This is a genomic window from Chlamydiota bacterium (genome assembly GCA_016178055.1).
In the GTDB taxonomy this organism is placed as follows: Bacteria; Auribacterota; JACPWU01; order JACPWU01; family JACPWU01; genus JACOUC01.
Window position 1 is genome coordinate 1 of the sequence record JACOUC010000003.1, and the last position, 57,671, is coordinate 57,671.

Annotated in this window: 16 protein-coding genes and 1 riboswitch (1 of these 17 running past the window's edge); of the genes, 2 read left to right on the forward strand and 14 right to left on the reverse strand. The window is 42.3% G+C overall.

The annotated features are described in order from the left end of the window. Positions 1 to 120: 120 nt before the first annotated feature. The 8 genes from HYS07_00345 to HYS07_00380 form a co-directional block, all read right to left on the reverse strand. A complete protein-coding gene (locus HYS07_00345) occupies positions 121 to 489 on the reverse strand; it encodes a clan AA aspartic protease (GenBank protein MBI1869623.1) in 369 nt (122 codons plus the stop codon). A gap of 96 nt (positions 490 to 585) precedes the next feature. Next, complete coding sequence (locus HYS07_00350) at positions 586 to 807, reverse strand: CopG family transcriptional regulator (protein ID MBI1869624.1); 222 nt, start codon at positions 805 to 807, stop codon at positions 586 to 588. A 304-nt stretch (positions 808 to 1,111) separates the two neighbouring features. Then, a complete protein-coding gene (locus HYS07_00355; GenBank protein ID MBI1869625.1) occupies positions 1,112 to 35,068 on the reverse strand; it encodes a TolC family protein in 33,957 nt (11,318 codons plus the stop codon). 177 nt (positions 35,069 to 35,245) lie between these two features. Beyond that, complete coding sequence (locus HYS07_00360; protein MBI1869626.1) at positions 35,246 to 40,102, reverse strand: hypothetical protein; 4,857 nt, start codon at positions 40,100 to 40,102, stop codon at positions 35,246 to 35,248. Positions 40,103 to 40,179: 77 nt separating this feature from the next. Next, the gene (locus tag HYS07_00365) at positions 40,180 to 41,064 is read right to left on the reverse strand and encodes a hypothetical protein (GenBank protein ID MBI1869627.1); all 885 of its coding nucleotides are present in this window, start codon (positions 41,062 to 41,064) and stop codon (positions 40,180 to 40,182) included. A gap of 382 nt (positions 41,065 to 41,446) precedes the next feature. Then, positions 41,447 to 42,466: a hypothetical protein gene (locus tag HYS07_00370; protein MBI1869628.1), complete on the reverse strand. Its 1,020-nt coding sequence runs from the start codon at positions 42,464 to 42,466 to the stop codon at positions 41,447 to 41,449. A 175-nt stretch (positions 42,467 to 42,641) separates the two neighbouring features. Beyond that, positions 42,642 to 44,261, reverse strand: a complete 1,620-nt coding sequence (locus tag HYS07_00375) for a hypothetical protein (protein MBI1869629.1) — start codon at positions 44,259 to 44,261, stop codon at positions 42,642 to 42,644. Positions 44,262 to 44,377: 116 nt separating this feature from the next. After that, on the reverse strand, positions 44,378 to 45,109 hold the full coding sequence (locus tag HYS07_00380; protein MBI1869630.1) for a type II secretion system protein: 732 nt from the start codon (positions 45,107 to 45,109) through the stop codon (positions 44,378 to 44,380). A 546-nt stretch (positions 45,110 to 45,655) separates the two neighbouring features. Beyond that, positions 45,656 to 45,745: riboswitch (cyclic di-GMP riboswitch) on the forward strand. A 274-nt stretch (positions 45,746 to 46,019) separates the two neighbouring features. On the opposite strand from HYS07_00380, the gene HYS07_00385 reads away from it, so the two are divergent. Both HYS07_00385 and HYS07_00390 read left to right on the forward strand, forming a co-directional pair. Further along, entirely contained in the window at positions 46,020 to 47,984 is a 1,965-nt protein-coding gene (locus HYS07_00385; GenBank protein ID MBI1869631.1) for a hypothetical protein, read from the forward strand. A 2-nt stretch (positions 47,985 to 47,986) separates the two neighbouring features. Next, positions 47,987 to 48,232, forward strand: a complete 246-nt coding sequence (locus HYS07_00390) for a hypothetical protein (GenBank protein MBI1869632.1) — start codon at positions 47,987 to 47,989, stop codon at positions 48,230 to 48,232. 2 nt (positions 48,233 to 48,234) lie between these two features. Here the strand turns inward: HYS07_00390 and HYS07_00395 are convergent, their stop codons facing one another. From HYS07_00395 to HYS07_00420, 6 genes are all read right to left on the reverse strand, one after another. Beyond that, positions 48,235 to 50,556 carry a hypothetical protein gene (locus tag HYS07_00395; GenBank protein MBI1869633.1) on the reverse strand — a complete coding sequence of 774 codons (2,322 nt, stop codon included), beginning with the start codon at positions 50,554 to 50,556 and terminating at the stop codon, positions 48,235 to 48,237. 20 nt (positions 50,557 to 50,576) lie between these two features. Further along, entirely contained in the window at positions 50,577 to 52,601 is a 2,025-nt protein-coding gene (locus HYS07_00400) for a hypothetical protein (GenBank protein ID MBI1869634.1), read from the reverse strand. Positions 52,602 to 52,603: 2 nt separating this feature from the next. After that, on the reverse strand, positions 52,604 to 53,185 hold the full coding sequence (locus tag HYS07_00405; GenBank protein MBI1869635.1) for a CIA30 family protein: 582 nt from the start codon (positions 53,183 to 53,185) through the stop codon (positions 52,604 to 52,606). Positions 53,186 to 53,539: 354 nt separating this feature from the next. After that, entirely contained in the window at positions 53,540 to 55,816 is a 2,277-nt protein-coding gene (locus tag HYS07_00410; GenBank protein ID MBI1869636.1) for a hypothetical protein, read from the reverse strand. Positions 55,817 to 55,922: 106 nt separating this feature from the next. Further along, positions 55,923 to 56,414 carry a tetratricopeptide repeat protein gene (locus HYS07_00415; GenBank protein MBI1869637.1) on the reverse strand — a complete coding sequence of 164 codons (492 nt, stop codon included), beginning with the start codon at positions 56,412 to 56,414 and terminating at the stop codon, positions 55,923 to 55,925. Between the two features lie 527 nt (positions 56,415 to 56,941). Continuing rightward, positions 56,942 to 57,671, reverse strand: partial view of a protein arginine kinase gene (locus HYS07_00420; GenBank protein ID MBI1869638.1) — the 3' portion only. 317 nt of this gene lie beyond the right edge of the window; 730 of the gene's 1,047 nt are visible here — the last part of the coding sequence; the start codon falls outside the window, past its right edge; the stop codon is at positions 56,942 to 56,944.

A 57,671-nucleotide genomic window follows, 5' to 3' on the forward strand; every position in this document is an offset into this window, starting at 1 on the left:
CAGCCAGATAAAAGTGGAATGAATCTTTTAAAAAAGCTAACGAAGTCAACATCTGGCGACGTTTGACATCTAAAATTTCTAAATGGAAAGAAGTTATTTTTTTAGATGAGTTTTTCATGACTACAGCGATTTTAGCCTAACGGCAGGAAGTCGTTTGAGTCTTTGATTTCTAGGGTCTACCTCAATTCCGACAGATTCAAGAGCCGTCACGCCCAAGATAGGCTCAGCATCATCTTTTCCAAAGATAACGGTGGATCCCACCCTCTCGCCCATGAATTCGATTTCGGCGACCGTGATATCCAATTTTACTTCCGTTCCATCAGCCAGCTCATAGGATCTTTGTCCTCTAGGTAAAAGCCCTATCGACTTCAAATATTTTCCAGGAACCAAGCAATCTACAGATCCTGTGTCGACAAGAAAAAGACCTTCCCAAAAGCGGCTAGCATCTGAAGGATTACGAACAGCGGCCGTGACCTGCGTTATACCCATAAAAACCTCCCTGTTTTATTTCTACGAAAGTAATTGTAGCATTTTTACAAATATCTTAGGACCATCTCCATAAAACCTGACATTAGTTTCATGATTTCATAGCCCCAACCCCAGCCGTTCGGCCAGCCATACCTTAATTAAGGCAGTACGTGCAACCCCCATTTTTCGAGCCTCTTCATCCAGCCGTTTCAGTAGATAAGAAGGAAAATCAACATTCACCCTGTGAATCTGTTTGGTAACAATAGCTTTCTTTGCATCCAGAAATTGTGATACATCCTCACCTTCATTAAATTTACGATCAAATTCCTTGGTTGTTATTTTCTTAAGTAAATTTTTCATCGTATACCTCTCTTTCTTTCTCCCGACTCCTTCGACACGAAATAATTCTGATCTTTTTGCCCCTGACTGTAAAAATAGAAGAGTACAAAATCGACTTTAATCGTATTCAAATTCCATATGAATATTATACCAAAACAGCACAAATTAACAACATTGATACACCAGAATGCATGGAGAGGGGTCTACATTTGCTCCCTGCCTATTTCAGAATGTAACGGCTTCATTCGTCGTAGGGGCTTGATTTATTAAGCCCGAACCAACGCGGGTCTGATTAATCCAACCCCTACAGTTGTTGTTCACGAAGTGGGTTAGAATCAGTTACCCCTTCCAGACGATCAGAAGCCTTTGGAGGTGGACCTTTTCGGGAGGTCTCTACCACAGTCGGATCAATGGGTCGTATCTCTTCTACCGTGATCTCACCTTTAGCCTTGTCAAAACGCAGGATTACACTCGCCGTTATTCCCTTTTCCGTGTCACCCTCTAAAGGAGGTAGAATAACTTCTCGAGTGCCATCCGCCAGCCAAGCTGGAGATTGAACAATGGCCTGCAGGATAGCCGCAAAGCGACGGGGGTCAATATAGCCATGGGTGGAAAGATTGATGACTAAAGATGAAGCCCCTCGTGTTTGGGCTGCCTTAAAGATATCGGCAAAAGCTGATTTTGCTGTACGGCCAAATTCAAAATTTTGACCCGAAACCGTTATTTTCCCATCCGGTTGAACTTCAATCCTCTTTGAAGAAAGGGCTTGTGAAAGACCAAAAGGAAGTTGAGCAGAGGTTTTTGAAGGATTGGCAATGGTCATAAATTCTGCTAAAGAGAGTTTGTTCAAATCCTCTGGATTCAGCTTCTGATAGTTTTTGTCACGATAATTCTTACCGTTAAAAATTCTCGTCAAAGCCCTTAATGAGACGGGACTTCCCTCCCTAAAAGTCCCCATCCATAAGAGAAGGATAAAGACATCTTTTTCCATTTTTTTGAGAGCTCTTTTATTTGATTTCTTTCCACTTTCCTGGGCCGCCTCACGAATACGGGCAACAATTCCTTCGGCAGATTCCCTTATATTTCCCAGCAGAACTTTATTTGGATCCTTAATAGAGGTAAAAGCAGCTGTAATAAGAGATATCAACCCATCATCTTCAGGCCCTAATTGACTAACAGCTTCGATCATACTGTCAATCATGCCGTCAGAATCATCCATGAAACCCGGTACATCCCGTCCAATCTTCTCCAAATCCATTTTTAACTGAGAATCAAGATTATTGCGTCTCGAAGTTAGTCTTTGAACAGGAGCAAAAATAACTAAAGGAGCGACTTTATCTAATCGACTTTCAAAATCAATCCGTGTTTTTTCCTTTTCGGCACGAGTAAAATAGCTTGCGCCTTGAACAAAAGCATTTACAGCTATTAATTTTGTAATTTCGTCATCATGATAATGTGTTGAGAGAAAGCGACAATATGGATGAGCACCAAAGTCTCTTTCTAAAGCTTCTAAAGATTCTCTAGCTATTGTTTTATTTTGACCTGTAAGGTCGGGAAGCACCCCAACTCCTTGAGTAGCTAGATGAAGGGTATGGAAAAAATCTAAATCTTGTAGAATAGGTCCCATCTCGCCCTGATCATGATTTTGCGAGTCATGGTGAAGCACCAACGCAATCATTGGAATACTTTTATCCAATACATCCCGATCCATATGAACAACTCTTCCCCCATGCTCATACACAAAAAGCTCAGCAAAATCATCCTGACCTTCAAGAATTTTTATTTCGAGATTAATCAGTGCAGTACGAATTCCATAGCTTGCTAAAAATTGAAAAGCCTCGTTAATTTTTCGAGCATATCCTTGATGTAAGCTTTCATAACCTTTTTCAGAAGAAATGGAGCGATAGGATCCTCTATCTATTCTTCCCTCTCCCAGAACCTTCGGTTCCTGACTTCTAGCTACTTCTCTGGTTGCAGGAAAAGACCCTTGGCGCTGCGTAACCAATGCTGCAGTTTCAAAACGAAGACATGTATTGTTTTCCCGTAAACGAACGGGAATGCCATATACTCTTACGTTTCTACCCGCCTCCAAATGAGTCCTAACTTCACTCTGATCCACAGTATCAAGTTTATTTTTTAGCTCATCAAAAGAAACATTTTTAAACAACCGTTCGATTTGCCCGGAAGCCCGATCTGACGTCATTGTCACACGACTCATCAGCTGCTCTGAAAGTCCCTGTACACGATAGAGATAATAGAAAAATTTCATCGCTGTCTCGGCGTCCCGCATATTTCTAATCAAATAATGGACATAATTAAATTGCATTGTGGCCATGAAACTTTCGAAATTACTATTCTCACCTGAATTTCTGACTTTCTTGAAGAAACTTTCAATTGTTTGCTGAACTTGCGTCGCCTCTGAAATCGGCCAGGTTGGATAACCTAGCATTCTTGCCGTTCTCAATAAATGAAGCTCTGAGTTTTTATCCAATGATTCAAGAGCTTCTTTTCTTGAATCATGAATCATAGCCGATAACTGTCGCACCTCAAGCATGCCCGGCCCTACATTCGCAACATCACATAAATTGAGCACCATCAAATCCGTGAGGACATTCTCTACACGATCTTGACTTACCCCTGCAAGAAGCGCACCTGGACTGCGCTCCCCTAAATAAAGATCCCCAAAATAGGTATGATTGGCAACGCCAAACACAACCGCATCCGGCCTACCATTGTTAAACCCAAGATTTTTTAGAAGATCACGGGAAAGTTCCTCTCCCTGAACCCAATGACCATCTATAAATTGAAGAGGGACCTTTCCATAATCATGCAAAATCACCTGAAGCCACAGATTCTCGCGATTCTGTCGAGAGGCATCTGTATCAGCTAAATAAGTCTCACGATATCGATCACGAACTTGATCAAGAAGAAGCCGCTGGGCCTCTCCAAATGGCGGGGTTCCATTTTTTCTTCTTCTGTTGAAATAGTTGAAAATATCTTCGTCGTATTGATTATCATCCGATAAAGCCCATCTTTCTAATAGGACAAGGGCCTCCATCACTCCCTGGTTATGCGTAAGTCCATCCAGCTGCCGTCCATCTTCTAGCCTCCAGGCCGAACCGCCGGTCCAGTTACTCAAGGCTGATAGACCACTAATACCGTTGATGAAAGTTGCTAAATCATCGATGGAAGTTGTCCCCTCATGAATACCAACCAGAAGTTTTTTGAACTCTGTCTTGTCAACAATGTTAATACTTTCATGAATCTTTTTCAGAACCACTTTAATATCTTCAGTGAACTGTAATCTTTCTTCATAAGTCGTAGCTTGTTTGAGCTGACGCTGATATTGAGCAATTGCCTTATTCCATGTTTCTCTTCTAATTCTGAGAGCATTCTGCATTTGTGTGGTAGTGCTTGCAACTTTTGAGGACACTGGTGATTCTGAAGGTGTCGGTAAAACATCACTCTGACCAGAACCTCCCTCAAACGTAAGAAGATCTTCTTCAAATTCTTCTAATGTTTGAGGTTCTTGACCAACCCCTGTAACCCCTCCATCTTCCCTTAGTATAAGGGGAGGGTTTTCCGCTCCTAGATCAGGTGAAGAGTTTTCTTCCCCTACATTATCAGTCCCCCCTCTTAAGTTAAGAGGGGCTGGGGGAGTTAATTGAACATAACTATCTATAGGATGAGAAAGACCGTCAGAAGTCGTGGCCAAGCCTCCCGAGTCTGTAGGACCAGAAGGCGCCGGTGGAAGAACTGGCCCACTTGAAGCTGGCCCCGAAGAACCCTGGCCACCTAAAGGTGCTTTACTCCTCGCCCGAGCGGCTTCAAATTCCTCTTTAGAAATAAGATATCCTTCAATCCTTGATGGAGGATCACCCATATGTAACCTCGGATAGATTTGACCATAAGTTAAATCTCCATTCATCAAAAAACAAACATATAAAGTTTTATCCGCGGCAAAAAACTCGAATAGATCGCCCTGATCAATCTCTACTGATGAATTTTGACTGAGTACAATCCTCAAGAAAGAACCTATCCGATCTTCATGAGCGCTCAATCTAAACCCCTCAATGGCATCTGGTGAAATTCGTTGAATAGCCTCTTCAATGTTGTCATAGGTCATGGGATGAACAAGGCCACCTTCCACCTTTTTTGAAGGAGGCGTCGAAGGAGCTGGTAGACGAACTGGCCCACGTGACGATGGGGCTGGTCCTGTCCCTTGAGTTGGTTTTAAATTCCAAAACATTCGGATAATGGCTTCGGGGCCGTCGAAAGTAATAGGGATGCCATTGGTATTGTGCTGTCGAGAATCTGTAAGTGTAACTCGATAAGGATAAGTTATATTGTTTATATTATAAAATGGCCCTGATCCACCATAGAAACCTTGACGATGAATGAGCATCGGTAAAAAATTTGCAAAATCTATCTCTTCATCTGTATTGATTTTTTTTACTTTGTAAGACATCTTTCCCAAAAGAGTAGAATGACCAAAAGACTGTAATCTCTTATCAATATCGCCATTTGCAGAAATCTCAAATTGCATGCCGTTAAATGTAAATTGAGCTGTTCCAGAAGTTTTTCCATCTCTAAACAAAGCCTCCATCGCCTCAAATAAAGGTCTTGCTAAATCTTCGTCCCCAAATCTATACCTTCTCACAAACTCCGCATCCTGGGCCAATAAATGGTCCAGAGCCGTCGTCTGAGCCAAAAGACCCTGCGACTTCATCTGATGCTCCATCATCTTCAATCGTTGCCTGGCCAGCTCAGTCCCTTCCACTCCAGATATGGCCACCCAATTCCAAGCAGCCTCCTTTACACGGTTCCAGGTTAAAACATCTGTAAATTTTGGATCAGCCGCCAATTTTCCCATCTCTCCACTTCGGCCATCTTCGCCGTAAATTTTAATGAGAAGCTTGACCTTTTTCGCTCTCAAAACCTCACGGTAATTTTCAAGTCTCCGCCTCTCTTCAGGAGGAATCACAGACTGTTCTAATGTTTTTTGAATAACTTCGATGGTGCCATCCACCTCCGTTAATTCTTTAATGATTTTGCGATATTTTACCCAAAGGAGCCACGCCGTCTGATTTCTTTTCCAAAATTGATTCGCTTCTTTCCATGTTGTCCTAAAAGACTTCCATATCCCATATCTTTTTAAATTCTGACGATAGACCTCTCTAAACGAAAATTCCTTTTGAGTCTGGAGGAAAAAGCGTAAACGCTCCTCGAAATTGAGTTTATCATAAGCATCGCCATCCTCTTTCCTAAGAGGTGTACCAGCATGTGTTAAGAGAGCCCGATCCAGTGGACTCCAAAAGTCAAGATCGTTAAGCAGGCCTTTAAAAGCTGATTGATTATTTTCGCTAAATTTTCCTTTTCTCACCTCGATCTCACGTATTTCAGGAGATTTTTCATGTTTCTCCCAAAACTTCGCTTCATCCTGGAATAAAATTGTCTCTGAAAATTGATAAAGCTCTGCTTCAAGCGATCCATTCGCCATATTCATTTGATGATCAAATTCCTTTCGCCGTAAATCCAAGGCGTAGAGATAGAGCCTCATGCGATCCCGCATCGAAAGTCCTTTTTTCATCGAGATAAAAAGAACTGCCTCTCGAAGTCTTGCATCATTGTCCGCGTGAAGATTATTTTGGTTCTCCTCAACCCAGTCGTTGAGGGCCATTTTTGCGAATCGAAATTGATTTTCGTCAAAATCTGGCGCTCGGCCCGTGACGGCCTCTTGCCTAGAGACATAAGGGCCAAAGATAAAAGAGAGCACCATGATGGGCCAACCTAAGAGAAGACTGGAACGGTCCACCAGATTGAGTCCAACGAATGCGGCAATGCCCACACCAATCGCGGGCGGCACCCGCTCCACGCGGTAAGGATCCCAAATGGTTGGATAGCGCTTCTCAAGATAAAAAACCACGTCTTTGGAGGGGACCCAGACACCGGGAACACCGGACTTCATATCCCGTGTCACAACGGCCGCATTATAAGGCCTTGAATAAACAAAGGTAAGGTATTGGGCCGTTGAGCGCCAGACCTCTTCAATCATGGTCCAGAAGGCATTAAGATTATAACGACCGACTTCCGTAAAATAAGCAAAGAAGGCGATGGGGACGGCATAGTGCATGGCACTCCAAATCATTTTACCCAATTCAATGGTTAACATGTCCGCCCGGGATTCTCTCATGAACTCAACTGCGACATCTCCCAAAGCAACCCCATGAAAAAGGGAAAACCAGGAGGCCAACGCAATCAAACCTAAAATGAAGGCGGAGGAAAGGAGGGCCATCATGCGTGGTTTATTTTCAGAGGTGAATATCCTCTGGTGAATCACCCAGAGCCCAAAAATCACCATGACGACAGCGGCCCTCAAATCCCCGAAGGCCTGGAGGGTATATTTTCCCAGCGGACCTAAAGCCAATCGAACAGGAGATCCAATTCCCGGTACCATATAGAGATAAGGCATCGCAAAATAGGCCGCGAGAGGAAGAGCAATCGTTAAAATAAGTTTGACAATTCCTCTGCGTGTCAAAAAAACCTTTCTTAACGCATGCAAAAACTCCTCACGATTGTTCAAAATGCCCCTTACCACTAAACTTCCCACAGCGAGAAGACATATCGCCGGAGCCAATGGAAAATTCCAAGAAATCAAAATGACAAGTGCTTCGATACCGATCACGATTTTGCCGGTCGTCATCAGTTTGTCGGATAATTTTCCAACTCGCCAGGCCCTTGCAATTTTTTTCGCGGGCTTTTTCAGGAGCTGATAAATAAAAACAGCGCTTCCAATCAGTTGAAAATAAGAGGCATGAAAACCTAAAAGTTTGTCTAAAATCTCAAATCCGCCTTTGAAAATTTCCGCATCGCCCAACGCGATCCCCAACACCACAGGAATAACCGTGGCCAAATAATTCCAGTTCATCACCAAGAAATTCCAGGCAATTTTTTTTAACTCAGGGCCTGTCGGACGATGCATCATGATGAAATAAGCTATTCCTACAATAGCAATGCCCATCGCCAGACCAGCAAGGGGAATCCAAAGGGTGGCCAAACTAGCCCCATTCATCCAAAACGTCGTTAAGGCATAATGAAAAGGAATGGCGATAAATTTTGCAGGCCAGGCGTATTCAATCCATTTGGGAATGGGCCCGGTACGAGTGTAAGTGGCAGGTTTGCTGCCAATAGCGTTAAAAAGCCATTTTGAACGAAGACCCTCAGGCTCACCATTCTCACCATAAGTGATCATACGAGCGAGTGGCCTTAACCAGGGATGGATTTCCTTCATCGGTTTGGGAACCTTTTCGTTATAACCTACATAATTCCTCTCCGCCACAATTCGGACTCCCTTCGGTGTCGGGGCCAGTCCAAAAAAGACGGCGACAAAGATCATATTTCCAAGCCAGGGGAGCTGCGTTTCACGAAGGCCGGGGATTTGGGTAAAAATAAATCCTAAGATCAAAAAGATGGCAAAAGAAGGTTCTGAAAGAACACCCCTTAAATTATCCTCGACCCCTTTTCTTGTTTCTTCTCCTCCTTCCTGAGGGGTTTTAAATCTTGTTTGAGCTTTTGGCCAGGCATCCGGAACCCCCAGGAACCAGTCAAGCATGGTCCAGAATCCGGAAAAGGCCGTATTCATATAATCCTGAATCTTTAAATCTCCACGGAACCAGCGCTTAAACTTAATCAACATCTCTTCCTTACGGGCATTGGCCTCTTCTACCATGTACACATCTTCAAGCAACATGGCCCGGCCTAACATGGCCTCCCAAACGTCGTGGGAAAGGGCATCGGTCGCGATGGCCTCTTTATCACGAATGTCTGAAAGATAGCGACTCAGGCTAAAAATTCCCTTCCCATAAAAGGGCGAGGCGCCATACACCCTTTGTACATTTCTCATGGTGTAAAACATCATGTCTTGACCATAGGAATTAAGTTGAGCAAATTTGCTCTGACCCGCATTGGGGAAAATAATGACGGGCTGTCCAATGGCGTATTCATTACCTTCCATGAGCTCGGCCGCCATCTGGGCAATACCGATTTTGAGCATGCGCCGGTACCAGGCATTGTCCACGTCACCATGGGGTGCAAATTGAACGCGGTAGGCCGGTTCCATAGGATCGCCGGCAAGGCTTTTTACAAAGGCGCCCTCAGTAGGCCGATAAAGGAATCGGGAATATTTGGACAAGATTTCTTTATCTTCACTCGGTCCGGGTCGAGGATCGAGAACCTCATACTCACCCACCTTCGCTACACGGCGAACATCTCTAAAGAGGCTGCCATCCGGCTTTCGTTCGATCACAACGTCTACCAAATCGTCATCCTGAAGATTTAATTGTGTCAATTTTGACTTTAACGAAGGATCATTGAGGAGGCCCTCTTTCACCTGTTTTGGCAGCTGTTCTAAAATCTCTCCCCAAGTCATCACTTCAAAACCCTGAACAATAAAGCCTCCAGGAACTTTAAGACTTTTACGACCATTGCCACAGGCATTCTCCAAAGGATCCACTTCTCCTCTAACCCTATAGCCCCTCGAAAAGGCAAGCAATTCTTCATAGTCATTTTTGGCTGCCACCTTAACGGCCCGATGAACCCACTGGCTATTTTCGTAAAAGAGCATGATTTTAACCAGGTCTGTTTTGTCAGGATCATCGACGTCTTCACGACCCTCGATGTGAAGGCCCTGAGGAAGCTCGCTTCGGATAAAATAGGCATCTCCCTCATCCACCAAAAAGCCATCTTCCACCTCTTTAAAATCACTGACATCATCCAAGGGAAACATTCCTTCAGGAAGCCTGTCTTTTTTAATCATAAAATTTTTCTCTAAACCCGTCTTGGCAAAACTAAAGGCATGACGATTTCCGTCAAATCCCTGCAGGAAGAATTTTTGCTTCTCTTCTTCCGTCATCAACCCCTGTTCCACAGACACGTCTAGGTCATTGGGCTTGAGCATCCCCCAAAACGTCATCATCGGATCCACACGCCGCAAATCCTTTCCAAAGAATTCGCCGCGGACAATTTCGCCATCTCTAGATTTTGCAAGAGACATGGATAGTTTTTTGAGATGTTCCAAGGCCTTCTTATCCCTATTTTCAAACACGTCTATTATTAGATCCTGATCAGGGACATCTCTTTTTTCTATATCATCTAATTTTGCGATCACTTCCCTAAGATCATTTGTACATTTTTCAATATCTTTCTTCGTCGATTTATTATCGTTAACTAATTTTTTCAATTCATCAAATTTATCCCTGAATTTATTTAAATTGTCTATTCTATTTTTTGTTTTTGTTGATTGCACAAACATCCCTGTCGTCTCCGTGGCCTCAAAAGGCGTATCCGTGCCCAGAAAAGACCAGGCGCTACCACCTCTTAAAAGGCCGCGGACGTTTTCTTCAATCACCACATGTCCCTTTTGCTGTAATTTTTCGGCCGCGGCCCTCACCAGCTCGGGGGTAGCCACCGCGATTCCTTCATAAATCAAAGATCCATCGATATTATAGACATCAAAAACATTGATTTTTGTTTTTAAAACGTTAAAAATCTCCTTTTGAAATTGAAGAAAATCCGTGCCTAAGTCTAACTTAGAAAAATCTTTTACGTTTCTCAATTTTTCCAAAATTGTTCCGTCTTCGCTGATGTATTTTTGATGAATGAGTTCCTCCCAAAGACTCTGAATATGCAATCTTAAATTTTTGAAATCGTCTTTCTGAACCGTTCTTTCTTCCATATCATACCAACCTGTTTCATTGGGAGAACCGAAGCCGGTATTGATCCAAAGTTTCCACTCGCCCGCGGGATTTTTTCGAATGGTGTAAAATTTTTTCTGGGCAGGCGCCTCGTCATGTTTGACCACTTCTCCCTTATCCACATACATCAGGTCCCCTTCTCCCAAAATATAATTATCTGAGGTCTCCTTGATGTCGTTATAGGCCCCGCTTCGAATTTCATAACGACTGTCCGAGCCACGACCCAGGCGATAATAAGGGCTAGTGAACTGGACATTCGTTTCATTCGTCCCATCCTGACCCAAAAGATCATTTTCAAGACCCATGGTCATTTGCCCGGGGTAATAAATAACCTGCCCATCCTTATCGAGGGCAAAGCCCTGCTTATTCACTTCCAAAACTTCTATGCTCCCATCCGACTTGACATAATTGAGTCTTTTAATGATTTTATGGGTCATACCATTTAAGGTAACAGGCTGGCCATAGGCATCTTTAATCAGATTTCCATCCAATTGAAGAATCAAATCCTCACCCCAATACTCTTTCAAGTCCATCAAATCAGGAATCCCCCGAGAACCGTATTCCATACGTTCGGGCTGTCGAGGATCTGATTTTTCACGGTAGGCGAGTCTCTCCCTGAACTTTTCCCATCCCCAGTTTCCATCCTCATCCTTTTTCCAAATATAAAAAGCGCCGCGATCCCGTTTTAAATAAATTTTGCGTTTTTCAATCACCGTTCTTTTCCCGACCTTCACCTTCACCTCGTACTCCTTTTCAAAGGTTTCAAAGGCTTCGTAGAAAACATCACTTGAAATGGTTTCAGCCTCTTCTTTTTTGAGAACTTTCCATTCCCCACTCGTTTCAACAGGGACGTTTAACTCAAAATCTGAAAGAAGAACAGCACCTGTATTAGAATCAATCTTAACAAGACCAAAGTCTCCTTCAACCAGCGCCTTTTTAATCCCGGCGGTATAAGTGTCATTGGGCAGTCCATCAAAACCTCGAACCGCCGTGAGTGATTCAATGTCCACCCCATATTGAATCCCCAAATCAACGAGTCTCTGATGACTGGCATAGGCAAGACGGTTAATGGCTTCTTTTAAAGCAACACTCCTTCGGCTGGGACGTGTTCGGGTTCTCCCAAATTCGTCCCAGAGTCCTTCCGCATCAATCCCTGCAAGCACTTCCGAGCGTTCGATCACTTCATGATTCAAAACGATTTCAAGATCATGCTGATTATCCAGAAGCGCAACATCCAGAAAGATCTGATCACGTCCCAAAGAGTAATGGGCCTTTTGATTCTTGATAAAAAGAATATCCATCCCCTTTAATCTTTCCTGAACCTCTGGCTGAAGCGCTTGAATGGCTTTTCTTAAAACAGCCAATTTTTCTTCTTTCAATTTTACTTTCTGATCTTCCTTTTTAATTGCTCCTTCCATTTTCTTTCCAGGAGTATAGCGCATTCTTTCTTTGAGTGTTCGACGCTCGTAAAAACCAAATTTGCCTTCTCCATTGATCGCGACCACCGTTTTGGGTTTGAGAAGAACCTTTTCCAGAGAAGTCCCATCGATTTTAAAATATTGACCGTTCCCATCTTTAAATTGGAAACCTGCCACTTCTCCATTTTGATTTTCGACAGGTTCCGTCTGAAAATCTCCGTTTCTTCTTAAAAGCTGCATTTGGGGAAACCCGTTGGCATCGGGAAAGCGGCGATAAAGATCCCCATTTAAAACCACCAGCTCCTGCTTGATGCCTCGACGATCCGTATATTCCACCACCTGATTGGGATCAACCCCAAAGCGGTCCATCTGGGCCTTTTTGCGTTCATCCTGACTGGCTGTGGTATAACGAAATGGACTAAAAACCCCGCGGTATAAACTTTCAAAAGCATCTTGAAGAACGCCGGGTTTCTTCAAGTGCTTATCGCTCATATAGCGGTTCATCAAACCAAAGGGGCTTTCTCCAAATTTTCTTTGAAGTCCCCGAATTCCTTCAAGATGCTTGGCTATAACCTTCTGATGTTTGCTGGCCGCCTGAACAACATACATCATTTTAAAATGATCTCGTGGGTCAGGGGCATAGAGAACGTCTCTGGCGCCCGGTTTGCGGTTCCTTAACTCATCGGTCATGCCCCTGATGCGTTTCTGAATTCCCTGGTCAAAATACGTGATGGGAAAAACCTCCCAGGGATTACGTTCTTCATCCGGGTCCACCATCTGGACCTCCCAACCTACCTCCATCTGATCAATTTTAGAACGGGTGATCTCATCAAAATCTTCTCTCGTGATCCCTCGAGTATATTCTCCATCTTCTGTCAGTTTCATTCTGAATGTCCCATCGGGAACCTTTTTCACCCAGATTGCACGACGTTTGACCCGAACTTCGCCATTTTCAGCCACCTTTAGCAAAATGAAATTGGCGTTGGTTTCGTACTGCTCGCGGAAGGTATCAACCGACTCCTCAATGTAATCAATGGTATCGTTAACGATATAAAGAGGAATGAAATGAGCCGCATGGGCCCAACCGGGAATCCTGCCAGTCCCCTTAATTTGTTCTTCCATCGGCCACTTGGTTCTCTGGGAAAAGATATAGACAATCGAGCTCACCACCAACATGGCGGTGGTCACCGTAAGATAAATAAAAACAACCGTGATCAACATGGATAAAATGGGTACGGACGCCCCGTAAGAAACCGTAGAAAATGCGTAAACCCAGGTCAAAGAAAGGTTGATGGCATGAATTCCGATGTTATAAAAATCAACTTTTAAATCGTTGATAGCCTCCGCATATTTTTGATGTCGTCCTTTATATTCATCGACTGTTACATTCCTGTCCTTCACCCTTTTTCGGGCATATAAAAAGGCCGAGATATGTTCAGGAAGACCGACCAAGCGCTTGAGGAAATAAACCGCAAACGCAACAAAAAAGCCAATCAGAAGAATGGCGTTGGCCCCCGGTAAAGCGCCCGGAACCATGATGGAGAGTAACGCAATATAAAGTCCGGGAAGACCAAAGGCAAATAAAGTTCTCAAGCTCTTCAGGGTTGAAAAACCCCAGAGGGCTACAATCACCGTAAGCGTTGTCGAATCCGCTCCTGCATAAATTAAATAAAGGGTTACGATTCTTAAAACGGGGCCAAGGATTTGGCCAAGCCAGCCAACGCCTAAAAACTTTCCCAAATCCTCCCGTGCCCAGGCCCACTTTTTCTGGAACCAATTCGTCAGGCCAATCCCTACGACAAAGGAAATGGGAACACCCAGGGCAAGAAAACTGGAGAATCCGCTGATGGCAATGACCCGAAAAGCACCCCTTAATCCCGATAATAGAGTCTCGTCAATTCCTAAGAGAAAAGGAATCATGAGTCCCAACCCTAAAAATAGAAAAGTGCGCAAAGCACCCAAACTCATTCTTAACATGGCAGGGCTGCTCTGACTGAGCGTACCTTCTTTTTGCTGGTCTCTAAGTGCACGTCTTGCATTTAAATTAGCAGCGATAATTGAAATCAGAATGCCGGCAACAAAAATCAATTTATAGGACCAGAGAAGGCTCAGATCTTCATATAGGAGATATGAAAAGATGGAAGCCAGTAAAAGGACAAAGGAGGCGAAAAAAGTGAGTCCGAAAAACCGATGAACCACCTTTTGAAGCCGTATTCCAAAGGGTTTTTTAGAGGCTTTTTTCTTCCACTTAGCAAAAACCTTGAAGAAGTGGCCTGCTTTTCCACTCTTAAGATATTCGGCTGATTTTGAGCTTCCAATCCATCGTGCCCATTGCCTCAAGAGAGATGTCTTTGGAGTCCACACCCCACGACGTGAGATTCGCCCTATCCTTTTTTCAAAATCTGTACAAGAAAGAATCAGAATATTTTGGGTCTCTTTCACCCATTCAGAATTTTGATCACTTTCAGAAAAATGCATTAAAAAGGGAGCTTCCGCCTGATCTGGATGCTCTTGCCGATACGCATCTACAGCGTCTAAAAGCGCTTCATAAAGGGTCTCCCTGAGACGGTTCCTTTCGCCCCTCGCCCGATAATCCACCAAGGTATCCAGGATTCTCTCTTGGACAAAAGTTAAAAAGGTACGTTCAGCATTTCCACGCGTTTCTGTTAAATTATCAGGTCCTTCAATTTGGGAAGAGGTCATTGTAAAAGTAGCTGTATTGAAAGCATCTGAAGATGTGATCGAAAAAATATCGGCAAGCCCCGCTCTAATTCCTGAATCATTCAAAAATCCCTTATCTTGGTATTCATTTCTTAACTGGATAACAGGATCAACGGGACGGCTTTGAAGCAAATTGACGCGAATCACAGGCAAATTCTTTCTTAACAACGTAAAAAAACCCCAGCGACCGCGACTGGGTGACTCGTTGGTCTGCCTAAGTGAAGCGTCATTGCGAGGAGCGTAGCGACGAAGCAATCCCAGCAAATACCAGATTGCTTCGCCCTTCGGGCTCGCAATAACATTGCGTAATAAATTAATGCGTATGCCAAGACGGTGGTCTTCAGTGGAAGACCCTGACGGCGGAAGTGCGTTTCCTTCGACCTTCGTCCTTCGACCTTCGTCCTCTCCTCCCTCTAATCTTTTCCTCGCGAGACTTCTAAAAAACGCAACCAGTATGCCGAAAAATCCAACAAGAATCCCAAGAAATTTTAGAACTTCTTTCACCCGATTAGGAGATTCTTGTAACACTTCGTGATAAAGACGGGATCTTTTTTCAAAATCAGAAGAGAAAACTAAAAGACCTTTTTTAATATCTTCAGATTTCTCTTCCACAGAATAAAGATTATAATATTTAGAAAATTGAGGATACTTCCCTCCAAATTCAGAAATCGTTTTCAATACACTTTCGTAAAGAACTGATCCAAAATCTCCTTCAGCTCCGCTTTCTCGATATTGGGTAAGGGTTTTATAAAGATTTTCATGAGCCAATTCTAAAAACATCATTTCCGGCCACTCTGAGCCTTCGGGAAGAGGTCTATATTTTAAGGGAACTCCTAAAAGCTCTGAAAGCTTAAGTCTAACTTCTGGATTCTTTCTAAAATTCTCATACTGTTCCCTCACCCACGCACGAGCCCTTTCCAAATGAGCGGCGTAATCCAATGTCTGATTATGGACGATGACTCGGCCAAGACGCATTTCGTCATAAAGGCTCAGGCGATAAAGGAAATCCAATAAATCATCTATATTATCTTCCGGATGGGTCATTCCATACTGCTGCAAGAATTCTCGAATCCGACCATAATCCCACCCTGTAGCACCCACCGCCTGAGTTTTGAATAATTCATACATTTGCTCCTGACGAACCTTTTCTTCATCGGCTCGATCAACCGAGTTAGTCACCTTAAGTTTAAGAGTAGCCAGTTCATTTTTCTGTGCATATTTTGACCATTTCCCAAGTCCAATTCGATGAAACATATTTGTATTGCCCTTGTCAGAAATAGCAAGAAGTTCCTTGAGACGCTCTTTAGCCTGAAGCTGGCGATAATGGCGATTTTCAGGATCTGGAACAAATTCAAGTGGGTTTCTGGAAATTGAAAATCCTGAATACCATAAAATGAGCATCAAATCCATTTCCTCACCTGAATCCTCCTTGAAAAACGCCCTCATCTGAAGATGGGTTCTCTTTTCCAATTCTTTTGTGACTTTTCCTGCTGCAAAAATAGTTCCTGTATTAATGGCGATCGCCTTGTCGAGCCATAAGCGAATCTCATAGGGCTGAACGTTATATTCAATCGCATTTTCAACCGCGACAGATAACAACTCTTCATACTGCTGATCCGTCAGTCCCAATTTGGGAATTCCAGCAGAAAATTGTTTTGCTTTTTCTTCAAATATCTCCCTAATCGCTTCCATTTTTTCTTTTTTCTCTCTTTCTCCCTCAAGTTTTTTAGGCGGTCTTCCAATCACGCCCAAACCTAATCTTGCGCTCGCCTGCCAAAGAACCTCTTCAAAGGAGGGAAGCGGTTCTTTAACGCCCTCTCTTTCAAAAAGAGCCTCTATTCCATCATAGGTTTGAATCGCAAAATTGATCCACTGATCCAAATCATGAAAAGAAAGCCCCCTTGCAATGGCCGCGTCACCCACAATATCAATTCTAATCTCGTCCCATTTCTCATGAAGCGTCAACCGAGGCTCAATCCACTTGCGATAGGCGTGGATCATCCATTCCCGCTGAGCAAGTTTTCGAATCACGTCATCGACACGCTTTCCAGCCTTCATGATTTCATCACCTGTGAAGTAGCCTGGGCGACCGAGCTCTGTCATCACCGCTTTATGAATTTTTTCCATCTGTTCATCAGTCGGTGTAAAGCCAAGCAACTCCACAATCCCTTTTACGCTGTCTTCTTTGCTTCCATGAATCAAAATATTGCGAAGCTGGTCTTGAGAGTATTTACCTTTTAAAAAATCTACTCTGGGATGATAGTAGTAGTGGCGAATTCCTGTCTCTTCAGGTTTCCAGCGAACGAAGGGCGTTGGGAAACTCACCGCTTTATAAGCTTCTAAAACATAAGCCAACTGGGTCAAGTCATCATTCAATTCTTTTGCTTTTCCCAAGGACATCGGATCTTTTCCAAGATGATCGCTAACGGCTTGAGCTTGTTCTGGAGTAAGAATGGGAATTTTATTTCCGTCACTATCCTTTACTCTCTCATCCAGTAGAAAAATAAGGGCGGTCACTCGATAATTGTTTTCAAGAAAAATGCGAACATCTTCATCTCGATACCCTTCTAAAAAAACCTTATCAAAGAGACCACTCAAAGATCCGGTCGAAAAATGATAACCCCGATACATATCCGCCCCATCCAAAAGAAGTACCGCTTGATCTGACTGGCCTTGAGTATAAAGTTCTATTGCATGTCTAAGCGTACGATCCTGATCCGTAAAAGGTTCAATCAAAAGATGCGCTGTTGCTCTATCTCCCTCCTGGACCCTTCGCAAGGCCTCACGAATTACGTTGTCCTCTTTACAAAAATCTCTTAATTGTTGAAAGGCCTCTCCCGGATGATCCTTAAACAAATCAAAAATCTCATTTATTTTTTTGATATCCTCTGGAGTAAATGGCTTCAAAGCCCTTTGTTCTAGACTCGCCTCCCAAAGATTGGCCCGTTTAACTCTTAAAAGAGCCTCCTGACTTGCAATTTTTTGTTTTTCCCTGATATCGAGACGCCGAATTTCCTCCAGGACCTTGCGAGCTGTCTCCCAATCTTTCTGAGTGGGATTGTTAATCCTCTCCATAATAATTTCTCTTAAAGAGTCTCGCAATCCATCAGAAAGCTCACAAATGATTTCACGTAAGGGGCGTGTCAGATCTAATTTTGCCAAGTCAGGTCCTAGAAGTTGAATAAGTCCATCTTCCAAATCAAACTCTACACCTTGCATTTCATTAATCCGAAATACAGCCCGATCACGCGGAACACCGCTATCGACTAAGGTGTTATAAAATTGAACTAATTCTCTTACCTCTTCATAGGAAGGTGCCCCTTGACGTGTAACTTTGAGAACGGTCCTGAAACTTCGGAAATTATTTCCTTCTCTTTGATAAAGATTTCCTGAGGATGCCCAATAATTAATCCACTCCGGCTTCTGTTGCCATACCTCTCTAATCTTTCGAAGCATACGATCCTTCATGCGTTCATTGGAAAGCCCTACTTCTTTTCTAAAATAATTAACCAGAAAAGAAAGCTCATAAAACTGATCGACCGTATAGCCCAATTCTTCAACCAGAAAAATCTGAAGGGCCTGTGCAACCCTGAACCAATTTTCAACATCGTGCTCATCCTGTGAGTTGACTTCAATGGATTTAACAAGCTCGCTTTGAGCGTTGGCCGTAAGCGGCACCCATATCGCATCGTTCAAAGCAGAGATTTTAAAAGCTGTTTTCTTGGTCTCCCGCCAGGCCTGCAAACATTTTTCAACAGGATCAGATTCTACTTTCCCTAACCCCTTCGCACGATCTATCAAACCCTCTGTCAAACCCTTTTTAGGCTTTGCCTCCTGCCATACCTTCTCCAAATTCTCCATCAAAACATCAAACGCAGCGGTATTTCGATTGCTTTCTTTTCCTTGTTTCAAGGCTTCAGAGATTGATTTAAGATTTCCAAAAATCTCACTCAGCTTCGAATCATCGCCAATGACATCTTTTATTCCATCCAAGGCCTGATATAAATTTGCTCTCAATGGAGCTCCCTCTTCACGAAGCTTTTTTAAGCTCTCGCCCCGATGCTGATAGAAGGCGATGATGGACGTACGTTCTTCACTTAAATCCTTGGCCCTATAACGCAAATGATAATCCCCGATATCCCAAAAACTGTAAGTCCCCTGATCCACTTGATCCAAATAAACACCCAATTCACCTACCTCAATTTCGGAAGGAGCCATCAGGGGATCTGTAAAAATATTTTCAGGAAGCCCCGTACTTCCCGCTAACTGGGCCAAGATCTGACTCTCTAAATTTCCATTCGCCCGAGCATAAAGGCTATGACTAGCTCGGATGTAGGTTTTCGCTCTAAAATAAGTGGAAACTTGATCATGAATTTTACCCGTGCTTCTAAAGTCATGGCGAGTCCAGCCTTTTTTAAAGAAATATTCCCCGAAAAAGATAATCTCATTTGGAGTGAGCTCCACATCTTCACGTTCAATCTCCAAAATCATCAACACAAATCTTAAATATTCTCTCCCGTGATTTCCCAGAGAAAGGTCGGTAATCCGAGGAGCTAAAATGGTCTGATAACCTGCTATTATTTTCTGAATCTCCTTAACATCTTTTTGCTGAACGGCAAGATCAAGATTTGTTACAATTTGTTCTGCCTCTTTCTCACTAAGGCCAGCTCCTTCAACAAAAGCCTTTACAAGCCATTCACGGCCTTTTTCAAAAAGAATACGTCCCTGCAATGGATCAAGCAAAGTCTGGAATAATTTTCCCTGTAAATAACTCTTAGAACTTTCATTGGCCTTGATGGTTTCAGCCATCGCATCCAGCCTTCGGGCCATCACCGAAAGGCCCTGATCATCGATGACCAGATGAAATAAATCGAGATACTCTTTTAAGAGCGGGCTCAAATTAAAATCATCTGCAATTTTCTGCCAATTCAAAGAGGGAAGTGGAAGAATCAGGAGCGCTTTTGCATCCCCCTTTTTAAGCGCAATATAAACCGCCTCTTCAAGATCTGGTCCCAAAATATTCTTTAAGATAAATCGATCCTGAGTCGATAGAGACGTGGCCAACCGGGCCAGTCTAAAAAATTCTGCCCCTGTCGTATGGCCTTCTCGCCATAGGGTCCGAACAAAAGCCAGTGCTATTTCAGTTCTCTGAAACCCCTTCCAGAAGGAGAGAATGCGTTCTCTCTCCCTCACCTTTGGACGATCATCAAGATTATGACTCAATTGATCAAGCGCCGCCTGAGCCTCCTCACAACGCATGGCCACATCCTTTAGGAAAAGGTTCACAGCCTGCTCGATCTCAACCAAATCATGTCCTTCTAAATCCCATTTTCTCAAGAATTGATCCACATGACTGACAAGAAAATAAGTGATTTGCTTCCATTCCTCTTTCGTATAGGTCTTTCTTCGGCCCGTTTCGGACAAGGCTCTTAAAGCCTTAAGTCCACTCACTTCCTTCTCGTCAGCTCCTTTTACTTTAAGAAAGTCCCAGTTGATATACGCGATCTTTTCAAGAGCCGCTAACTTTTCATCGGTTAAATAAATCCCGGCTAAACTTTGAGCCTTTTCGACATCGCCTTTGAGATAAAGCTGAGAAACCATGGTCGCAATCATCGCAGGATCGGTCAGTGTCCAAATCACTTTTCCCAAATAACCATTCATATTTTCATTGGACCATTCATCCTGAGTGGTATCTGGCCGGTCTCGCAATTCAAACATGGCGGAATAAACAAAAAGAATACCCATTTGATCCATATTTTGAGAATCAAGAACAGCCAGTGATTTTCCTTCTTCAGGTTTTACTCCAAAAAGAGAAAGGATTTGAGGCATGTTAGAAAGCGAGGAAATTTCAGGATAATCATTCATGGCTCTTCGACCTCCCAAGCGCACCATGCGCCGATGAATTTTAAGAAGTTGATCAGGGGTGAGTGCCCTCATCGTCCCCGTCTTCACCCAAGGCGAAATCTTTCCCATACTTTTCGGATTCCAAAAACTAAATTTCTCACCTGGAGTGGGACCTTCTGGATCGCTTAAAACCTCGGTGTAACGAGGAAGTTCCTTGAGATACTTTTTAAATTCAGCCACCTTCAAAGGGGACCCTTCAGCTAAATATTCTCGATCCCACTTCTCCCAAAACATCAAAAGAGACTGAACCATGCGAGTTAGAATAGCCTGATATTCAAGTTGGACCATCTCTTCAAATTCTTTGACTGAGCGTTCATATTCTTGACGTTTATCCCGATTGGTGGTTCCATCACGTTTTTTAATGAATTCTTTCGCCATTTCTCTAAAATAACGTAATCGTCTCGTGTCCGATTCAAAGGATAAATCAGTCAACAACTCATCAACATTGGGAATATAATAAATATCCCAGAACTCAGGCCCAACAATAGCCCCCATTCTTTGAACCATGGCCATGGCTTCCTCAGGCGATTCTCCTTCCTTAATAGCATGATTGTGAATGGCTGTAATGACGCTTTGGCTAAGATAATCGGTCGAAATCCTTAAGTTCTTTCCTTGATGAATCGTTTGATAGAGCGCTTCTGCCGCAGGACGATATCTATTTTTTTCAAACTTAAGCTCTCGTCCATCTTTTAAAAGCATCACCGCCTTGGCAGCCTTTTCTTCAAAGCGCTTATTCGCCCGAATGTCCGACGCCCGGTCTTCGACACTGGAATAATTATTCTCGTAAGACCTCTTCCAGCGTTCGAACATACGATCAAGATTAACACCAGCTTCTAAAGTTTTTGGAAAAGGGGGTTCACTTCTCCTCATCATGCCCATTCGAACAAGAATATCTATCAAACCGAATACCTTCAAATTTCCATAAGGAGAACCAAATTTCTTAGAAGCCATTCCAAAACTGCGATCATCCCTCAAAAGCCCATCCCAAACAGAAGCCAAAGAGGTTGGAAAATACATCTCAATCGCCTCCGATTCGCTGCAAACTTTATTTCCATTCTTATCCAATGTTAATGCCTGAACACGTTTAATGATCTCAGGTCCAAAGAAAGCCAGAGAATCTAAATATGCACCCATGCTGTCAGAATCTAACTCATACTTGATTCGGTATTGTTCCATAAAATAAACCCAATCATTAAAGGTCATGAATCGCGGGTCTATTTTGTCAAGTTGAAGGGCTTTTAAAGCATTCTGAAGTTTCTTAATATCCCATGGAACCTCAATCCTCTGATAATGTTGAGGATAAACCGGATCCTGAGGTTTCATTTCTATACCCAAGAGCTCTCTCACGCGAGGATCTTGCATTCCCTTTACTTCCTCCTCAAAGGCATCCTCACCTCTTTTAATTTTGTCAATCACATCCGCCATGGTTCCCTTGCGAGGGCCATATTTCTTTAGATCTTCTAATTCATGCCTCTCCGCCTCCCGACGAACGCGTTCAGCCAGGTCAGACCTCATCTTACGCAAAATATCTCTTAATTTTTCCTGTGCTTCGGCAGAAAGATGTTGTGCAATTCTTGAAAAGGGCCAATTTTCTTGTAATTCATTAAACGCATCTAAAATATCCCTTCCTTGAGAATCCTGTTGAAGTCGGCTGACCCACCCACGAGCCAAATCTCGAGCGACATGAGGTTCTCCCAAAAACACGCGAGGACCTTCATCTAAAAACAATGGCCGCGTCACCAATTTTTGGGCCCCTTCCAGCAATTCAAACTCGTTATAAAACATTCTCTCTAATGAGGAAAAAAGTGGCCCAAGATCGGAAAAAGGAGACTCTATAACTTCTCCTCGGCCAAATCTCTCCTCAAGAATTGCGTTTAAATCCTGCTCTATCCAGGACTCTAAATCACTTCTCATCGCTTCAAAAATCTCATGACGTTCTTCATTGGTATGTGCAACCTTTAGACGAGAAACCCAGTCGTCAAGCGCTACAAGCATTCCATTCACAACATGTTCAGAGAGAAGCAAACGATTCTCACCTTCCTCAGAAAAAAGAGGATTCAAGTAGGAAAGAACAACAAGCCTCACCCACTCAGCTCCACAAAGGGACAGCATTTCTTCAGCCGATACATCCGGTAAAGCTTTTATCTTAGCCAATTCGTCTACTGAAAAATTGAAAGCTGTTTGAATATTTGAGCTAGAGGCTAGAGGCTCAAGGCTGATACTTTGCTCGAGGCTCGAGGCTCGAGGCTCGAGGTTAGAAGCAACTACTTCTTGCTTTTGTAATTTTGTTTGTGATTTTGTTTTTGCCTCGAGCTTCGAGCCTCGAGCTTCGAGCTGCTTTTCTGTTTCTGCTTTTGCCTCCAGCTTCAAGCCTCCAGTCTCCAGCCTGTTTGCTTCCGGCAAACTGGCCAATAATCTTCCAGGTCTTGCTCCAGGCATTCCTCCCATTTTTTGACTGGGGCCTTCCCTTAACCCAAGTCCCTTTGACTTTCCACTTTTTAGTTCCTGAATCATTTGCTTACCATCTTTCAAATCCATCCGAGGGGTATGTATAGTCGAACCTGGAATCGTAGAAATCTGAAGGCGCTGATTGAATGATTTTCCTACCTCAGGCATTGATTTTGAACCTTTGAGTCCAACCAAGCCAAGATCAAGATAGTTTGAAACCCCCGCTCCCATAAATTTTCCTTCAGCCAAAATGCTCATTCCTTTGTCCAAGGCAAGAACCATCGGAACAACTTGTTCTGTTTCTACATCTACAGCATCCAACCAACCAAACTTAGAATGATAAAGATGGGGATATTTTGCCTTTAGCACCTTCAACGCCGCAATAGCTCTCGCTGGGTCATACTGCATGGCAAGAAAGAAGGCATGAGGAGTCATCAAATGATCCGAGAAGGCGTTGCGATTTTCCATGATCCGCATCTGCCGATTTCCAGCTTCTTGATAGCCCCTGACCCCTTGAGCAGTTGAAAGACCCGCCATTATGACAGCATCATCTTTCCCCTTTCCAACTTTCTTCCCAAAATGACTCATCCCTAGTACAAAACCCTTCACCAAATTTTTATAAATGGGTGAATGCTCGTCCAAAGGAGAAAGTAAAGTTGGGAGCAAAGCCTGAAAAGCAGCGCCATCCCAAGTCTGCAAAGCTACAATCTTACGGCCTTCAAATTCAAAATTTCTTCGTGCCCGTCTCAAATTTCCTAGGAGAGAATCATCCAATTGACCTAAAGCAACCCCTACCGTCAGGGTCAGCACTGCCTCACTTCCCAAATGTTCAAAATGATATTTAGAAAGACCTACGCCCTCTTTTGCGTTAGCCCTGGTTCTATAGCCAGCACTGAGATACCCCCCATTTCTATAATTCATATCTCTAAAAAATTGATAATTTTGTCCTTCCAAAATCCCGTCCAGCAAAGAGCGGATCGCGGTATCGTCTTTAAAAGCGCCCCTAAGAACTAAAAGACTTGCCGTTAAATTTCCGTTATCCACAGTTGAAACCCAATCCTCTCCAGGGGCGAGACTGCCTGGGGTATAGGCCGCATAGAAAAATCCATGAAATTTCTCGAGTTTGCTTAATGTGCCCAAAGTCTTTAAAACTCTTTTTTGGGCTTCACTGGCCGTGATCACTCCTAAATCTCTTAATGCAACAATATTTGATAAATACATGGCCGTATTGCTGATTCGAAATGTTCTGTTTTCAATGGCAAGTTCATTCCCTGATACACGTGCAGAATCAGAAATAAGGCCACTTCCCCCATCTACCATTTTTTTCATGGCATGCCAATCGGATAAAAGGGAATGACCTACCACCGCTTTATCTTCTTCTGCAACGGCTTGAACCGGGGGAGCTTCTTCAGCAGGGGGAGAAATAATTTTAGGAGCAAGAGGTGCAGGACCTGGTTCGACATGACGCTCAAAATTTTCTCTGACAGTTTTTGCACTGATGAGTTTGATTTGTCCCATTTCCTCTGAAATATCCTTTGCGAGATCATCCACATCCACCCCACGTGCTTTTAATTCCTCCATCGTCCCCTGAAAAAGGCGAGAACTGTCCAGATAACCTCTCAGTGCATCCCCATAATCACGTATGGCCTGAGTATAATCCCCCATACTCCTTAACTGATCTGCCGTGCCAGAATTTCGATACTCTTGAGCCATGGTTGAAAGAAAGGCGGATGCATGAACAAATTGAGAGGCCGAAGCACCCAGCGCCTCCAAAGCCTTTTTAAAATTATTCCATGCATTTGTGCTCTCAATTTCAATTTGTCGTTTCAATACTTCTTTATCCATAAGGAGAGTCCCATGAAGCTTCCCATAAAATTCTCGTTTCAGCGTCCTTTTCTTTGTGGGGTCAAACTGCAAAGTATATTCCACCGTAAATTCAAACTTACCCGTTACAGCATCGTAAGCCCGAACGTCAACCTTCACCTCTCCTAGTTTTGCACGTTCCAGTCCCAGTCCTTGATAATAGAGCTGATCGGCCTGAGCCTGTAATACGGCGAGACGATGTTCTTGCAGAGCCAATTTTCCTACCTCGACCATAGGCTCTCCCGTCTTTGTCGGAACAATGCTCCCCTCTCCTGAAAGAACCCCCATCGGATCGAGCCCCAAAGCCTCAGGAAGCATTTGATCTATAGGCCAATTTAAAAGCTTTCTCATCACATCTTCGGCTTCTCCCTTCAAAGGCGAACTCAAAAGAGAGGCTTCAGAAGCCTCTACCTTGGATGCAAACTGATTGGGAGGATCTTCTTTGAGTTTTCCTTCCAATCCGGTAACAATGGTAGGCAACTCATTCATTTTCTCCACCAAAGCACGCTGATGCCACTCATCCATCATCTTGGCATACGTCCAATTATAAAGGGTCAAAAGAATCTGAAGCCGTGCTTCCCGTTTGGCCTTTTCTAATTCAGCCTCTCTTTGAGCGACCAAGGCCTCAGCCTGTTTCTTATCCGCCTGATCTTTCCAATCCGCAACATTCGTTTTAACCAAGAGTCCCCCTCTAACCCGTTCCTTGTCGGGTTTTGCCACTTCAATCACCGAAGGCCAATAACCTGGATGCCCACGAAGAGGATCATTGAAATTTTTTGGTGAGCCCTCAAGCGCCCCAATTGTCAGGGCATCCACCCCTCCTGAAGCTTCCATCTGAACAGGGGGGCGAGAAGCGTTTTTAAGAAGCTCTTTCGCTTCCTCTAACTCCTTTTGAGCATTTTTAACACCTTCCGATTCCTGATCCGCCCGCTCCAAAAACCAACTGACAGGTTTCAAATCCCATCCTGATTGTTCAGGATTTTTCTGGTTTTGGAGATTCGCTCGAGCCTGACTCAAAGGACTCTTTGGATTTTTCTCATCATAATTTCCAGGCGTCCACTCTCCCAATTGAATCAAACCAAAAACACGATCGGCATGACGCCAAAAAACACCATCTTGCATGTCAAGGGCATTGTCTCTCATCCCATTGATAATGAATTCATGATCAGGACTAAACACTCGGTCGAATTCTTCTCCCTCAGGATGCTCAACTTTATCCTTTTCGAAAGCCTCTTGATACGCTTGAATCCTTTGACGCACTTCCTCCAATTGGGTGATCTGTTCTCGTGAATGTGCATATTCAGCCCACCGCAATAAAATAAGTCGCTTGCGGTCTTCTTGTGTTCGTGCCAATGTTCTTTGAGCCCTGGCTAAGTCAATCTCGGCCGGTCCCCTACGACTCTGACTCCCCACACCTTGTAGATCAAATACACCACTCAAATTAATTCCAAAATACCAATTAGGAGTTACATTTTCTGGGGTTTGTGACTGAACGGCATCGTAAATGTTAGCAACCGATTTGGATAATGTCCCCTCAATGGCAAGCCACAAAGGATCGCCATGTTTCGCCACTTCTAGCTGCTTTGATCGCCATTCCACCAATTTTTGGGCATGTTCTAAATCGGCTTCAGGATGATAATAATGTTGGAGAGAGGTCAATAGCCGACCCATCCACAGGCTTTGACTCTTCTCATCTTCAGGGAAAGGGGGCAAAACTGCTTTAAAATCTTTATCTTTTGGATTTACAATTTGTCGAATATCCGCCTTATCTTTTGCAATTATTCCCTTTAAACCCGCCTTTTCAATCTCAAAGGCATCCCGCTGACGTGTGAGCTTTTTAACTTTCTCTTGGCGTTCTGATAAAGTTAACTCATGATCAATCGGCGCATTCCAAAAGTTGATTTCTTCTTCGATTTCTACCTCTCTCTTTTCAATCCTTCGAATGCCCATTTCAGACTCGCCATAATTTTTATAAACAGCGTAAAGTCCCTTCACAATATTGTTTTCCTCAATCCGAATAAGCGCTTCAATCACTTCACGAGATTGCGACAAAACGGCGAGTCTTTGCTCAGGTGTGGCTCCTCCAATAGGAAGGTAAAATCCGCCTTTCAATTCAGGCCCTCCTGTAATCCCAAGATGTTCACTTAATTGAAGCCAGAAAGGATCACTTGTGGCCACTCCTAAAATCGCCTTAAAAGCAACAACAAAATCAGGCCAACGACTGGCTTTTGCCGCTTCTTCTAATGCCTTCAGACGGCGAAGATCAAGATTCAAACCTTGAATCATTCCATGATCTTCAGAGTTTTGAAAAGACAGAAGAACCACATCGTGTTCATTGGTTTCAAAACTTCCATTGTCAAGTCCAAACTGTAACACTTGAGACTCTCCTAGATTAACTGCAGCTTGCCGTTCCTCTTCCACTGCCCTCATCAAGTCCAAACGGGCACTCAAAACCGCTTCTTGGGCTGCAAGTTTGATTAAATTTCGGTCCCATGCACTGATCTTTTCATCCAATCGTCCTTTTAATTCATCAATGTCGGCAACCTCATTCTCAGGAAGCACTCCTCTTTGCATCTCTAGAGCCTCTTGTTTTTCAATCACGAACAAAATTTCTAGAGCTGCCTCCAATTCTGCCTTCGCCTTTTCCCCTAAAGAATAACGGCCCCGACGAGCTTGACTTTCCTCGAATCTTTTCTTCGCCTCTTCAGCCAAAGCAAGCTGAATGGCTGCCTTCTTCTTCCCTTCCTTCCCTACAAGCCATCTAAAATCTGAAACCCTCCCCCCAACGCCCCCTTCAGTCGTTAGAGACGCATCTGGATAAGGCTTTGTATCCTCAGCGTGCTGCACCCGATGAAAAAGATCTGCATGTCCAATCACCCAGGCCCTCCAAGTTGTATTTCGTGTACGGGCCTTAACCCTCCCTTGGGCTTCCTCAACCCATTTTTGAGCCAGCTCAACACTTCGATCAGGATAAAGACCAAGAAGCAAATTCATCGTTCCATTCTGGGTGAGTAACGAACCCGTCGAAGTTGATAAACGAAGCGGCTGTGAAACGGAAAATCCTATAAACTTTTTAAACTCTAAAAGTGCATGGTCCCGCTCCTGTTCTGCCTGAATAAAGCGCTTAAGCCTCGCCTGATGCTGAGCATCAAAGGGGGCTAGACCCATTTGCTCCTCCGGGGTATCCATTCCTTCACGCACAAAAAACTCCCGGGCTTGCTTCAGAACCACATCTTCAACCCCTTTTACTCCCTCTAAAGCTTCCTGATAAGCCCGTTCAGCCATTTGAGCCCGAATATAGGTACGAGCGACTGCCACCATACGGTCATGCTCCCCTTGTTCCAATTCAAGCACACGAGCCGCAATGGCAAGACGAAAAGACTCTCTGATTCCTTTCTTCTCTCCCGTTGCCGATAAAAATTCTGCCCGCAGTGAAGCCCTGGACTCCTCTTCAGGATAAAAACCAGGATGACCCGCAAAAGCCCCTGTTCCATAAGTAATAAAAGTACGAAGAGTAGAACTCACATTAAGACCCAAAGAAAGATCTCGTTTTCCTAAAAGGTCATAATCATATTGGGCGCTTAAAATTCCGGTTTGATTGGTAAGCGCATAATCCATGGTTCCCAAAATCACCGCCGTTTCTAAGTCTAGACTTCCTTCAACAGCGTCCCTTACCCATTTTAATTTCTTTTCCAATTTCAGTCTTTCATCATTTAAAGGGTCTGTATTTTTTGCCAGTGCTCCCTCTAGAACCTGTTGATAAGCCTGTAATTTTTCTGAAAGACCCTTTCCTTTTTGTTGAAAAAGTTCTGTAAAAATCTCATTAAGAAGTTTAACGTCCGCTTGCTCAATGGAGCTGGGAGGCTGGGAAGCTGGGAGGCTGATACTTTGCTCGAGGCTAATACTTTGCTCGAGGCTCGAGGCTCGAGGCTCGAGGTTAGAAGCAACTACTTCGTGCGTTTGTGGTTTTGTTTGTGGTTTTGTTTTTGCTTCGAGCTTCGAGCCTCGAGCTTCGAGCTGTCTTTTTGCTTTTGCCTCGAGCTTCGAGCCTCGAGCTTCGAGCGGGTTTTTTTCTCCTTCTCCACTCTTTGCAACAACATCTCGAAACGCCTTCGTCACTGCTATATTTGAACCCGTCTTTTGCCATTTCACCCAGCCTGGTTTCAAAGGTTCTAATATAAACATCAAAGTAGAATATGCCCCTTCAAGTCTTTGCAAATCTTCACGAAGCGGCTTTAATCTAGCCTCTAAAAGCTGACGCCCATGATCATCTTGAGCTGCCTCTAAACTTTCCTTCCACCCAGCAACTTCTCTTCTTTTAGCTTCTAAGCGCTCTAAAGTCTCCTCAGCACTTCTAACTAATTTAAGATAAGCTTGCCCTCCTTCCATTAGAGCTCGAAAATCGACGGCTGGCTCAGACGGAGGAGGTGGTAATTCCCCAGCCTTTAATTGCTTCACAATACCCAGGGCATATAAAAAAACCATCACTTTCAAAACCCCTTTACGAAAGAGGGGTTTAATAACAAGCTCATACCAGGAACGATTGGGCTTCACAAAAACAGTTTTTAAAAATTCGATTTCCTCTTTTGAAAAATTCTGACCTCGAATCACTTGTTTAAAATCCTTGTGTGACATAGAAGATTCGCCGCGTCCGTAAAGCTCTCTAAAAGTTTGAGCAAAAACTGAATCGTGATCTCCCAAAAGCTGATACCACTCCGGACGGCGGTATTTCCTTGAAAAATCTAACTTTTGAGGAAGTGATAGAAAACCGTCGTAAGGCTTCCATCCCCCTTGGGGATTGACCAAAGGAAGATATTTCCGACTTGCATTCTCACCAGGTATATAACGCAAGAAGCCCAGAGGCCCTTTTCTATCTGAAAGAATCGCTATAACCTCATTTGAAGCAATATTCGTCAAACTTCCTGAAGCATCAACCTGACGAAGCCAAGTTTCAAGTTCACCTCTTTCTGATGAAACCAAAATTTCTTTGGTTCCCTTTCCGCTCCTTAAATAGATGCGATGATGCTCTTCAAAAAAAACTTTTGGCATTTGCCAGAAAGAAGGTTCTTGAAGATCTAAATGATGGTCTCTTAAAAAACCCTCTCGCTCACTTAATCGTAATTCAACCTGAGATCTTAAAAGGTCTAATTCCCTTAGGAAATTGCGACGGACCGCTCGATCAGCAAAATTAACTGTGGTCAAATTAATCATTAAAATATTTTCATCCACTCGGAAAGCTGGGGCATCCACCTCTCCTTGTTCAAAACGAATTTCGATCCTCCCCAAAGAAGGGTTCTGTCTGATAATCGGATAGGTCTCTACAAGTCTTGCCTCAACCTGTATTCGCATTCTTTCAACAGCTTCAACAACGCTTCCAGTGTAGTCGCCCGATTTATCGGGCCGTTCATGCATGGCCCCATGAATGGGGCGACTACAAAAACTGGAAGCAAAGAAAAGGGCCAAATGAATCCGATTTGAAAAACGTGCGGCAGCTGTTTTTAAAGTAGTTTGAAGGGAAAAATCTATCGTCTCTTTTAAAGCGGCTGGCAAGGCAGTATCAACACAAGCGATCAAAGACTCATACCGCATGCAAATAAGAGAGGCCAATTCTTCGATCGTTTCTTTTTGATCTTGCGGCGCCCCGCGAAGATAAAGCTCCATCATCTCCTGATAATCAGAAGCTCTCAGATAAATTTTAAAGGGGTCAAGCTTTGAAATCCTTTCATCATCAGCCACAATGGCAATCTCAACAAGACCCAACCCCATTCCTCTTTCTTCAAGCTGACTCAAATAAGGACTTTCTTTAAAAAGAATGGCCCTTGCCCTCTCCAGCATTTCATCTTTAAGAGTTCTTACTCTGACTCCATGAATAGGCTGTCCCTCAGTCTGGCTAGAAGCTAGAGGCTGGAGGCCAGTACTTTGCTCGAGTCTGGTACTTTGCTCGAGGCTCGAAGCTCGAGGCTCGAGGTTAGAAGCAACTACTTCTTGTGTCTTTATTTGTGTTTGTGTTTTTGCCTCGAGCTTCGGGCCTCGAGCCTCGAGTTCTTTTTCTTCCTTTTCCCTTGTCAAATTCAACCCCATTTTTATTAATTCAAGTGTCATAGGAAAAGAAAAGCCCAAGAAAAGTATACCCTTCAATACCATGGACAAATCAATTCCAAAAACCTCACCTAAAACGGTAAGAAGTGTTGTAGCACCCACTGCTACAAGTAAAATGGATATGCTGCTATTTTCCCAACGAATCACAAAGTTTTCCAACACGCTTCTTAAACGAATAAGCACGGTTAAAATCTTAGAAACTGGTTTTTCGGCTTTAACTTTATAAAGAGCATCACCCTGTAAAAAAGGATTATTTGGAACATCCCCTTCGCCATAAGTCAGAGTAAGCGCTGCCGAAGATGAGATTGAATGAGAGGTCGCCTCCTGAACCGCACGAGTTGCAACAGCAGAAGCAACTACTTCCTCAGCTGGATGAACTACAGGAGCAATAGAAACCAGAGTCTCCACTTGAGGTTCAAGAGCAAGAGGCGCGAGGGTTAAAATTTGACGAGCTGAGGCAACAAGAGCGGTTCTCTCCTCTAAAGGTTTTTCTAACTCCTTGACCATCTGACGCAAGACCTGTAAATGAACAGCCGAAAGTTGATCCGCATTCTGAAGTTCAAAGGTTTCCAATACCAAAACCAACATCTTCCCTGAATATCCCTCTCGAAGATGTGAACTTCTTTCTTCTACATACCGAATAAACCTCTCTAGTTGCTTTGATTTAAATCCCTGTTGAGAAAACTTCTCAAGCAATGTATGACTACTTTCAGAATTTTGAAGTCGTACAACTTCCCTGGGAAAAGCGCCAATCTGATCGGTTAATTTTTGTCTAAAAAAAGATTCATAAGCCATGATTTTCATTCTTGCAGAAGGTCCTAAATATGCTTTTGCCAAATCTAATCGATCACTTCTATCTTCTTTGAGCAAACGCTGAAGTTTTTGAGGAGGCATTTTTTCAATTTGGGCTGCGTCATAGGCTGTCAGTACGGGTAATCCATCTTCATCAAAACCAAAGGCCAGCCTTTCTTGCATAGCAGCCAATCGATGAGGTCGTCTTTGATATTCTTGAAGCGTTTCATTGTAATTTGAAATGGCATCAACCACTTCTTTTCCAAAATACTGACTCGCAAAAGCAATTGTGTCTTTTGTATCCTGTTCAGACAACCTCAAAAACCTTTGAGGCACAAGTGTCTTCAAAAAAGATTCGACATGTTCACGGGTTAAAGTATTTCCAAATTTCTCCATCAGACTGGACGTCTTCTTTTCAATCAAAACTCGAACCGCCTGATAGGGTCGTTCCATCTGAGTTTGCAAAGCAACTTGAGCTTGCAGAACAACATCCCAAGTTGCCTCCTCGGCCTCATGATAAACAGCTTCCAAAATATGAGCATCCTTTGCCAACAATCTCCCTACAACAACAAGAGATCTAGTGATAATAATCAAATCCTCTCCATCAAAAAAATGATAGGCATCCATTCCCTGAGGCATTTTTGCATCCAAAATAAATTTTGCCGTGATTTTCAAATTCTTAATTTGGATCTGTTCGACTCGAGAATTACGAGCCCTTTGAGCCCATTCCTTTAAAACCGATTGAGGAATTTTTATAGCATCTTCATCATCAATATCCTTGTGAGCTCCTCCTGGAGATAACGTTACTTGTAAGTCTGAATAGGATGTGAAAACATTTTCGATCTGGGCAAGCATATCCTCTAAAGACCCTCCCGTATCTAATTTTGCTTTGATCACATGGGTTCCAAGCTGGATTGGAAATATTAAAAACCGTTCACCTTCCTCAAATTCCATAACACGTGTTTTAGAATGAATGCTTCCAATCTGCTCATGACTTAAATCCTGAACTTTCTCCGTTGCAAATGCCCTTAAAACTGTCTCCCACTCCTCATCTATTTGCTTTTCAATATCAGGACTGAGTGTTCTATTCTTGAACTCTTTTTTAATCGCCATGATTTTAAAAAGCGCAATCGCAACAGATTGCCCTGCCCCTACAACCCCTGCAATGCTCTGAACCTGTTTTCTATCTTTCTCCGGCAATTGAGAGGCAAAGCGTATTAATTCCAGTACACTTGTACACTGCAATATCCTCGCCAAGGATGAACCTTCTTTTTTATTGAGATCGAGGAGCATTTTTTCCAAAGAGGAGGCTTCATTTCGAATCACGGAAAGATAAGGGGTTTTGAGTTTGAATTCTGTGATGCGAGGGGCAACGACGACGTATGAAAGGCCTTTTTCCTGAAGGCGCTTCATCATCCCTTCGGTATGAAAACCTCCGGTATAAAGAATGGCAATCGGACTTTTATTTTTTTCCATACTCTGAATTGTATTTTCAACCATTGATTCTTCACGCTGCTCTGAATATTCGTAAAATTTCTGTAGAGATGAAAGATGTATGTCGAGCGATTGTGAAGCTTCTAATAAGCTCGAGGCTCGAGCCTCGAGCTTATTTTCCAGTTCCTCTATCCCATTAACAATACCAGTCGCCGATATTCTTCCCTGATTCTGAAGGTAATACTGAAACTGAGTTTTCTTCAGTTCGAGCAAAAATAAATTTTTTAAAATCACAAAATCATCTTCAATCTGACGCAGTTTTTTCTCTTCAGGAGTCTTAAGCACTTTTTCTTGGAGAGATCGACTGATCGCGTCACATTCCTTCAAAAGTGGGTCACTATCAATCTGATGATGGAGTTCGACCATTTTTATATAAAGATCAAGATTGGGGTAGGAAGGCTTGAGGATAATACTTTGCTCGAGGCTCGAGGTTCGAGGTTCGAGGTTAGAAGCAACTACTTCTTGCGTTTGTGGTTTTGTTTGTGGTTTTGTTTGTGTTTCTGTTTTTGCCTCGAGCCTCGAGCCTCCAGCCTCCAGCCGCTTTTCCGGCTTCGAGCCTCGAGCCTCGAGCCGCCTTGGTCTATCAATTAAATGGTCTTGATTAAACACTATTCCTGCTCGCTCCACTATTTCAGCAAGATAGCTATAATATTCCCACGCTTCCATCTTCTCGAGCCTGTAATACAAACTCTTCGTCATCAACTGAACGACTTCTTCCTTGACCAATGTTTTACTTAAAACATCCAAAAGTTTGATTCTTTCTTCCTCTACTTTTTTCATATCAATTTCTTTTTCAAGATCCGATACTTGAAGCATGAGATTAAAATTGGTATACAAATATTCTTTCATAACCCCTCCATCTCCCCTTAAATTAAGGGGAGGGTGTTCCGCTCTCACATTCAGCGAAGGGTTCTCCCCTCTTAGATTAAGAGGGGATGGGGGAGTTAAATTAATTCCAAATTTTTCCATCTCCTCCTTCAAAAACCTCCCATAATCAGCAAGCTCCATAGCGCCACTCACATAATCTTTTTCTCTTTTCAAAATTTCCAGAGCTTCTTTGGAATAAATTTTTTCTCGAAGGGATTCAATTTTTTTCTCGATTTTGTTAAGCAAAGGGAGCGCCTTTTCTTTAAGATCTAAGTTCTGATTAAATTGAAAAACATGTTCAAAATAATATTTCATGTTTTCAATCCCCTGAAGAGGTAAGGGGCGGTCTTTCACGATGGATAAATATTCTGCCCCAGAAATTTTTCCTTCTTTCATGAGATAATTGGCAAGGAGCTTTCTAATTTTTGGATCAGGAAAAGAAGTGAGAAGTGAAGTATCGACGGGACCTCCCGCAGCTTCAACTCCAATCATGTTGAGGCCATGAGATTCGTGCTTCTGAAATAAATCTTCGATAATCTTCGCTGAGTTGGATTGTGCTTCAAAATGGCAGTGAACATCTTGGATGTGAATAACCAACTTCTTATCTTCTGATCCCTGATGGCGTTCAATAATGTCACCGAGGTTAGAGGGAATTGAGATGTTTAAAGAGCTCGAGGCTCGAGGCTCGAGGCTCGAGGTAAATGCACTTCGTGTTTTTGCTTCGAGCTTCGAGCCTCGAGCCTCGAGCCCGTTTGCTTCTAGCTTGTTTTTTGCATCGAGCTGTTTTTCCTGTGCCCACCCAGTATCCCAGAAAAGGGTATTGAAAAAAAAGGTGACCAGGGTCACCCTAGCAGCCCATTTTATTCCTCGGTGCCTTCTCAGGTCCTGGAATTGATTGATCATATTGGCAAATCTCCACTTACATCTATAAACGTACTCATAAATAAGGACATTTGCCAGGGCCAAAAGGTCAAAAAAATGTTTAAAAAATTGAAAAAAATGAGCAGGAATGGCTAAAACTTAAAAATTTATATATCTAATTAATAATGAAGGAGTTAGATTTAATTTTTTTCATTATTTTTACTCCGGAGTAACCATGGTCAGATAAATCGTGGTTCCGTAGCTTTGAGCCTTCGCATAGGAGATATCTGTCCCAAATTGAAGATAAATCTTTCCACCCTGTGCGCTACGAGACCCTTCACCATAGGGAGCTAGGGTCCCACTTAAACCACTCATATTGTAAAGAACGTTTCCATAAGTATTTACATCTTTATTCTGAGCATCAATTAAATACGCTTCTCGAGCTGAATCACCTTCAAAGCTGTAATTCTCATCTATTTCCTCTGAAACAATCCAATAAACGGGAAGGGTTATATTGGAATCTGTCTTCCCAATCATTCCTTCTTTCCCTTTAGGATTTTCAGTACGCATATTGATATATTGAGCGGCTTTTAGCTTGTAATCATAAGTACCCGCAAAAGAGACTTCAATCGCCTGATCAAAATTGACCATCCCTCCACCTGATTTCGTCTTAAAAGAAAGGCCATTCACCTCTTTTCCATCCTGAATATTAATGACTTTTGCAGTAATTCCAGTAACCATTTTATGTAAATAAACCACAGGATCAATGGCGCTCGCAGCTATCCCATTTGTTGTCGCATTGTTACCCGACCAAATCCAGCTTGCATTTTTATCAAAAAAATTGGCGACACCTGTCCCCCAAGGCGAAGCCCCATAGAATCCATAATTGGTCGCAGGCGACCAACCCGAGGCGTTAAACCCAGGTTGGTTCCAGCCATCTTCAGGATTCGTTGAAACTTTCCAATCCGCACTATTTGAAACAAATTTTTGATGACCGGTAGCAGAAAAAATCATTCCGGCTTTAAATCCGTTGTCATAACACTTGAATGCAAGATCATCGCCTGGTTTAATCTGAAGAGCCAGCATCACCGCCTTGGTCCAATCCGACCCGACGGCAACAAGCTGGCCGTTATACCACATTTCAAATCCATCATCGACAGCTACACGCAGAGTTGTAAGATTTGAAGCATTATTCACTCCCACAACATAACGAAAAAACACCCAATCCTGCCCCCAGGCATCCCCGCTCCAAATCCACTCCGCCTGATCGGATATCCCATTCAAATGCCCCCAAGGCGCTATTCCATTTGTTCCCACCGAAACAGCATAAGCCCAAGCAGAATCATCATATGTTTTTTGAGTCCAAGACAAGTCCGAGGTCGCTGTTGTCGAAATCTTCCAACTTGAATTGGTAAAAATATCACCGGATGAGCCATCTAGGAAAACAATCGATCCCAAAAACCCTGCATATCCTCCAGCATCTATCCCCTTCACAGCTAGAACATCGTCTTCTTGGAGATAAATCCCAACATTGACAGGTTGAGTCCAATCAGAACTTGAAACCAAATATTGTCCATTTTGATAAAGATCAAAAGCATTATCCATGGTCAAGGTTAAAATGGCGTTGGGAACATCTTTTCTGATCCAGACTTCATTGGTACGATCGTTATCAGAAGCCCAAATCCATTGAGCCCCACTCGATATATGGGATAACGTCCCCCAGGGAGAAATTCCATTGGCTCCAAATGTACTCGCCCCAGTCCAGCCATCGTCATTAAATCCTGTCGTATTCCATCCTGAAATTTCTGTTGTTGAAATCACCCATGTCGAATCTGTATTAAAAGAATGTTTTGCCCCTTCCTTATCCATCATATCGACTTGTGCAATTGCGCCTGCAACGCCCCCCTCATCCACAGCATGAATCGCCAAAAGATCTCCCCCATTTAAAGCAGCTTGAATAAATCGAACCTCAGCCCAATCATCCCCATGCGAAATCTCTTCCCCATTTTTAAATAATTCATACCGATTATCCGCGGTGATCTTAATCAAGGAATTAAGATTATTCGGATCATAAGTTGTCCAAAAATAGGCTTCATTGTCATCAAAGGCATTGTCCGTCCAAATCCAATGAGCCCTGGAATCAAATCCCTGAACCGTCCCCCCCCATGGCCCCTCCCCTACTCGATAAATTTCATTCGCCCCTGCCCACAAACTATGATCATATTCGGGGGTTTCCCAGCCGGTGCTCGCTTGCTTGGAAGCCTGCCAAAGAAAATTTGTAAAAACGATATCGTTTCCATTCTGAATCTGACAGAGAAACCCAGCAATCCACCCTGCATCAGTGGCATGAACTGCAACGGTGCCTCCGGGTTTAAGATCCACATAAAATTTCTCTACGGTAGTCCACTCATCATTCTCTCCCACCTTTTCCCCGTTCACAAAAAGCTCATATCGATTATCCGTCGTAATGGTAATCACCGTCGGTTGACTGGTCGAATCCGTTCCATCAGAGCTCGCTGATGCTTCTTGGCTATCTGTAAAATTGTCCTTGTCCGTATCTTTACTCAAAGGATCGGTACCGTATTGATACACCTCATCCCCATCGGTCAACCCATCTCCATCCGTATCTGATTTATTAGGATCTGTCCCAAAACTCGCTTCCTTCTCATCATCGAGTCCATCCCCATCTTTATCTGAGGTATAGGCTTTATCTTCTGTGGGCTGACTTTCTAAACCTTTATATTGAGGATCACTCGGGTTTTGATAATTATCAACCGCTGTCACTTGATAGGTATACTCTTGAGTCAAATCAACATTGGTATCCGTGTAACTCGTCCCAACAAAAACATAATTGTGACTGGGATCCATCTTAATTTCTTCGAAAGAGCCGCTTCCTTTTTTTCGATAAATTCGATATCCAACAACATCGCTATCAGAATTCTGATTCCAAGTTAACTGAACGGAACCATTTGATTTTAAAAATTGGGCATAAAATTTTTGTGGAGAAGCGGGGGGAAAAGCATCCTCGATAAATTGAATATCATCGACCTTCACAGTACCCCCTGCGGACCGAAACACAAAAAAGATTTCATCCATTTCGGTCAAACGAATTTCCTCTTTAATAAAAGGAGCAAACGGAATTTTAACCTGAGTCCAGGTTGTGGTAATCTTGCCACTCGGATGATACTTTTCTAGAGGAACTTCATATTCATTTCCATCACTGTCCTTAAGCCCCACATCCAAGACTTCCGTTCCTTTAGACCCTTTAATCCAGAGAGAAAAACCTTCCCAATAATGAACGGAGTGACCTTCAAGTCCGATAAGAGCTCCATCTCCTGCTTGACTCCCACTCACTTGGACGGAATAATGAGAACCATTGGGGGTATCTGTCGTGTAAGAGGCACTTCCTCCCAAAATCGAACTTGAACTACCTCCAAAACCGTTCGGATCTTGACCCGTTTCAAAATTAAGAAGATACGGTTCAACGGTCCCCGTCGAAAATCCCATTGCGGACATTCCTGCTTTAACAAGATAAGACCTAAAAAAATATTTCCAGAGAAGACCGGTCTCATAATTTTGAATCATTCCGACAATGGGGCCTTCATCAATCCCAATCACTTGTGTGCTAAAAAAAGGTTTACTCCCACTTGAAGCCATTCCCGTATTGAAACAATTCAAGAAACCGAAACGACCCCAGATCGATTGGTTACTGATCAATGAAAGTCGATTCTCGTACATATATCTTAAAGCCTCAATCGATTCTTTAGGAGTAAAGGCGACCGAACCTAAAGGAGCAAAGGGCGCGACAGTACCCGAATCGGTTCGATCTTCAATTTCACTTTGTGTAGGTTGATCGGGATCGGTACTTGTCGGAAGAGAAACCTCTAAAGATTTATATCCAGTGGAAGCATTGGCTGCAGAAAGCCCCCAGATATTCTCTCCATAGGTTTCATACCTTTGAGGGTCTGAAGAATTTAAATCAATGGCAAATTGGCGATTGACCCAAGTCGCAATTTTTGAATTTTCAAAATAATCAATCCCTAAACTATCCGGTCGCTTAAACAAATCTAAAAAAAGATGGGAATATTGATCATTATGAAGCGACCCCACATAAATATAAGATGGAAGCGGATCTCCCGTTTCTGGATTCACACCATATTGAGCCAAAGGTCGATCAATACTCGCCCAAGCACTTGCAGGAATATTATAAGAACTCTGATTTCCAATGGCTAAGGATAGAAGAATGGTTAATTCTGAATAGCTATTCCATGTGGCCCCACTGGCAACCCAATTTCCTCCCTCGACAGGCCCTCCATCCTCAACCCATCCTAAATATAAAAATGTACCGTTCCAAGCCCAATTCCATTCTGTCGAAAAATAAAGTTGATTGGCTAAATCTTCTACCTCCGTGCCATGATATTTTTGACCTGCCAGAAGGGCACCGGCCATAAAAATAGCATGATCAATGGTTGAAATCTCACTTCCCGGAGTTCTGATTCCACTGATATCATACCAGTGATATAAGTATCCATGTTTAACCTTTTGATAATCATTACTGGTCTGAAGGGCCCTAAAAAATTTTAGGGTTTCATCCACTCGGTTGTAAGCATCTTGGTGATCCACCCACCCGCGTTCATCCGCAATCACAATGGCTGCTAAAGCAAAACCCACTCCCGCGTTACTATAATAGGTAGCTGTATTTCCACCATCAAAATTTGCATTGTCGGGAACTAAAATAGGCTGAGTAAAATCGGTGACTGACGGGACTTTGGCTTCTTCCCAAAAATAAAGAAAGGCCTTATGTTGAGCCAGATCTAAAAGCTCTCGGTCCGAAAGAATATTGTCTGTGACATGGGGATCATGATCAATAAAATATTCTTCGACATTTTTTAAACCATCGCCATCGGGATCTAAATCGGCATCATGAGGATCAGAAGAATTAAGTTGATGACTTGATTCCCAGTCATCCGCCATTCGGTCCTGGTCCTCGTCAACAAAAGCAGCACTCGCTTTTTGATTTTGAAGGGTTGCTACTAGGACCATCGCTATTAAAACAACTTTTAGAAAATGTTTCACTTAAACCTTCCTTATTTCCCGGTCCTTTGGCTTCACTTACCTCAATCCGCATCTCGCTACTTACTTCTTACTACCTACTACTTACTGATTATTACTTCCCCTGAATCTTTCTTACTTTCCTCTTTTACTTCATCGATCTTTCCATCCACTTTCTTCTCAACAAAAACAGCCTCTCCCTTCTCAAATGAAACATCAAACGTTTTATACATCACGCCACCTTTAGCCTCATTGACTCCATAAAAAATTTCTACTTCGCAAATATAACTTTCCCCCTCTTTAAATAAATTGGATTTAATCTGGATTGGATAAACCCGATTCTCTCCCCCCAAAATCCCGGGAATATTCCCAAGACCTTGCGCTAAAATAACCTCTCCTTTTGAATCCAAAATTTTGACACTTCCATTTAATTTAATGTGCACATTTCCCATGTTTTTTACTTCAAGATGAAGAAAGTTCCCTTGCCGTGTAGGACCGCTCACCTCTCTTACAAAAGCGTTTCCTATCTCAGCATTGACTTTGACTGTCCCCTTAGCAATCGCCATCAATAAAACTCCCGATCGAATCCGAAGCCCAACATTCCCTCTCTTCCCTTCCTCTAAAGGACTGGGAGAAAAAAAGACCTGAGCCACATGCTCTCCCCTAAAATCTTTATCAATATGCACCTGATAATGAAGGGTTATTCTTTCTTTAGGTTTTAAAACAAATTCTTTTTTCTCGAAAGTCACCCAATCTTCTGTCGAAACCCCACGTTTGCCTTTTCTAAAGGCGAGCCAATCTTCTGATTGAATCTGAATCTTTTGGATTTGATCCTCAGGATTCTCCACTTCGAAAACACCTCCTTGAGATTCTCCGGGTTTAATCACTAAAGTAGTCGAAGCAGGAGCTACTTTGACACCCAAAGCCCACAATTGACCCACAGAGCCGAATAACAAAAAAAGAAGACACGCTAACTTTGCCTTCATTTAAGAACCTCTTTTCTTAGTATTTGATGTTCTCATCAAACTTTAATCCTCAAACCTCTTTAAACTTTGAACTTTAAACTTTGAACTGTTGTTCACTTTAAACTGTTGTTCACCTCCCCTTTTTTCTCGTCCCCCCACACCTATTTAATTTCCCCTCTTATTCCCCTCTTATTTAATTTCAATGATCTTTACGAGATCATCGTGTGCACTGAAAGTTCTTCCCATCATGTTTTTTCGTAGTCGCCCGATTTATCGGGCAGCCCCATAAATGGGGCGACTACAAAATGAGCCTCACTTTCATAACAAGAGGGGCTAGGGGAGTTACAACTTTTCCTCTCCCCCCCGAACGAAGCATCGGGGGAGGAGAAAGAAAAGATCGTGATTATAAATGATGGTTATCGTCACCATCAATTTCCGTATAGATTTCTACGAAAAGTGAACCACTATAGGACTGAGCCGCTTGTCCCTTATAATCAACTCCGAGATAAACAGCAAACTCACCGTCGGTAATCTGACGGAAGTCATATTCGCACGTACCATTACCATTTTTATCAATATCCCCAGAATCAGCACAATCTCCATCGGTGGGACTACTTTTATCCACGTCGCATTCACCCGCAGTTCCATTTCCATTGGTATCAGCAGTGGAACAAGTGGGGAAAGCAGCAAGTGAGGCATTCAGATAGCTAATGGCAAATGCCATGTTGGCATAAGAATCCAGAAAGCTATAGGTGTTCTGCGTGATTGTCGCGTTTCCATCTGAATCCTTACAAGTGGCATCGAGACATTCAGCACGAATATCTGTAGAATAGCCTTCCTTGGTAGAATCTCCCGTAATGGTATAGGCAGCATCGGTATCATTATCAATAGCAGCCCAGAATAAAGGAGCAGCAGCAAGAGTATTGATTGAACCCCTTAAACCACTCATCATGTAGGTAGCTGCTGTTTCGGTTTCTCCATTCGCATTACCCGCTGTTGAATCATAAATGGTATACTCTGGAGTTGTTGTACCATCCTTATTCGGATCTACATTTGAACTATAATTATCAAAGTAGATCTGAATATCGCGAAGAGCATTGTTGTCATCGAAGGTCACTTTCAAATGCTGATCAGCTTGCTTTACTGTTTTACCAGCCTGCGCATCTGCTGAACTCAACGTAGGTATTGTAATGGCTGTAGCGGTTGTATGATCACTATTGTGCACGGTCACACTGAAAAGCGTAAACCCTTCAACGGTACCACTGACCCCAATACCACCTACATTACAATCAGATCCTGCAGTACATTCACCATTCACAGGTTGTGTAGTCGAATGCGATGCATAAGCAGGCATACCCCATAGACTTAAAACAAAGAGCAATGCATAAGCAACACTCTTTTTCACTTTTAACCACTTTTTCATCTTTTTATCCTCCTTTTACCTTTCTGAAAGGCCCTAACCTCAGCACCTTACACCAGTAAGACACATTCAAAAATCAGAGCCGCTCTCTACCTATAAAGACAACGAAAACCCTCAAAAAGTAAAAAATAAAATGCTTTTTTCTTTGAACTTTAAACTTTTAACTTTGAACTGTTTTTTACTCTTCCGTATAAATCTCAAGAACAAGATTAAACGTCCATTTACCAGCTGTCGTTGGCTTATACCCTAAATAAATCGCAAACTCTCCATCGATAATTTGGCGAAAGTCATAGTCACACTGGCCATTTCCATTCTTGTCAGTATCTCCAGAACTCGCACAATCTCCATCGCTTGGATAACTAATATTCACATCACACTCTGAAGCTGTCCCATTCCCATTCGTATCGCTATTCGCAGATCCATCTGAATTCGAAGACCCACAAGTTAAATCCGCGGTTTCAGAAGATGACGAGGCACAGCAAGGAAAACCAGCCAAAAGAGCAATTTGATAAGAAATAGAAAAACCAACATTTGAATAAGAATTTACAAAGGAGTCATCCCAGTACGTATTTGGGTCATCCTCTTTATTAATCTCTGTCACATAGGCTTCTTTGGTGGTATCCCCTGTAAAAAGATACTGACCTTCGTTGAGATCACTCGTATTGTCACTGCTCATCACAGCCCAAAACATAGGAGGTGGGTTACTTTGAAATTTATCCGAATAATCTGATGTGACTGAAGTATCTTGAGTACAAGTACCCGAAACATATGTCTTTTCGGTATAGACCTCATCAATCCCATCCCCGTCATCATCAGAATCCTCACCACCAACGTCTATGAAAGTACCATCGTTCGTACTTCCTGAGGTATAAACTTCATCGAGACAATTTCCATAATTGGGATCACTGGTACTATCTTCACCCCCACAATTAAGAAAATATTTTCCCAATTTAGCATCATAAGCACATCCTTTAACCCAATAATCAACATGCTGAGCATCGGGAGGATTAACAACAATCCCGGCAACCTGTGGAGTCGTCGCAGTCACTAAACAATCTTCACCTGCCGCACCCCCTTTACCTGACCCAAGAGTAGAGTTATTATTACAGGTGTCAGGATTGCCATCTTTATCGGTATAAACCTCATCGCGATTATCTTCGGTCAAGTCATCTTCCTTGCCATCTGCATCCTTATCCTCATCACTCTCTTCTCCCCTACCGTCTACATAAGTGTCAGCCACCGTCGTCGTTCCTCCCGTTCCATCCGTACAGGCTGTTCCCGCAGCAGTATACTTGCTATCCAAACCATCCTTGGTTGACTCATCACACTCTTCCCCTCCAATATTTTTCCACAAAAACATATTATCCCTCATACGTTTTGAGGAAAGCGATCCGCCATCACTATAACTTTCAACTTCACAGTCGGTAAAATTGTCCGTATAAATTCGAATAGACCGTTTAATATTATTATCGTCAAAATGAGCAACAATATGTTGAGGAAAGGTATAAACGGCACTTGAACTACTCGCGATCACAACCCCGAAATTAATGGAGGGAACGGTGATAGTGCCGGTTGTAGCCGTAGCAGAAGCAACAACATTATGATTCAAATCATGAATGTCGATACTGAAGTCGCTAAATCCCTCGACGGATCCAGAGATGGGTAGGTCGCCTACATTACAATCCGACTCAGGCTCACACTCTCCCGTGGTATCAGGTTGTTCCGTTGAATGGCTGGCATAGCCATTTTTCCCTATCGCCAACGAGAAGAAGCATAAAAAAACGATTACTCTTTTCAATGACACTCCTTTATAAAACCAAGTGATCAATCTTAAAATCACCGACCCCTTTTCATCCTCACGTGCCTCTTAAATCTGACGGAGGAGGTCAGAATTAATACGGGTCTCAGAGAACGTCATTCCGCAGTCACATACACCCCTGAAGGAGAATTGTTAACGGTATAATCACTAAATTCACCTTGCCTAAAACTTTCTACATGCCCATCGACAAATCCCGTTAAAGCCTGATTTTGATGGCGAGGGACAACATCACTAGCCTTCATCACAATTGACACATTACTTTCAACAAGAGCAACGACCATGGAAGGATTGGTGATGCTGCTTAAATTCGCTCCCCTAATCACATCGTTAATGCCATAAGACGTTCCTGAACTAACCAACGGGCAATTTAAAATTTGCAGCTGCTGGTCATAATAACTTTGCATGATCGGAGGTTGTGAACCAGCCGTTGATCCGGAGCCTGAACCTGATCCAGATCCAGATCCTGAACTTGTGCCGTTAAAAGTATTAGCATAGGCCATCCCTGAATACATATCCTGACCAGCATCACGGTCATAAGATTTTACCTGAGACAACTGAGTTGGATATTGCTCGTAATCAAGGGCATACTGCATCACGGCATCGGTAATATTCCTGACGTTGCTCAAGCATTTTCCTTGAAAACCTCTTGTACGGGCTCCCTGAATCCCTGCTAAAAGCATGGAGGCCGTGATCAGAATAATCGCGACTGTGCAAAGGGCTTCAATCGCCGTAAAACCGCCGATGCTTTTTTTATTGGTACTGTAGAAGAAATGAAATTGAGATGATTTGAAAGATATAAAACGCCGAAATGCGGAAGATTTTATCATGAGTGCTTCCTCCTCGTGAATTTAATAAGAATAAATCTAAAATCCTAACTTGTTCCTTCGCAGATTTCGGATTTTTCTTTGGAGACTTCCTCGTTGAACGCCCCCTTAATTGCAGGAAATATAACCTATATTCCACCACTTTTCAAGAGGGAAAATCATAAAAATCAAGAAAATCTCTTCATTACTCTCAATGGTATAGACACCTGAGGAAGTGGAAAGGTAAAAAAAGAAAAATACAATTTCGAAGTTTTTAAAAAATGTTTTTGAAAATGATTTAACCTGCCTATTACCAATTAGTTGAATCTATCACCTAAAATCCACCTGTTTCCTGGTCCTATATGAGCTTTAGCCCTGGAACTCTCTTAAATTCCTTTAAGTATTGTGTTCCCAGAATTCCAGAATTCTTGGACATTTCTAAATTGGCTTTACATTTACAAAAGAAACAAAAAAACTTGACTTCCTCTCGCCTGTATGAGATATTTTCAATGTTATTGCTTAAGCTTAGTGCTTAGCACCGTTCTTTTAAAGAAGTGAATCGTGATTCTCTAATGATCAAGGCAAAACTCGAGCAATCGGGTGACGCAAAGCTAGAGAGTCCTGGTGTCCAAGGGGACAGTGGGATAGTCAGCCGCCGTTAGAAGGAAACAAGCCTATTTTCATAGTGAGAATAGGCTTTTTGTTTTTATCTCCGGCTTCAATGACCTATCGATGATTTTTTGGAATACTTGTCGTATTTCAAAAATCCCCCGTTTTTCCCCTTTGGAAAATGCGAAATATAATCGACAAAAAATAACATCCTTATATCAGCTATAGGCCAGTGACTTTTTTACGGGAAACCGGCAACTGGAAACTGGGGACTTTTTTATTACAGGTGAACGAGGAAGGCACCTAACAAAAGGAGCCTTCACCTGTGAATAAGCAACTCACTATCATCACTGCCCTTTTCTTTACGAGTTTTTCTGTCTTTGGAGATGTTGAGCTAGACCTTAATCCAAGAAGTTCATCTGTGAAAAGTACTTCTTTCCATGATAAGAATTTATCCTTTTATCTTTCAAAATTAACCAGCCACCCTATCAACAATACAAATTTTCTTATTGATGACTTTGAGTTAGACGCTTATCACAATCACTTAGGGGGTTCTTCAGGAACTTGGCAAAAAGACCCTCTTGACTCAAATGAAGATTGTATAGACGCCATTATCTTTGACGATCAGGGAAGGCCCAAAAGTAAGGTTCTCAGGCTCCAATACGATGTAGAATCTCCCCAAGGAGGATACAATGGCTTTTGGACTCGCTTGAATGGGATCGACCTAACCTCTTTTGACAAGCTTAAATTCTGGGCAAGAGGGGATATCAAAGAAGGGTTCACAAAAACATTTAAGATCGAATTGAAAAATAGTTCTTATACAAGCTTTGTCTATGTTTCAGGAGTGACTTCAAAATGGAAGGAGTTCGTGATTCCACTCAAAAACTTTCAAGGGATCCTTAAAGTCTCTAAAGCGGATGAATGGGTGATTGTCTTTGAAGATCGTATTTCAAACCCAAAAGTTGGAACTCTTTATTTTGATGATTTTACTTTCGAGGGCTCCCGCCAAAAATTTGAAGAAGCTCGTAAAAAAGCTCAAGACGAGACAAACAATGAATTAATCAATCTTTTGACAATGGATAATACTCACCTTCTCAATACACTCGAACGCAAGGTCTTTAGCTATTTTCTGAAGGAAACTAATTCTGCCACAGGATTGATCAAAGACCGAAGTGTTCCAGGAGCCCCGGCCAGTATTGCCTCAACAGGATTTGGGCTTATTGCCTATTGCATTGCAGAAAAAAATGGGTGGCTCACCCGCGTTGAAGCTTATCAAAAAATTTTAAAAATATTAACGACTCTGGAGGAAGCCGACAAAGAACATGGCTATTTCTACCACTTTCTAAATCCTCAAAACGGCAAACGATGGGTCAATAGTGAAATATCATCGATGGATACGGCACTTTTAATGTCTGGAATTCTATTCGCTGGACAATATTTTCCAGGAACCGAAATAAGTATAAAATCAAGCAAACTCTACGCCCAAGTTGAATGGGACTGGATGTTAAAAAATAAAGCAGGCCTTCTCTATATGGAATGGAGCCCCGAAGAAGGATTCGAAAAATCAGCCGTATGGAATATGTCGGCCGAAGAAATGATTCTTTATCTTCTGGCGATGGGGTCTCCCACTCATCCTATTTCATCTCATGCATGGTCCCAATGGAAACGAGAAAAATTTAAAGAAGGAGAAATGGAATATATCTCTGATCCTCGATGTTCCCTTTTTACGAACCTTTATACACAAGCCCTTATTGATTTTAGAAACACACGCGTTGACTTAGTTAATTATTGGAATAATACTCGAACGGCTATTTTGGCTAACAGAGATTTTTGCATACAGCATAAACAAGATTATAAAAGTTATGGTGAATGGTTTTGGGGACTTTCTGCAAGTGATGGACCCAATGGATATCAGGCCTATGGAGCCCAGGAAGGGGCCCACGATGGAACACTTGCACCCTATGCGATGATTGCCTCTTTGCCGTTTGCACCTGAAATCGTCTTACCCAGCTTGAGACATTTGCTTTATGAGCATGGGGAACAAATCTGGGGCCCTTATGGCCCTACGAGCGCTTACAATGTTGACAAGGAGTGGTACTCTAAAGAATATATTGGGATCGACCAGGGCATTATGCTTCTCATGATAGAGAATTTTAGAACAGAGAATGTCTGGAAAATTTTAAAGGATGAAAGCAATATCAAGCGAGGCATAGAAAAAGCTGGATTGATTGATTCTCATTCGAGAAGGTTCGCCACTTATGATAACCTTTCCATGATAGGGAGGACATAAAAATGCCAACAAAAAACCCGAGAATACATGTCGTTTTGGAACGTCCTTTATTCCATCGTTTGAAAGGCTTGGCCAAGAAAAATGGCTTCTCAATGAGTTTAGAAGCTAGAAGCTTAATTCAGCAAGCACTGGGTTCTATTTCGCCAAGTCCAAGTCGAACTTACACGGGAAGACATATTCAAGAATTGATAGGACAATTTAAATTTGATCATCATTATGAACAAATGGGTTTAACGTTGGTAAGCTAAGATTATTTCTTCTCAAGGATAGGAGTATCTTGGAGCTTAGCCTCTTTATAAACAGTCCGATCTTTCTTAAACCCTGTTTTTTTCAGAGCTTCTTTAATATGAGAATTTTTCATCATCAAACTCCAAATAAAACCGCTACGCTCATTCTCAATAGATAAAAGAGACACGCCTAAATCAATCCCATAATAGCTCGTTGAAAACCAATTTAAATCAGTATTATAGGAAGACCTAAATCCATATTCACCCCAAATCTCAGGATGCTCGACAATCATGCTTTTTAATGTGGAAATAACTGCCTTAGGGAAGAAAGAAACAGAAGCCTCTGGACCTGAAGGAGCAATGGTTCCGTCATGGAGTGGAAAACCTGTTCCACAAGGCATTGCTCCATAATTCATGGTGTAGTCTTCCCTCATCTGTATAACCCCATTAATTTCTGTCGTATTAGGATACGCCATGGAACTGATTCCCCAACTAAGAGGTCCATATGTTTTAAACCGGCTCATTTGATCAATGCAATATTGCCGATTGGCCCAAGTCGCTTCAAGAGAGTTTTGCCACCAATTAATTCCTTCTCGATCCTTCATCTGCCTAAAATCAATCCAAGCATGTGCATATTGATAAGCGAATAGCCCTCCGGTCCAAGATTGAATAAATTCAGGCCGGTCATCATAATTTCCCTTTTCTCTTTTCCAGGCATAAAAAATTTCAGGGGTTACGGGATGAGTCCTAGAACTTATGGCCAAAAAATTAATCAAGATCAACTCATCGGTATAATAATCCCAATAGGCATCTAAAAACTTCCCATCAGGACTCCCTTCTGGCCGCCATCCCATATAGAACTGGTTAAAATGAAGATTTTCTTTATCCTGAATGAGAAAATCACTCCACACAATTTTAGAATAAATCTCTTCCACTCTTTTCTGGATATCACCCCCAAAATACTCACCTACACTCAAAAGACCAAAAAGAAGAATAGAGGTATCCACCACAGAAACTTCACAACCTCCAAAGCGAGATCCACTGTTCATATCCAGAAAGTGGTAAAAGAAACCCGATCGATTGGCCGCCTTTGAAAGAAAGGTATCAATGGTTTTAGAAACCCTTTTTTTTACTTCATCAGCACTGACCCAGCCTCGTTTGACCCCAATACAATAAGCCGAAAGTCCAAATCCCGTCGCTGCAATGCTTGAATAATGCGTTATTGTAGAATCTAAAAAAAGCCCACTTCCTGAATTCCACTCATCCCAAAAATATTTAAACGAGCGTTTCTCAAGCTCCTCTAAAAACTCATCATCGCTTAAGGCTTTTAAATTCACATTTTTGAGAGGCACTTCAAGAGTCACTTTCCTTCCCAAAACGTCAAAGGCCCAGATATCAAAAGTAGCCGGCTTAGACGGGTCAAAACCTAAATCGGTGGCTTTACCGGAAAAAGTGGGTGTCTTCCCCTCTAAAAAAAACTTTCCTGACGTCTTCCACTTCACTCCATCTTGAGAAAACACCAGCCAAACAGATTCTAGAGAGCTTAAATCCCCTTCTAACGAAACAGAAAAGTCCTTGAGAGAATCAAAGGTCATTCCTTCTTTAAGTAAACGACCGTTGACCTTCACTGAATCCTTAGTCAAATGAAAGGGGAGTTCCATATTTGGATTTGAATCCAAAATTTCCTGAAAGGTTAAAGGATAGGTTCCAAAGATAATATCATCGATATAAATAATCCCTCTTTTCTGAAGCGTTGCGAAATTCTCAAAGGTAAAAACGATCTCAGCAATCTTTGACCAATCTTTAATCTTTTTAAAATCAGCCAGAGGAATACTCACTTTACTCCAATCTTTAGTAATCCCTTTTCTGATGTATTGATCCACATAAACAAAACTTGATTGATCCTTATCTACTACATAATGTCCATCTCCATCACTGTCTTCATGAACCTCTATTTTAAATCGTTCTCGGCCTTCTTTTCCCCTCACCCAAAACCCCAAATAGTGATAGCTGCTGAGATCCAAATTCGAAAAGGTTTCTTCGGGCAGCGGCCGTCCCAATTTCATCCAATAAAAGCTATAACTTCCCGCTTTACGTACATCATAGGAAAGGGACAACACCTCTCCTGTGAGGCCTAAAATATCATTTGAATTTTCATAATGAACATTGCCAAAACAAACTCCTGGCACCTCTTCATCTCCCCCTTCAATCCCTCCAAGCAAATTGACACGCTCACCATGAGCAAAATCATTCACCCCCAAAACTTGATTGTTAGCCTTCACCTTTTCAGCATGAGAAGTGAAACTAACTCCTATCAAAACAACCAAAACCATTTTTTTAAACATCGTTATCTCCTTAAGTTACATCATTCGAAAAACTTTTCTTCTTTGAGTAATTTTTTTGATTTTTCAAAAATGGGATCGTTCATCAGTCGATTTCGAATGGCCCCATGATTTAAATAATTATTAAGTGCAATAAAACTCATGGCCTGATCCAAGCAAAGATATTTATAAGAAACAAGACCCGTACGAACATCGACCGCATCATAAAATCCATATTCCCCATAAATGGGATAAAGCTCCATCATCTTGCGAAGATTCTTCACGCACTCTTCGGTGGCATATTCTAACGAAAGAAAAGTGACATGAGGTGTAACCACTCCCTGACCATAAGGCTTCATTCCTAGTGGGGTTGCCCCATATTCTCCATAACCACTCCCCGGAGGAATGGAGCAAGGGGACATTCCCCAGACAGGGTATTTCATGTCTTCCCTCGCAAAGAGAATATGCCCTTGAACATAGCGTTCATTATTAAGTCCCAATCCCAAAGGTGCCAAACCCTTTTCATCAATGACCATGCTTGGCATAAGAGCCTCAAACAAACTTCCTCCCCAACTGGGAACAATGGGAAGATCCCGATAATTGTAATAGCCTCCGTAAAATGAATAGCCTAAGACACTTTTCTTCACCCTTTCTTTTGGAATTTGAGATTGCCAAGAATAGGATTCTGGAAAAGTTCTCGACATCATAAACCAGTGTTCAAGAGGGGCCTGTCCCCGCCCAATACACATAAAACTGATTGCCCTAGGCTCTGTGTAAAAGGCTCCATAGTGATACTCTGAATAAACTCCCACATTGGTATAGAACCCATGAAACATTTGCCCCTCAATAGGATCATAAAAGAAAGAAAAATCTCTTTGACTGAGTAGTTTTTCGCATCGCTCCTTAAATTCTTTAGGAAGCGCATCTTTGACAATAATCATTCCAATGGTGAGCCAGCCTTCATCGACATAACTTAAGAAATTGCTTGTTCTTTCTCGGGTCGTTGTATCGTAATAGTTATACAGAAAACCATGCTCTGACTCCAAATGCTCAACCGTATCCAGAACACGACTTATTCTCTTGACCACTTTATCATGATCAATAAAACCAAGATCTAAACCCGATACCAAACACATCAAATAAAGACCGATATTGGTAACATTGGTGTAATCCCCAATAAAGGTGTTTTCAGTCAAAGTTGATTCTTTTGAAAAGAAGAAATTATCGAGGGGAAGACCGTTCTCTTTATCCACAATATCTCTAAAAAATCCCCAGATGTCTTTCGCAACCTCCCTTAAAAATTCGTTCGAATCATCCGAAAACTTTTTCTTTGGAAGAACCTCTTTAGGATAGCCATAAAGACGATTGATCAAAACCTTTGCCCGATCAACACCCGAAACCTGATCTGAGGCCTTTGTCTTTATCTTTGGGATAGGATCTACAATACTGGGGCCGGGATCTCCTGTTCGAACCAGACGGATATCATCGAAATAAAGAGTGCCCTTTTTAGGGCTTACCATTCGATCCTTTAAAACAATGACAAATTCATCAATCCCCGTCCAATCCGTAATTCCGACCATTTTATTAAGAGGAACCAAAATTTCCTGCCAGTGATCGGTGACCCCTTGAACGAGAAAACTTCCTACCAGTTTTTCTACCCCTTTATCATCTTTCGGTTTTTTAAATTCAACACGAAATTGTTGAGCGAAGCCTTCTTTTGGATCCCCTCGAACAAAAAATTGAAGGTGATCATAATCGGAGAGGTCTTTTTTACGAAGTTGGGTCCAAAATCCACCCTGAGCCTGTTCGGGTGAATCAAGATCATAATCCAATTTTAAACAAAAACCCTTCTCGACACGACGCATTTCAATATCGAGAGAGACATTACAAGACTGATTCTCATCCTCTGGATTTAAAAGCCATGCCCCTGATCCCCCTCCAAAAGGATTGGAGAGTTCCCCCTCATCAAAGTTGTGAATTAAAAGCTCGGGAGAACTCTCCGCATCAATAACCTGTGAAAGTATCAATAAAAAAATAAAAACGATAAAAATCTTTAAATATTTATGCACTCTTAATCTGTTGTCACTACAATATTATCTACGTTCATAGTTCCAACTTTAGGTTTTGAATTCAAATCATCAAAAACAATGACAAATTCTGTCATTTTAGTCCAGTCCTTAAGCCCCTTAAAACTCGAGAACGGAATCTTGGCATGTTTCCACTCATCCGTCATTTCAGTGTAAAGGTAACGACCCACTTGTTGACCATTCTTAAGTTCAAATTTTACAACCTTGGAAAAACCTTTGTCTTTATCACCCTTAACATCAAAATTTAAATACTTATACTTTGAAAAATCTAAATCCCTCATTTGCAACCAAAAACCATTATAAGCAGGATTAGGAGAATCCACATCATAGTCCAACCTCAGACTCATTCCTTGATCTCCAACCCTTGCTTGAGCATCCAAACTTTCTACACACCCTTGAGATTCATCATCAGGATCTTTATTCCAAGCTCCAAAATTCCTACAAACTTGATCCGTTCTCACATCAGAATCAAAATTTTGAATCACAAGCTCATCCGTAAAACCAAATGAAACCATGCCAAATAACATTCCACAAAGAAGAAAAAGGACACGATTTACCCTATTCATGAGTGCTCCTCCCTTATGTTTAAGTTTGTTAAATGCTCGATTCGTTATAGATACCAAAAGATAAACAAGCAAAAGGAATCCCGGACGATCAAAATTCGCTAAAAGAAACTGGTTTTGGAAGGTCTGTCCACCCGGTAAGTTACAGAACTAACCCAGCAAAAGAGCGGTTCCTGAATAAGCGATGTAAGAGCTTAGATATGATCTTCCTTTGAAGTTATCTTAACTACCCCCCTTCTCGTCACCGGTCACCGGTTACGGGTCACCCGTAACCGGTGACCGGTAAATAAACAAGCGATAATACATCCTACCACAAGAAAGAAACACAGAAAAATAAAAAAGTGTAAAAAATAAAATTTATAAAATACCATTTAAAATAGCTAGGACCCGTCCCCAAAACTGATAAACCTCGATTTTCCCTTGTTTTGATGAGAGATCTTTGAATTTAAGGATCATCTTGCTTCGCTTGGCAATTTCGGTAAAGGTTCTTCCTTGAGCCTCTAAATAAAGACGACGAATCTCGTCCGGGTAGAACCCCTTCAAATAATCCTTTGCAAGCCCATAGGCCTGAATCATTTCCTCCCGAACTTCAATTTCAGAAAAGGGAGTCACAAAATCAACCAGCATGGGTAAAACGACTTCCTTCCCATCCAACAAGCTTTGAAAATAAGAATGCTGCTCTCGTGTCCCTAGGCCGTAATCGTTTAAATATCTTCCCCCTAAAAACCGCCACCACTCGCCTAAGGTCTCAGCTTCATGACAAGCACTGTAAAAAATAGGGAGACTTATTTTTCCCTCTCTCTTGGCCATGAGAATCAAAGCCGCTAACCTCGAAGCTTCGCTGTCTATTAAAGAGGATTTTTTCCAATAGCCAACATCCAAAAGTTTCATGAATAGAGATTCAACTTTTTGATCCATCGCTTCTCTTTCCTTAATCCCCCGAGCAGTTCGGCGTTCTTTTTTCAACTCTTCAACCTCACCTAAAAGCTTGAACAATTCACTCTCGGAAAAATTGCTTTCTTTCAATGCTTGAGATGCAGGTCTTATCGTTGAATGAATGACGGACTGAATACCTTCATCTATTTTTTTTGAGTCGCATAAATGCCCACTTTTAAATAAATCAATGGATAAAAGGCAAGGTCCCTTTTCAACTTTCTCGCATTCAAGCTTATATCGCAATTGTACGGCTGAAAGATCCCGGCTTAATTTTGAAACAGATTCCACCATCAATTTTTTTCCAAACTCAACAAAGGGCTGATTTTGAGGATCTCTCTTTTTATAGGCCTCTGAATGAATGTCCGCTGTAATTTCACCGGCACTCAAAAGTCCATACCAAATGGTCACCTCATCAAAAAAAAGATCCCTCATGGCCTCTTCTTCTTCAGAAAGATCCAGTTGACGATATTCAAAAAAGGGGGGTTTACAATCAGTTAGAGTTAATAATTTTAATTTTTCGTTACGGTCATTTTGAGCATTGATGAGAACATAAAACGCATTCAAATTTGATTCAATTCTTTCCTTTAATTCTCGGGCTCCCACACTACTCACGATAAAAGGTCCCTGACCATCCTTCCCATTGCTCTCTGGGAAAAGCTGCCTTAGGGCATCCGCAACAGCAATTTGATTGGAAGCCTGAACACAAATCACAATAAAATCCTTCTTCAGCAAATAAATGAGCAGAGCTAATTTCAAAGCAGGATTCTCTTCAGGGGACTCTTTTTCAAAGAAAGGAAGAATATTCAAAGCCCCCTCATTCATTTTAAAAATATTCCGCCCAGCAAAACCTGCGCTAATTTCTCCTGACTGGCTCCGTCTGGAAAAACGTCCCCCCACATTGTCAGGAATGGGGAATGTGATTAACTCGCGTGACTCTCCATGGATTTCTTGTGAGAGCTCTTTAATGAAGCGACTGGTTGCCAAGGCATAAATCCGACTCTGTTTGACATTCGTCGTCGTTGAAAAAAGAACTCGATCTAAAGCCTTTTGTAAAAGCTTTTTTTGATTCAAAGTCAAACCAAGATCCACCAATTTCATTTTTGTTAAATCACCTGAGGTTTCATATTTAATGATCCATTCTTCTGTCACCTTGGAATTTTCTCCCAGTTCCTGACCTAAACCACGAATCAAAAGACGGAAGGCATTTTGAAAATTAATCATGGTTTCATCTGTGGTTCCAGATTTAGAACTGGCATGAATGAGAATTTGACTGGCTTTAAAACCCTGTTCATAAATTTCAGATGCTAAAGAATGAAAATTGACTCCCAACTTCTCTAAGACATAAACACGATATCCAAGAGCCTCACCTACGGACTCAATTTGGGCACGATTTCCTAAAGCCTGGCCTCCAATCCCCACATGAATCATCACACGGGCCCCTTCAGATTTCTTCTCTAGCAGATATTGAGCAATGGCCTTACGATCCTGAGCCGCACTCTCACCAAAAATCCCCGTTCGACGACTCTTATATCCAAAACGATCTTCTTCCATCGCTTGGTGATGAAGAAGCCTTGCCCGCTTGTAAATATCCCCTTTTAGAAATTGCGTATAAACTTCCTCAGAAATAAAACGAGGCATTAAACCATCAAAATGGAAACGCTCTTTGAAATGTTGAAGTACTTGAGAAATGCTCATCATAAATTTTCGTTCATACATGAATGAAAATAGTCAACAGTCGACGGTCAACAGCGCTAAAGAAAGTATTTTTTCTATGGACTGTGGACCGTTGACGATGGACTCCTTTTTACTGTTTCTGTTTCTCTTCTTTTTGTGGCAAAATTTTTCCTGTCTTTAATCTCTCAACATACTGTTCAAACCAGCTTGGAACTCGATATCCACTCTTTTTTGCGCGATCGAGATATTCTTGAGCCTTTTGAGCATCAGGGCTCTTTTTTCGTGCAAAACTTACAGCTAAAGCATAATGGGTCAGGGGAAATTTTTCATCCAAAGCCAGTGCCTTCGTTAATTCTTGAATCGCTCGATCAAAATCCTCTTTTCCCATCAAGGAAACCCCATAGTAAACTTGGGCTTTTAAATGCTTTGGATTCTCTTTAAGAATATCTTCAAAAATCTGAATGGCCTCATCGTACTTAGACTGATTATAAAGACCATAAGCCTTCTCATAAAGCTGATCCGTTGAATCTGTAGCCTCTTTTTCATCAGCAATAACAAGAACTGGAAAAATGAATAATAAGATAGATAGCCCCATGAATATCTTTCTCACCCTATTTTTCATGATAACCCCTCTCCTTTTTTTAACGCTTTAATCCTCTCTAACTTTTAACCCGGATTTCTCATATAAATCCAAAAATCTCACGTGCACATGCGACTTTCACTTTATTCATTGCCTTGCCACGATTCAATAATTTCGTCGCTTTCTTGTGTAACCGACTCATGCTCCGATCCGCAATCGATTTAAATCTCGGCTCTGTATCCTTCCTTCGCCTTCGAACATTTCCACTGGCTTCATTCGGTCCGTTACCTCTCCAAGTTCAAAGTTCAGTTCCGAGTCGGTGGTTAGCCTTTGCTCAGGCCCCTTATTCCTGCTTGCTTATGTTGGCTTTCTTGGCGCACTGAACTTTAAACCTCTGAAAAACCTCTCAAAAAGATCCCAGAGCGAAGAGCGCCCGCAAGCGACCTCGGAGGCGTACGTTTAAGGGTACGCCGCACAAGGGAGCGCAGCGGGCAACGCAGTCCTTCGACTACTTGCTCAGGATGGTGAGCAAAGTCGAACCACAGATGGGCCTTTTTGAGAGGTTTTTCTTATTCCAAATGCTCGTCTCTTAACATCTTTCGAATCAAATCCGCCCTCTTCTCATCCCGATCTTTCTGGGAAAGTTTTTTCCCAAGGATTTTCTGTACATGAGCCGGCTGAGTGAGTAAAAAAAGTTCATTGACCACTTTAAGGTCCACCCCTTTTAATACCCCTAGCTCAATCCCTGTTCTTAACGTGCTTAGAAGATTCATGGCTTCCGACGAACTAATTTGATGGGCATATTTTAAAACCCCAAAAGCTCGGCCAATACGATCCTGAATTTTCGGAAAATCCTTTTTAAGCAATGCCTTGCGAGCACTCCTCTCATGCTCAATAACTTGTTTAATAATTTTCTCTAACTTTTGGACAATTTCCTCTTCCTTTTTCCCAAGCGTTAATTGATTAGAGATTTGAAATAAATTTCCAGAAGCCTCAGATCCTTCCCCATACCAACCTCGAACGGTCAAGCCTAATTTCGTCACGGCCTGCAAAACTTGATCAATTTGACGCAGCATCACAAGACCCGGTAAATGCATCATCACCGAAGCCCGAATCCCTGACCCTACATTGGTTGGACAAGCCGTGAGATAACCAAACTGAGGAGAATAGGCATACTCCAAATCCTTCTCTAAAAGATCATCTACTTTATTGACCAAATCAAGGGCATTCATCAACTGAAAACCCGACATCAAGACCTGAAGCCGCAAGTGATCCTCTTCATTGATCATAATACTCACC

Excerpts from the sequence above, each read along its gene's own strand:
- HYS07_00345 (MBI1869623.1), bottom strand. The coding sequence starts at position 489 with ATGGGTATAACGCAGGTCACGGCCGCTGTTCGTAATCCTTCAGATGCT.
- HYS07_00355 (MBI1869625.1), bottom strand. The coding sequence starts at position 35,068 with ATGATCAATCAATTCCAGGACCTGAGAAGGCACCGAGGAATAAAATGG.
- HYS07_00365 (MBI1869627.1), bottom strand. The coding sequence starts at position 41,064 with ATGAAGGCAAAGTTAGCGTGTCTTCTTTTTTTGTTATTCGGCTCTGTG.
- HYS07_00370 (MBI1869628.1), bottom strand. The coding sequence starts at position 42,466 with ATGAAAAAGTGGTTAAAAGTGAAAAAGAGTGTTGCTTATGCATTGCTC.
- HYS07_00380 (MBI1869630.1), bottom strand. The coding sequence starts at position 45,109 with ATGATAAAATCTTCCGCATTTCGGCGTTTTATATCTTTCAAATCATCT.
- HYS07_00390 (MBI1869632.1), top strand. The coding sequence starts at position 47,987 with ATGCCAACAAAAAACCCGAGAATACATGTCGTTTTGGAACGTCCTTTA.
- HYS07_00395 (MBI1869633.1), bottom strand. The coding sequence starts at position 50,556 with ATGTTTAAAAAAATGGTTTTGGTTGTTTTGATAGGAGTTAGTTTCACT.
- HYS07_00405 (MBI1869635.1), bottom strand. The coding sequence starts at position 53,185 with ATGAATAGGGTAAATCGTGTCCTTTTTCTTCTTTGTGGAATGTTATTT.
- HYS07_00410 (MBI1869636.1), bottom strand. The coding sequence starts at position 55,816 with ATGATGAGCATTTCTCAAGTACTTCAACATTTCAAAGAGCGTTTCCAT.
- HYS07_00415 (MBI1869637.1), bottom strand. The coding sequence starts at position 56,414 with ATGAAAAATAGGGTGAGAAAGATATTCATGGGGCTATCTATCTTATTA.